The sequence below is a fragment of the Nocardia sichangensis genome (assembly GCF_047200615.1).
Taxonomy (GTDB): Bacteria; Actinomycetota; Actinomycetes; order Mycobacteriales; family Mycobacteriaceae; genus Nocardia; species Nocardia sichangensis.
The window spans coordinates 1-56,889 of record NZ_JBJZOK010000036.1; the positions used below are offsets into that span (position 1 = coordinate 1).

General features: G+C 66.5%; 53 protein-coding genes and 4 pseudogenes (1 of these 57 only partly in view). 24 read left to right on the forward strand and 33 right to left on the reverse strand.

All coding sequences use genetic code 11. From position 1 onward, the window contains the following. Window positions 1-350: 350 nt before the first annotated feature. The 3 genes from ACL03I_RS33970 to ACL03I_RS33980 form a co-directional block, all read right to left on the reverse strand. Window positions 351-1,211, reverse strand: coding sequence for a fumarylacetoacetate hydrolase family protein (locus ACL03I_RS33970; protein ID WP_412807997.1), 861 nt, complete (start codon window positions 1,209-1,211; stop codon window positions 351-353). A gap of 85 nt (window positions 1,212-1,296) precedes the next feature. Further along, window positions 1,297-1,983, reverse strand: coding sequence for a VOC family protein (locus tag ACL03I_RS33975; protein WP_412807998.1), 687 nt, complete (start codon window positions 1,981-1,983; stop codon window positions 1,297-1,299). A gap of 5 nt (window positions 1,984-1,988) precedes the next feature. Beyond that, window positions 1,989-2,831: an alpha/beta hydrolase gene (locus ACL03I_RS33980; protein ID WP_412807999.1), complete on the reverse strand. Its 843-nt coding sequence runs from the start codon at window positions 2,829-2,831 to the stop codon at window positions 1,989-1,991. A 95-nt stretch (window positions 2,832-2,926) separates the two neighbouring features. Between ACL03I_RS33980 and ACL03I_RS33985 the strand changes: the two genes are divergently transcribed. The 3 genes from ACL03I_RS33985 (at window position 2,927) to ACL03I_RS33995 (ending at window position 4,512) form a co-directional block, all read left to right on the forward strand. After that, a complete protein-coding gene (locus ACL03I_RS33985; RefSeq protein ID WP_412808000.1) occupies window positions 2,927-3,574 on the forward strand; it encodes a TetR/AcrR family transcriptional regulator in 648 nt (215 codons plus the stop codon). Between the two features lie 24 nt (window positions 3,575-3,598). After that, a complete protein-coding gene (locus ACL03I_RS33990) occupies window positions 3,599-3,727 on the forward strand; it encodes a hypothetical protein (protein WP_412808001.1) in 129 nt (42 codons plus the stop codon). A 431-nt stretch (window positions 3,728-4,158) separates the two neighbouring features. After that, window positions 4,159-4,512, forward strand: coding sequence for a DoxX family protein (locus ACL03I_RS33995; RefSeq protein ID WP_355079559.1), 354 nt, complete (start codon window positions 4,159-4,161; stop codon window positions 4,510-4,512). Window positions 4,513-5,418: 906 nt separating this feature from the next. On the opposite strand, the gene ACL03I_RS34000 is transcribed toward ACL03I_RS33995, so the two are convergent. Then, window positions 5,419-6,516 (reverse strand): hypothetical protein, encoded by a 1,098-nt coding sequence (locus ACL03I_RS34000; RefSeq protein ID WP_412808002.1) that lies wholly within the window; start codon window positions 6,514-6,516, stop codon window positions 5,419-5,421. A 166-nt stretch (window positions 6,517-6,682) separates the two neighbouring features. Between ACL03I_RS34000 and ACL03I_RS34005 the strand changes: the two genes are divergently transcribed. After that, window positions 6,683-7,462, forward strand: coding sequence for a TSUP family transporter (locus ACL03I_RS34005; protein WP_412808003.1), 780 nt, complete (start codon window positions 6,683-6,685; stop codon window positions 7,460-7,462). A 208-nt stretch (window positions 7,463-7,670) separates the two neighbouring features. Here ACL03I_RS34005 and ACL03I_RS34010 read toward each other — a convergent pair whose 3' ends face one another. Continuing rightward, a complete protein-coding gene (locus ACL03I_RS34010; protein ID WP_412808004.1) occupies window positions 7,671-7,817 on the reverse strand; it encodes a hypothetical protein in 147 nt (48 codons plus the stop codon). Between the two features lie 39 nt (window positions 7,818-7,856). Here ACL03I_RS34010 and ACL03I_RS34015 point away from each other — a divergent pair, with 39 nt between their 5' ends. The 3 genes from ACL03I_RS34015 (at window position 7,857) to ACL03I_RS34025 (ending at window position 11,109) form a co-directional block, all read left to right on the forward strand. Then, window positions 7,857-8,021, forward strand: a complete 165-nt coding sequence (locus ACL03I_RS34015; protein ID WP_355079565.1) for a hypothetical protein — start codon at window positions 7,857-7,859, stop codon at window positions 8,019-8,021. A 74-nt stretch (window positions 8,022-8,095) separates the two neighbouring features. Continuing rightward, entirely contained in the window at window positions 8,096-8,836 is a 741-nt protein-coding gene (locus ACL03I_RS34020; RefSeq protein ID WP_412808005.1) for a zf-HC2 domain-containing protein, read from the forward strand. Window positions 8,837-8,850: 14 nt separating this feature from the next. Further along, window positions 8,851-11,109, forward strand: a complete 2,259-nt coding sequence (locus ACL03I_RS34025; RefSeq protein WP_412808006.1) for a heavy metal translocating P-type ATPase — start codon at window positions 8,851-8,853, stop codon at window positions 11,107-11,109. 39 nt (window positions 11,110-11,148) lie between these two features. Here ACL03I_RS34025 and ACL03I_RS34030 read toward each other — a convergent pair whose 3' ends face one another. Beyond that, window positions 11,149-13,059 carry a cytochrome c oxidase assembly protein gene (locus ACL03I_RS34030; RefSeq protein WP_412808007.1) on the reverse strand — a complete coding sequence of 637 codons (1,911 nt, stop codon included), beginning with the start codon at window positions 13,057-13,059 and terminating at the stop codon, window positions 11,149-11,151. Between the two features lie 331 nt (window positions 13,060-13,390). Here ACL03I_RS34030 and ACL03I_RS34035 point away from each other — a divergent pair, with 331 nt between their 5' ends. Then, window positions 13,391-14,584 (forward strand): MFS transporter, encoded by a 1,194-nt coding sequence (locus ACL03I_RS34035; RefSeq protein WP_355079571.1) that lies wholly within the window; start codon window positions 13,391-13,393, stop codon window positions 14,582-14,584. A gap of 151 nt (window positions 14,585-14,735) precedes the next feature. Next, window positions 14,736-15,752, forward strand: coding sequence for a hypothetical protein (locus ACL03I_RS34040; protein ID WP_412808008.1), 1,017 nt, complete (start codon window positions 14,736-14,738; stop codon window positions 15,750-15,752). Between the two features lie 7 nt (window positions 15,753-15,759). Here ACL03I_RS34040 and ACL03I_RS34045 read toward each other — a convergent pair whose 3' ends face one another. Then, the gene (locus ACL03I_RS34045) at window positions 15,760-16,935 is read right to left on the reverse strand and encodes an acyl-CoA dehydrogenase family protein (protein ID WP_412808009.1); all 1,176 of its coding nucleotides are present in this window, start codon (window positions 16,933-16,935) and stop codon (window positions 15,760-15,762) included. Between the two features lie 123 nt (window positions 16,936-17,058). Between ACL03I_RS34045 and ACL03I_RS34050 the strand changes: the two genes are divergently transcribed. Together ACL03I_RS34050 and ACL03I_RS34055 are read left to right on the forward strand one after the other, a co-directional pair. Next, entirely contained in the window at window positions 17,059-18,858 is a 1,800-nt protein-coding gene (locus ACL03I_RS34050) for a CoA transferase (RefSeq protein ID WP_412808010.1), read from the forward strand. Then, window positions 18,855-20,507: a class I adenylate-forming enzyme family protein gene (locus ACL03I_RS34055; RefSeq protein ID WP_355081550.1), complete on the forward strand. Its 1,653-nt coding sequence runs from the start codon at window positions 18,855-18,857 to the stop codon at window positions 20,505-20,507. The genes ACL03I_RS34050 and ACL03I_RS34055 overlap by 4 nt, the downstream gene beginning before the upstream one ends. A 55-nt stretch (window positions 20,508-20,562) precedes the next feature. Here the strand turns inward: ACL03I_RS34055 and ACL03I_RS34060 are convergent, their stop codons facing one another. From ACL03I_RS34060 to ACL03I_RS34145, 18 genes and pseudogenes are all read right to left on the reverse strand, one after another. Further along, the gene (locus ACL03I_RS34060; RefSeq protein WP_355078061.1) at window positions 20,563-21,333 is read right to left on the reverse strand and encodes a metal ABC transporter solute-binding protein, Zn/Mn family; all 771 of its coding nucleotides are present in this window, start codon (window positions 21,331-21,333) and stop codon (window positions 20,563-20,565) included. Window positions 21,334-21,341: 8 nt separating this feature from the next. Then, complete coding sequence (locus ACL03I_RS34065) at window positions 21,342-22,184, reverse strand: metal ABC transporter permease (RefSeq protein WP_412808011.1); 843 nt, start codon at window positions 22,182-22,184, stop codon at window positions 21,342-21,344. Continuing rightward, a complete protein-coding gene (locus ACL03I_RS34070) occupies window positions 22,181-22,819 on the reverse strand; it encodes an ABC transporter ATP-binding protein (RefSeq protein ID WP_355078063.1) in 639 nt (212 codons plus the stop codon). The genes ACL03I_RS34065 and ACL03I_RS34070 overlap by 4 nt, the downstream gene beginning before the upstream one ends. Window positions 22,820-22,944: 125 nt before the next feature. Beyond that, a pseudogene (sigC, locus tag ACL03I_RS34075) lies at window positions 22,945-23,478 on the reverse strand (RNA polymerase sigma factor SigC); the annotation flags it as partial. A gap of 391 nt (window positions 23,479-23,869) precedes the next feature. Beyond that, window positions 23,870-24,367: a hypothetical protein gene (locus tag ACL03I_RS34080; protein WP_397278249.1), complete on the reverse strand. Its 498-nt coding sequence runs from the start codon at window positions 24,365-24,367 to the stop codon at window positions 23,870-23,872. Between the two features lie 183 nt (window positions 24,368-24,550). Further along, window positions 24,551-25,213, reverse strand: coding sequence for a YcnI family copper-binding membrane protein (locus ACL03I_RS34085; protein ID WP_355078065.1), 663 nt, complete (start codon window positions 25,211-25,213; stop codon window positions 24,551-24,553). Between the two features lie 183 nt (window positions 25,214-25,396). Next, window positions 25,397-26,032: a hypothetical protein gene (locus ACL03I_RS34090; protein ID WP_355078066.1), complete on the reverse strand. Its 636-nt coding sequence runs from the start codon at window positions 26,030-26,032 to the stop codon at window positions 25,397-25,399. Between the two features lie 594 nt (window positions 26,033-26,626). Then, window positions 26,627-27,067, reverse strand: a complete 441-nt coding sequence (locus ACL03I_RS34095) for a DUF1931 family protein (protein ID WP_355078196.1) — start codon at window positions 27,065-27,067, stop codon at window positions 26,627-26,629. Window positions 27,068-27,080: 13 nt separating this feature from the next. Further along, window positions 27,081-28,805, reverse strand: a complete 1,725-nt coding sequence (locus ACL03I_RS34100; protein ID WP_355078067.1) for an FAD-dependent oxidoreductase — start codon at window positions 28,803-28,805, stop codon at window positions 27,081-27,083. Continuing rightward, window positions 28,783-29,049 carry a UBP-type zinc finger domain-containing protein gene (locus ACL03I_RS34105; protein WP_355078068.1) on the reverse strand — a complete coding sequence of 89 codons (267 nt, stop codon included), beginning with the start codon at window positions 29,047-29,049 and terminating at the stop codon, window positions 28,783-28,785. Before ACL03I_RS34105 ends, ACL03I_RS34100 begins: the two co-directional genes overlap by 23 nt. After that, on the reverse strand, window positions 29,046-29,498 hold the full coding sequence (trxA, locus tag ACL03I_RS34110; RefSeq protein ID WP_412808012.1) for a thioredoxin: 453 nt from the start codon (window positions 29,496-29,498) through the stop codon (window positions 29,046-29,048). Before trxA ends, ACL03I_RS34105 begins: the two co-directional genes overlap by 4 nt. A gap of 14 nt (window positions 29,499-29,512) precedes the next feature. Further along, window positions 29,513-32,146 carry an ATP-dependent chaperone ClpB gene (clpB, locus tag ACL03I_RS34115; protein ID WP_412808013.1) on the reverse strand — a complete coding sequence of 878 codons (2,634 nt, stop codon included), beginning with the start codon at window positions 32,144-32,146 and terminating at the stop codon, window positions 29,513-29,515. Then, window positions 32,128-32,456 (reverse strand): annotated as a pseudogene (locus ACL03I_RS34120) (chaperone modulator CbpM). Before ACL03I_RS34120 ends, clpB begins: the two are co-directional and overlap by 19 nt. After that, window positions 32,453-33,358, reverse strand: a complete 906-nt coding sequence (locus ACL03I_RS34125) for a DnaJ C-terminal domain-containing protein (protein ID WP_412808014.1) — start codon at window positions 33,356-33,358, stop codon at window positions 32,453-32,455. Before ACL03I_RS34125 ends, ACL03I_RS34120 begins: the two are co-directional and overlap by 4 nt. A gap of 6 nt (window positions 33,359-33,364) precedes the next feature. Further along, window positions 33,365-33,904, reverse strand: coding sequence for a nucleotide exchange factor GrpE (locus ACL03I_RS34130; protein ID WP_412808015.1), 540 nt, complete (start codon window positions 33,902-33,904; stop codon window positions 33,365-33,367). An 8-nt stretch (window positions 33,905-33,912) separates the two neighbouring features. Then, the gene (gene dnaK / locus ACL03I_RS34135) at window positions 33,913-35,796 is read right to left on the reverse strand and encodes a molecular chaperone DnaK (protein WP_355078073.1); all 1,884 of its coding nucleotides are present in this window, start codon (window positions 35,794-35,796) and stop codon (window positions 33,913-33,915) included. A gap of 3 nt (window positions 35,797-35,799) precedes the next feature. Next, window positions 35,800-36,302: pseudogene (locus ACL03I_RS34140) on the reverse strand (general stress protein). A 567-nt stretch (window positions 36,303-36,869) separates the two neighbouring features. Then, a complete protein-coding gene (locus ACL03I_RS34145) occupies window positions 36,870-37,166 on the reverse strand; it encodes a putative quinol monooxygenase (protein ID WP_355078074.1) in 297 nt (98 codons plus the stop codon). A 348-nt stretch (window positions 37,167-37,514) separates the two neighbouring features. On the opposite strand from ACL03I_RS34145, the gene ACL03I_RS34150 reads away from it, so the two are divergent. The 4 genes from ACL03I_RS34150 (at window position 37,515) to ACL03I_RS34165 (ending at window position 41,354) form a co-directional block, all read left to right on the forward strand. Continuing rightward, a complete protein-coding gene (locus ACL03I_RS34150; RefSeq protein ID WP_412808016.1) occupies window positions 37,515-38,654 on the forward strand; it encodes a glutathione-independent formaldehyde dehydrogenase in 1,140 nt (379 codons plus the stop codon). An 82-nt stretch (window positions 38,655-38,736) separates the two neighbouring features. Then, window positions 38,737-39,150 (forward strand): GlcG/HbpS family heme-binding protein, encoded by a 414-nt coding sequence (locus tag ACL03I_RS34155; RefSeq protein ID WP_355078076.1) that lies wholly within the window; start codon window positions 38,737-38,739, stop codon window positions 39,148-39,150. 111 nt (window positions 39,151-39,261) lie between these two features. Then, window positions 39,262-40,557, forward strand: a complete 1,296-nt coding sequence (locus ACL03I_RS34160) for a DUF2254 domain-containing protein (protein WP_355078077.1) — start codon at window positions 39,262-39,264, stop codon at window positions 40,555-40,557. Between the two features lie 422 nt (window positions 40,558-40,979). Continuing rightward, on the forward strand, window positions 40,980-41,354 hold the full coding sequence (locus ACL03I_RS34165) for a MerR family transcriptional regulator (protein WP_355078078.1): 375 nt from the start codon (window positions 40,980-40,982) through the stop codon (window positions 41,352-41,354). Between the two features lie 7 nt (window positions 41,355-41,361). Here ACL03I_RS34165 and ACL03I_RS34170 read toward each other — a convergent pair whose 3' ends face one another. Continuing rightward, window positions 41,362-41,769: an ATP-binding protein gene (locus tag ACL03I_RS34170; protein ID WP_355078079.1), complete on the reverse strand. Its 408-nt coding sequence runs from the start codon at window positions 41,767-41,769 to the stop codon at window positions 41,362-41,364. 490 nt (window positions 41,770-42,259) lie between these two features. On the opposite strand from ACL03I_RS34170, the gene ACL03I_RS34175 reads away from it, so the two are divergent. Beyond that, entirely contained in the window at window positions 42,260-42,463 is a 204-nt protein-coding gene (locus ACL03I_RS34175) for a cold-shock protein (protein ID WP_067806012.1), read from the forward strand. Window positions 42,464-42,591: 128 nt separating this feature from the next. Here the strand turns inward: ACL03I_RS34175 and ACL03I_RS34180 are convergent, their stop codons facing one another. Continuing rightward, on the reverse strand, window positions 42,592-42,885 hold the full coding sequence (locus ACL03I_RS34180) for a DUF1330 domain-containing protein (protein WP_412808017.1): 294 nt from the start codon (window positions 42,883-42,885) through the stop codon (window positions 42,592-42,594). Window positions 42,886-43,073: 188 nt separating this feature from the next. Between ACL03I_RS34180 and ACL03I_RS34185 the strand changes: the two genes are divergently transcribed. Continuing rightward, window positions 43,074-43,976, forward strand: coding sequence for a LysR family transcriptional regulator (locus ACL03I_RS34185; RefSeq protein WP_355078081.1), 903 nt, complete (start codon window positions 43,074-43,076; stop codon window positions 43,974-43,976). 35 nt (window positions 43,977-44,011) lie between these two features. Here the strand turns inward: ACL03I_RS34185 and ACL03I_RS34190 are convergent, their stop codons facing one another. Further along, window positions 44,012-44,209: a WXG100 family type VII secretion target gene (locus ACL03I_RS34190; RefSeq protein ID WP_412808018.1), complete on the reverse strand. Its 198-nt coding sequence runs from the start codon at window positions 44,207-44,209 to the stop codon at window positions 44,012-44,014. Between the two features lie 400 nt (window positions 44,210-44,609). Further along, window positions 44,610-45,839, reverse strand: a complete 1,230-nt coding sequence (locus tag ACL03I_RS34195; protein ID WP_412808019.1) for an alpha/beta fold hydrolase — start codon at window positions 45,837-45,839, stop codon at window positions 44,610-44,612. A gap of 181 nt (window positions 45,840-46,020) precedes the next feature. On the opposite strand from ACL03I_RS34195, the gene ACL03I_RS34200 reads away from it, so the two are divergent. From ACL03I_RS34200 to ACL03I_RS34210, 3 genes are all read left to right on the forward strand, one after another. Further along, window positions 46,021-46,581, forward strand: coding sequence for a TetR family transcriptional regulator (locus ACL03I_RS34200; protein WP_355078083.1), 561 nt, complete (start codon window positions 46,021-46,023; stop codon window positions 46,579-46,581). Window positions 46,582-47,392: 811 nt separating this feature from the next. Then, a complete protein-coding gene (locus ACL03I_RS34205) occupies window positions 47,393-48,772 on the forward strand; it encodes a DEAD/DEAH box helicase (RefSeq protein WP_412808020.1) in 1,380 nt (459 codons plus the stop codon). Between the two features lie 464 nt (window positions 48,773-49,236). Beyond that, window positions 49,237-49,380, forward strand: coding sequence for an excalibur calcium-binding domain-containing protein (locus ACL03I_RS34210; RefSeq protein WP_412808029.1), 144 nt, complete (start codon window positions 49,237-49,239; stop codon window positions 49,378-49,380). 328 nt (window positions 49,381-49,708) lie between these two features. On the opposite strand, the gene ACL03I_RS34215 is transcribed toward ACL03I_RS34210, so the two are convergent. Next, a complete protein-coding gene (locus ACL03I_RS34215) occupies window positions 49,709-51,115 on the reverse strand; it encodes a selenium-binding protein SBP56-related protein (RefSeq protein ID WP_412808021.1) in 1,407 nt (468 codons plus the stop codon). 277 nt (window positions 51,116-51,392) lie between these two features. After that, window positions 51,393-51,935 (reverse strand): FAD-dependent oxidoreductase, encoded by a 543-nt coding sequence (locus tag ACL03I_RS34220; RefSeq protein WP_412808022.1) that lies wholly within the window; start codon window positions 51,933-51,935, stop codon window positions 51,393-51,395. Window positions 51,936-51,986: 51 nt separating this feature from the next. Here ACL03I_RS34220 and ACL03I_RS34225 point away from each other — a divergent pair. Together ACL03I_RS34225 and ACL03I_RS34230 are read left to right on the forward strand one after the other, a co-directional pair. Then, window positions 51,987-52,424, forward strand: a pseudogene (locus tag ACL03I_RS34225) (TetR/AcrR family transcriptional regulator C-terminal domain-containing protein); the annotation flags it as partial. 632 nt (window positions 52,425-53,056) lie between these two features. Next, a complete protein-coding gene (locus tag ACL03I_RS34230; protein WP_412808023.1) occupies window positions 53,057-53,263 on the forward strand; it encodes a hypothetical protein in 207 nt (68 codons plus the stop codon). 516 nt (window positions 53,264-53,779) lie between these two features. On the opposite strand, the gene ACL03I_RS34235 is transcribed toward ACL03I_RS34230, so the two are convergent. Together ACL03I_RS34235 and ACL03I_RS34240 are read right to left on the reverse strand one after the other, a co-directional pair. Beyond that, window positions 53,780-54,235 (reverse strand): DUF6802 family protein, encoded by a 456-nt coding sequence (locus tag ACL03I_RS34235; protein WP_355078090.1) that lies wholly within the window; start codon window positions 54,233-54,235, stop codon window positions 53,780-53,782. Window positions 54,236-54,596: 361 nt separating this feature from the next. Beyond that, complete coding sequence (locus ACL03I_RS34240; protein WP_412808024.1) at window positions 54,597-55,238, reverse strand: maleylpyruvate isomerase family mycothiol-dependent enzyme; 642 nt, start codon at window positions 55,236-55,238, stop codon at window positions 54,597-54,599. A 70-nt stretch (window positions 55,239-55,308) separates the two neighbouring features. On the opposite strand from ACL03I_RS34240, the gene ACL03I_RS34245 reads away from it, so the two are divergent. Together ACL03I_RS34245 and ACL03I_RS34250 are read left to right on the forward strand one after the other, a co-directional pair. Further along, entirely contained in the window at window positions 55,309-56,235 is a 927-nt protein-coding gene (locus ACL03I_RS34245) for a MerR family transcriptional regulator (RefSeq protein WP_412808025.1), read from the forward strand. Between the two features lie 538 nt (window positions 56,236-56,773). Then, window positions 56,774-56,889: the start of an HD domain-containing phosphohydrolase gene (locus tag ACL03I_RS34250; protein WP_355078093.1), read on the forward strand. It continues 1,477 nt past the right edge of the window; only the first 116 of its 1,593 coding nucleotides appear in the window; it begins with the start codon at window positions 56,774-56,776; the stop codon falls past the right edge of the window.

A 56,889-nucleotide genomic window follows, 5' to 3' on the forward strand; every position in this document is an offset into this window, starting at 1 on the left:
TCCACCGCGGACTAACACAGCAGATGCTCGGCATGGGGATGGTCCATACTCGGAAATCGTCAGTGGACTGGTTCGCTGCGCACCGGAATCTCGATCCGAAAGGGCGGTTGTCGTCGGTGACGCTGCTGCGCCGCCTCGGCAACCAGTCCCGGGAAACCGTCTCTGCACGGCGTCCGGGAACTGGGCCGAGTTGTCGGGACACTCACGTTGCCGCGGTTCCGGTCCGCATCGACGTTGCGAGAGCAGACCATGACGGTCACCAACCGGGTGAAGGCGCTCCACAGGGTCGCCGCGCGAGTTGACACCGCATTTGCGTCCCGTGTTGGCGGTCTGTCGAGGTCTTCGCGTCGCTATGCGACTGTGCAGGGGTTGCGCAGCTCGCCGAGGCCCTCGATCGTCGAGCGCAGCATGTTGCCCGGGGCGAGGTACCGTGCCGGGGTGCGGGAATAGCCGACGCCGGCCGGGGTGCCGGTGAAGATCAGATCGCCGGGGAACAACTCGCAGATGCCTGACAGGTGGGAGACCAGCGCGGCGACGTCGAAAATCATCTGCTTGGTGCGGCCCGATTGCACGGTCTCGCCGTCGAGGATGGCTTCGATGGCCAGATCGTCGGGGTCGTCGAGTTCGTCGAGAGTGGTCAGCCACGGGCCGATCGGCGCGAACCGCTCGTAACTTTTGGCGAGGCTGAATTGCGGTGGGGTGCCGGCCATTTGTGATCGACGCTCGGAGATGTCTTGACCGATGCAGAATCCGGCGACGTGGTCGAGGGCCTGTTCGGTAGCGATGCGACGTCCGCCGACACCGATCGCGGCGACGAGTTCCACCTCCCAGTCGCAGGTGCCGGTGGGCAACGGGATCACGTCACCGGGGCCGGTGATCGCCGAGGCGAATTTGGTGAACACCAGTGGGCTTTCGGGCAGGGCGAGCCCGGTTTCGTCACTGTGGTCGGCGTAGTTCAGCCCGACGGCGAAGATTTGGCGCGGCGCACGCACCGGGGGACCGAGCCGCGTCAGATCGGCGAGCAACTGTGCGCCCGTCACACGGGCATCGACCCGGGGCCGATTGCCGCTGAACCAAGCGCGGATCTGCCGTATGTGCGCGACGGCCTGATCGGGATCGCTGGGCAGGACGCCGTCGGAGGCGTTGGCGAGGTCGATGATGCCGGTATCGGTGACGAGCGTGGCACGGCCGTCGAGATTGGCGAGCTTCATGAGAGGGGCGGATGTCCTTTTCGGTCGGGTGGGCCGTGCACCGCGGGGACGGTGCGGTGCACGGTCGGCCATGGGGTCGCTGCGATCAGTCGAGGCGGACCGGCGGATCGGTCTGGCTGGCCATCTGCCACACCAGCTCGTCAGGCATGGCGATGATCTGCCGGTAGACCTCGTCGGGATAGGCCATATGGGGTTTGGTCTCGTCGTAGGCCGGTTGGGCCACCGGCTCAGCCGGTCGGGCGAATGGTGCGGGGTGCTTGTAGGGTTCGAGTTCCTCGGCGCTGATGCCATTGATCTCGACCACTTCCGGGTCGATCCAGGCGCGGTCGTCGATGGCGTCGCCGGTGGTGAGTTCGACAAGCAGACCCTCCGGGCCCGCGAGGTAGAGCGACCGGCAGAACCCGTGGTCGATCGGGCCGAGCACGACGATCCCTCGACTGCGGATGCGGTCGCGCAAACTCAGCAGTTCGTCGAGATCGCGTACATGCAGTGCGACATGCTGCATGGCACCAGGCGCGACCGGTCCGGTCGGTTCGGCGGCGTGGGTGACCCCGAGCTCGCGAGTGTCGGGGTTGTCGGGGTGGTACACGAACGCGATGTAGGACGTGGGGTTGAGTTCGACGAACCCGTGCCAGGCGCCTTCGGCTCCGTGCATGCGGTACAGCGCCTTGAGCGGCAGGCCGATAACATCGGTGAAGAACGCGATCTGAGATTTGATGTCGCGGGTGGCGATCGCCAGGTGGTTTACACCGATGGGTTGGGTGGCGGTCATGATGGTCAGTCCTTTTCGGGGGCGGAGTCGAGCAGCTGCTTGTGGCACCAGGTCCGCACGACATCGGCGTAGTCGGCGGTGTGGAACAACATCAGCTGGTGCACCCCTTCGGGGTGAATGTGCAGTTCGACGGGGCCGGTGGTGGCGTCGACGACGGCCCGGGCCGTGGCGGGAGTAAAGATCGGATCTTTCTCCCCGACGGCGAACAGGATCGGTTTGGTGTTGGCAGACAACGGCACGGCCGGGTCGTAGCGCAGGATCGACGCCCACGAGGCCAGGTCGTAGGTCCAGGTGTTGAGCGGATCCCCATGCTTCTGCTTGCCCGCGCCGCGGAACCCGTAGTCGGTGTCGAAATCGATGTACTGGTCGATATCGAAACGCAGCGCCGGACCGAACAGGGCGACCATCTGATCGAACGCCTGTGTGCGGAAGGCGTTTTCGGTCGGGATCAGCGGTGAGGACGGGATGGCGAATCCCATCAGAATCGCGCCCGCGAAATCCTGCGACGCGGCGTAGGCGCCATAGGCGGCGGACGCGCCGAGCGAGGATCCCTTGATGAACACCGGTAGCCCGGTGGCGGCACGAATGTGATCGGTCAGCCGCAGTGCCGCTTCGATCCACTCCTCGATGGTGAACTGGCCAGCGCGCCGGTCCACGCACGAGCGGCCGTGGCCGGGAGCATCCATGCACCAGACCTCGGCGCCCAACCGGGCATAGTGTGCGGCGAAATTGTCGTAGATGCCGCCGTGACCGCCGATTCCGTGCTGAACCAGCAGCACGTGGTCCGCGGCCGGATCAGCGAATCGATAGGCGAATGTGTTGCCGACTATCTGTTCTTCTCTGCGCATCGGCCACCTCCATGTGTCCCGCGTCATAAAAATTGATGGCAATCAATAAACCATACAAGTTGATGGTCGTCAACATGTTGTCCTAAACTGAGCGGATGGCGACGCAGACACGAAAAGGGCGACCACCGGCCGAGCTGTCACCAGCCTCGTTGACCGATATCCTGGCCGCGGCGTTGAGAGTGTTCGCCGAATGCGGATTCGACGGCACCTCGGTGGCGGCGCTCAATCGCGAGCTCGGAGTGAGCCACAACCTCGTCCATCAGCGGTTCGGCTCCAAGGAGAGGCTGTGGTACGCCACGGTCGACTGGGCGTTCGGCGAGATCGCCGACCACACAAGCGTGGATGCGGAGTTGGCCGAGCGCGACCTGCTCGAAGCGGTACGCGTGACGATCGTGCAATTCCTTCAACTGCACGCCACCCACCCACAGATCCTGCGGCTGGTCACGGTCGAAGGCGCCACCGAGGGGCCTCGGCTGACGTATCTGTTCGACGCGCACGTCGGACCGTTGTATCACCGGATCACCGCGCCGCTGAAGGTGCTCGTCGACCGCGGCGTGCTGGCCGAGGAAGACATCCGCACCGTCCATTTCCTGGTTGCGCACGGCGCTACCGCGCCGTTCAGTCTGGTCCCGCTGGCGGCGAGGCTGAACCCACTCGATCCGCTCGACCCCGCGGCGGTTCGCAGGCACGCCGAATTCGTCGCAGGCATGGTCGTGGCCGGGCTCCGAGCCCGCGGCGCCTGACCAGCGAGGGCAACTGCGACGAAGGTGACGCTCAGTTTCCTGCCCCGTTTTCTGCAACGGCTCGATGCCCTCGATGTCGAGATCGTCCAGGAATTCCCCGAATCCTGCGTCCTATCCGGCGCGGCCGCCTGCAGTGCTCGCTCGATCACCTGATCACAGCGCCCGACAACTGAGCATCTGGACAGGATTCACGGCCGATCAACCTGGGCCGGCGCACTCATCGATGACTTCGTCCACCCGACTCGGCGTGGTCGCGCACTGCTCGCTCACGCTGCCGTGCCCCGCGATGGGCACCTGATGCGTAGCCCCCCATCACCAAATGTGGACGGTAATCAATAAAGCGCATTATATTGATGGACGTCAACATTTGAAGCTGGTGTTGGGGCACGTCAACGAGGACCCGTCGACGATCGTGCGGAAAGCGTCGATTGCCGACCGCGCTGCGGCGGTGCCGAGACCCACGCGGCGGGAGTGGACCGATCCATTCCTGGTGCTGAGCGAGGACTGGTTCTCCTCGCCCGGATTCGAGTGGCACGCCTACCGCGCGCTGGAGACCAACACGTCTGAGAGAAAAGGAGCGATCGATGACGATCGCATCAATTGTCCTAGCCGCCTTGCTGGCGCTCGAGATGATCGCCGTGGGAGCACCGAAGGTGCTCGCCGTCCAGGCCATGCGTGAACGCGCAGCCCACGCCGGGATCCGCGTGTCCGGCTTCCGAGTCATCGGGGCCCTGGAAATCGTCGGTGCAGCAGGGCTTTTGATCGGTATCGGCTGGCATCCGATCGGCCGGCTCGCTGGGGTCGCGATCGTGCTGCTGATGGTCGGGGCGCTCATCACCCACGTCCGGACCAAGGACAAGCTCGCCGACATGATCCCGGCCATCGTCACCGCCCTGTTGGCGGTGACCTACCTCGTCGTCGCATCGCTCGCCCGCTGAGCGCCGGTCACCGAAGGCGCTCGGGCGTCCTCGCCGACGTCTGAGATGCCACACCAAATGCGCCTTCGCGAGCTGACCTGCCACGGTTTTTTTTCTGGCCGCCGGGTAGCGGGCCGGATCCATGCTCGCTGCCGCCAGCGGGTCGGTGGCCCACGTAGGTGCCTCGGGGACGATGAGACCCACGTCCGAGGCCGCGTCGTGGCGTACGACGCGACGTCCGGCCCAGGTATTCCGCCCGGGTAGTGCGTGCCGGTCATCGGCGACATCACAATGCGGTTCGCCAAGGTCAGGCCGTGGATGGTGAAGGGAAGCGCGAGGATCTCCGCCGCGTGGGTGCCGGCCGGGCTGCATCCGAACCCCTAGGGTTATCGGGCAATGGCCGACGGCATCGACCTCGATGTGCTGTTGAAAGGCAGCTGACTTCCGCTAATGCTCAGCACAGCAGCCGTTCTCGCTGCCACCATGACCCGTGTGGCCGTCGGCGAGCATGTGCAGGGTGTCGCGGAATTCGCCCGGGTCGTAACCGAAGGCGAAGCGGAGTTCGACCTCCTTCTTGATGGCAGTGGGATCGTGTCGGGTTGGATGCAGACACCGGCATCGAACACGATCCCTATGACAACTACGAGATTTACGGGTCAGAGCCCACCGAACCGGAACAACCCGACCGCAGGCCACACGAGAGCAGGAGCGGTGGAGACAACCCCGCATCTAAGCTCCAGGACCCAGCCGTGAACCACGGCTACCGGCGGGTGACCGGAACCGAGGGGGCGGTGATGGCCGTGTGATCGGTTCAGCGGGCGCAGGTTTCGCAGACTATCCGCGACAGGTTCTTCTCGCGGATGTCGATGTCACGGCGGGCGATGTGTCAGTGGCCTTCGGGCTGACTGGTCGGCCATTGGTACGGGCCTACTGCATCAGTTGGATGTGGGGGTGATCAGGTGAGATTGGGCAGACGCGAAGGATCATGTTGTAACCGCGAGCAATTGTGACGTCGGGACCTGTGGTTGTGCTGTAATCCCCTGCGAGGGCCTGATCTTCGTAGGGTATCCAGCTGTGGGTTCCGGCGTCCCATTCGGACGAGGCGATGGTGAGCAGCGGTTCGGTCTCGGTACCGCAGGTGGGGCATGGCTGTGGAAAGGGGTCCGTGGTGCCCCACCGGATATGGCCGCCGACCTTCCACCCGGGTGCAACGCATATGTTATCGATGAACCAGCTCTTGATGTCATCCGGATCGATCCCGGTGTGCTGCCGACTGGCCCACTGTCGCATTTGCTCCAGCGGCTCGCTGCCGAGTTCTTCGAAATCGCTCGGGTATTCGATGATGCGTTCCGGCTCCACCGTGCATGGCAAGGGTATGTAGTCGTAGCCGTATTCCACCGCTGCCGGTATCGGTGGGGTATTCAGGAAGTCGGTGACGTCGGCGGCGGTGCGCCACACCAGCGCGGTCTCGGGCATGGCATCGGCGTTGTCCAACGGGCACCAGAGTACCTGCAGCAGATCCTTGCCCGGCGGCGGACGTAACCCCGGGACGTCACGCGTATAAAGTTGCGCCACCGGCAACATGGCATTCGGGGCATGGGCCGTCGGCTTCCACCGACCCGCCAACGGCTGAGACGGGGGGAGGTTGAGGTTGTCGAGATCCCACCCGCTGGCTTCGAATTCCCAGATGTCACGCGGCGCTGCCGACAACATGGCACTCGGGACATCGGCCACCGACGGCCACGGTTCGGGATCGTGTCGCGTCAGCTTCGCATCCACCAGCGACTGTAACGGGTTGAGCTCGTGGGGATTCCACGCGTTGGTCAAGAAGTCCCAGTTGTGAGGCCCGTGACAGTGCGGCCACGGTTCGTTGGTCGGCCACAGCAAAGGACCGCCGATCGAACTGTCGTATACCGTCGGTGTGCCGCTGCGCGGGTGGAGCCGGGTCGCGGGACGAGCCAGCGGCGCCAGTGCGGGACACGCGGCTGCGACATCCACGGCTCGGGGTGGCGTGGTGCGGGTCATCGACAAACCTCTTCGGATTCGGGGCGTTCGAACTGTAGTTCGGAGTACGTCGAATCACACGGTTGGGAATATCTGGCCGGACGTGAATTCCCGAGTCGGCGCAGGTCCGGAGGCCTCACCGCGTTCCGGGCGGGCGAGCCGAGCGGTCGGCTGCGATAGTCCGAGTGTGGATTTGGGATCGGTGCTGTCGGGGTTCGTGGCGGGGTTGCTGGTGTCGGTGGTGACCACGCCTGTCGGGGTGTCGGGGGCGGTGTTTCTGCTGCCGATCCAGCTCAGCGTTCTCGGAGTGCCCAGCCCTGCCGTGACACCGACGAACCTGCTGTTCAACGTGGTGTCCATCCCCGGCGCGCTGCTGCGCTACGGCCGCCGCAGCTCCCTGCGCAGCCCGTTGACCCGGATCCTGCTGATCGGCACCCTGCCCGGCGTCGTCACCGGCGCGCTCATCCGCGTGTTCGCCCTGCCCACCGCGGCCACGTTCAAGCTCATCGCGGCAGCGCTGCTGCTGGCGCTGGGGACGTGGCTGTGCCTGCGCACCGCCAATGGTCCCCGCACCGAGAAGCCGCGCCCGTCGGACCGGTCCATCACCACTCTCGCGCTGGTGGTCGGCGTCGTCGGCGGAATCTACGGCATCGGCGGCGGATCGCTGCTGAGCCCGATCCTGGCCGGACGCGGCGTCCCCTTGGCCGAACTCGCACCGGCGGCGCTGACCTCCACACTGATCACCTCGATCGCGGGCGCGGCCACCTACGCCGGCATCGCCGTCGCCACCGGCGGCACCGACATCGCCCCGGACTGGATCATCGGCCTTGGCTGCGGCATCGGCGGGCTGGCCGGCGGATACCTCGGCGCACACCTGCAACCCCGGCTACCGGAAACCGCACTGCGCTTCACCCTCGGCGGCGTGGCCATCGCGACCGCCGCCCTCTACACGACCCAAGCACTCTGACCCATCACTCGGGGACAAATGCTCAGCCACCGGGCTCGCTGTTGGTGCTATCCCCTATTTGACCTGCTCGTATGCCCCTGGAAGGGGTTCCGGACTCACCGAGAATCCAACGAAGTTCGGGATGTGCCCTGGTAGAGGGTGATTCACGGACCGGCACCCGACGCTCGCCGGCCCAGCCATTGACAGTTGTGAAGAGGTCGCAGCGGCTTCATACGACTCCGCCCACAGGCGGCGGCCCGATCACCGAGCCGAGCCGGTCCAGCATTTCCTCGATGTTCACGTCCACTCCCATCAGCCGTCCGTTCTCGATGGAGGCTATCCACCTCCAGAGTTGGAAGCACGGGGTCGGCGTCACCCGGCCCACCATCTACCGCCACGTGAACAAGAAGGGTTCGTGTTCCGGCTCTTCAGGCGGGTCGGTCAGCACGATTACACCGCATCCGACGACGCGCCAGGGCATGAGACCGGCTTCATGCGCTACCGCCTCACCGACGAAACGATCTACCAACTCTTGCCCTGGATCGGCGCCACACACGCCTCCGAGCCGAGTCCACTCTGAGGTTGCGGTTTCCCGCGGGACGGTAATCGCGGCCTTCGGGGAACTCGAGTGTCGGAGTGGACGACAATCTGCACGTGGAGTGCGAAGTTTGCCGGACAGCACTGTCGGCTCGGATCGACGGTGAGCCCGAAGCCGTCCCCTCGACGCGGGTGGATGAGCACCTGGAGCAGTGCCGAGAGTGCTGTTCCTGGTACCTCACGGCCGTGGAGGTTTCGAAGCTCGTGCGCGGGAGCCGGTCGCGCGCACCCGACCTCACCGACGTGATCTATGCCGCAGCCGAACTGCAACGGCCGAGGCGATCGGTCTCCTCGACATTGCGCGCAATCGTGCCGAGTTCGCGGGTCGAGCTGACGAGACTGCTGCTCGGCGCGCTCGGTGTCGTGCAGGTCGCCCTCGCACTGGCCCAAATCGCAGGCCTCGACTTCGGAATGAGCCACCACGGTGCCGAAATGACTCGCCACCTGCTCAACGAGAGCACCGCGTGGAACCTGGCCATCGGGGTCGGACTGCTCGCCTGTGCGATACGTCCATCGGCGGCCGCGGGAATACTGCCCGTGCTCGCCGCAGTCGTCGCCGTACTCAGCGCCTTCGTTGTCGCCGACCTGCATTCCGGCGTGGTGCCACTGCCGCGCGTCGCGTCGCACGGCGTACTGGTCGTCGCGCTCGCACTGGTCACCATCGTCCACCGCACGCGACGACCTGACACCTCTCCTCCGGTCGGCGACCGCGCACCCACTGAATTCGTCCTGCCCACAGGCGCCCGATTGGGCAGACGCGCAGATCATCTCCGCTCGACCCAAGATCCCGCCGCATAATAAGAGGGACTCACATGACCATCGAGCTCGACTCGACAACCCACGCGCCCAACCGGATCTCTCTCGCCGTCACCGGAATGAGCTGCGCCGCATGCGCGAACAGAGTCGAACGCAGGCTGAACAAAGTCGACGGCGTCATCGCATCGGTGAACTACGCGACCGGAGTCGCCACGATCGATGCCGCCGACCATGTCACCGCCGAAGACCTTTGCGCAGAAGTCGACGCCGCGGGATACGGCGCGTCACCCATCATCGACCACACCGAGGCGATCAGCGCCACCCCCGAGGACGCCGAGGTCAAGGACCTCCTGCGCCGCCTCGTGGTCGCCCTGATGGCGTTCTTCCCTCTGGCCGACCTGTCGGTGATGTTCGCGACTCTGCCGTCCACCAGAATTCCCGGCTGGCAGTTCATCCTCACCGCGCTGGCCCTGCCCGTCGTGCTATGGTCGGCGGCGCCGTTCCACCGGCGCGCGTTCACGGGCGCGAAAGTCGGCGCCGCGAGCATGGACACCCTGGTCTCGGTCGGCGTAGTCACCGCCACCCTGTGGTCGCTGGACACGATGTATCTGCACCCATCCCGGACCGGAACCGCGCCGGACGGAGTGTGGGCTGCGATCTGGGCCAGCGACGCCATCTATCTCGAAGTCGCCGCGGGCGTCACCGCGTTCGTTCTCGCGGGGCGACACTTCGAGGCGAAGGCGAAGCGCTCGGCGGGCAGCGCCTTGCGGGCACTGGCCGCACTCGGCGCCCGCGAGGTCACTGTGCTGACCCGCGACGAGCGCGAGATGCGCATTCCGATAAGCGAACTCGTGGAGGGTCAGCGATTCGTGGTACGGCCAGGTGAGACGATCGCCACTGATGGACTGGTCGTGTCGGGCGAATCCAGCATCGACGCCTCCGCCATGACCGGCGAATCCCTTCCGGTCGACATCACGCCGGGTATGGCGGTGATCGGCGGCACCACCGCGCTGACCGGGCGGCTGATCGTCGAGGCCGCCGCGGTCGGTGCCGACACCAAACTCTCGGGCATGATCCGGCTCGTCGAGCAGGCTCAGACCGGTAAGGCGCGCATGCAGCGCGTGGCCGACCGTGTGTCATCGGTCTTCGTGCCATGCGTATTCCTGCTCGCAGGCGTGACCTTCGGCGTGTGGTGGATGACCGGGAGCGGAGGTGAGCGTGCGGCCGCGGCAGCGCTGGCGGTGTTGGTCGTCGCCTGTCCGTGCGCGCTGGGCCTGGCCATACCCACCGCGCTGCTGGTGGCATCCGGCCGTGGTGCGCAGCTGGGCATCTTCATCAAGGGTCATCCAGCGCTGGAAGCGACTCGCGACGTCGACACCGTGGTGCTCGATAAAACCGGCACCCTCACCCACGGGGTGATGAGCGTCGTCGCCGTAACCGTCGAGGGCACGCGCACCGACGGCGAGGTGCTGCGTTTGGCCGGGGCCGTGGAATCGGCCTCCGAACATGCGGTCGCGGCCGCGATCACCCGGCATGCACGACAAATCCACGACACCCTGCCTACGATCGAATCCTTCGAGGCACTACCGGGACTGGGTGCACGCGGCATCGTCGAAGGTGCGCAAGTGCATGTGGGAAGGCTCCGTCTCTTTCACCAACAGCGCATCGACGTGCCCCGGGCCTTACTGCGGGAGCTCCGCCGTCAGGAACGAGTCGGCCGCACCGTTGTGCTGGTCGGGGTGGACCGGGTCGCCGTCGCGCTCGTCGCGGTGGCCGACACCGTGAAAGACAGCGCGGCTCCTGCTGTCGCCCGACTGCATCGACTCGGTCTGCGCGTGTTCATGTTCACCGGCGACAACGCGTATGCCGCGCAGTCCGTCGCCGACGAGATCGGCATCGACGAGGTGGTGGCCGAGCTACTGCCCGAAGGCAAGGTCGAGCTGATCGCACAGATGCAGGAGCGCGGACATCGAGTCGCCATGATCGGCGACGGCATCAATGACGGCGCGGCGCTGGCCACCGCGGACCTCGGCATGGCGATCGGCGCGGGCACCGATGTCGCGATCGCCGCCGCCGATGTCATCCTGGTGCGCGAAGACCTCGCCGCGGCCACCGACGCGATCGAGCTGGCGCACGCGACTTTGCGCACCATCAAAGGGAACTTGGTGTGGGCCTTCGGCTACAACATCGTCGCCATCCCGGTGGCCGCGCTGGGTTTGCTGAACCCTCTGATCGCGGGCGCGGCGATGGCTTTTTCGTCGTTCTTCGTCGTCTCCAACAGCCTGCGCCTGCGCCGAGCGCGGCTGGGCGGGTGATCGGGTACCGGGCATCTTGGTCAAACGGCTCGGGCAAGATCACCTACGGCTGCGTGCCAGCTGCTCCAGCATCGCGTTGTAAGCGGCGAGGTCGGAATCGCCGTACTCGTCGTCCTTGCGGTCGGTGCGCACCGCGGTGCGCCGATCCTGGGCCGCCCACTGCGTCAGCAACGCGCCCACCACCAGCAGAATCGGGACCTCACCGGACACCCAGGCAATGCCGCCCCCGGCGTGCTGATCCGCCAGCAGATCGATCGCCCACGGCAACTGGAGATTGCCGTAGAACCGCTGGCCCACAACGGAATTCATCGACATGATCGCGATGCCGAAGAACGCGTGGAACGGCATCACCGCGAACAGCATCCCCAGCCGCCCCAGATGAGGCAGTCTGCGCGGACCCGGATCGATGCCGATGATGCCCCAGTAGAACAGGTACCCGACGATCAGAAAGTGGACGTTCATCAGGACGTGGCCCCAGTGGTAGCGGGTCAGGTTCTCGAACAGCGTCGTGAAATACAGCCCGTACAAGGAGACCACGAACAGCGCGATCGCTGTGCCGGGGTAAGCCAGGACAGCGGTCGGCTTGGCATGCAACAGCGCCAGCACCCACTCGCGCGGCCCGTGCACCGCGCCCCGCGCCGCCGACGGAAGAGCTCGCAGCAACAGCGTCACCGGCGCGCCGAGCACAAGAAGCACCGGGACGAACATGTTCAAAGCCATATGCGTGATCATGTGCATGCTGAACATCGCGAGACCGTAGGTGCCGATGCCCGAGGACGTGGCGATCAGTAGCGCTAGACAACCACCCATCCATGACAGAGTGCGCCATCGCGACCAGCGGTCCCCACGACGACGCAGACGCCACACGCCGAGGACATACGCCACAACCGCGACCGACGCCGCCGTCCCGAGCACGAAATCGAAACGCCACGACGCCAGCAGCCGCCACAAGGCGGGCCGATCCGTCAGTTCGAAACCGAGGAACACCTCCTGCGCGGTGAACGACCGGTCGGCGAACGCGGGCGCCGGTTGCACCGCCATCGCCACCAGTACACTCAGCACCACTGCGGAAAGCGCTGCGCTACAGGCGTATACGAATACATTCCCATCATCCGGCACCCGGGTGCGGTAAGAGCGCCACAGCGTCCACCCCGCCGCGACGAGCCCCAATCCCGCGAACAGTGCCAACCGTCCGTATCCGGTCGTGAGCACACACGACCACGGTAACAGCACGAGTACGAGCACCAGCCCGCCGGCCGCCGCGGTCACCGTGCACAGCATCCCGATGACCACGGCGCGCCGAACTGCGACCGCCGTGTCCGAACCACCGCGCCGCAGCTGCTCGGCCACACACCAGAACAACCCCGGCCCCACCGACACCGCGACCTGGAAGAGGATCATCGCGCCCGTGCCGTAATCGTGGTTCGGCCCTTCACCCGCGTTGCCGACCAACGCGGGCGGCAGCACGCCCACAGCCGCCACCAACGTCAGAAAGACGACCCCGCTCCAGGACAACGTCAGCCGTGCACCGAGACTCACCACAGCGGCCAGCGCGGCGACGACAACCCATGCCTTGGGTTTCTCGCTCGCATCGATTAACGCTCCGAGCGCGCCCGCGCGCACCAGGCCCGACAGGCTCAACCCACCGACATCCGCTGCTGTGACCGGTATCAATACCAGCGCCGAGACGAACCAGACCAGGCCGGCACGCTCGGCCAGCCGCAAGCCCGCATAGCCGTCGACCAGGATCCGCCCCTGTGCGGAGACCCGCGTACAGCACACCGCGTAGACCAGAGAACCGAGCGCCACCGCGCCCGCGAGCGCGGCCACCGTCCGCAACAGCGCGTAGCCCAACGCGGACGCAAGCCCGGGATACGTCGTGCCGGCCGCGCGGTAAGGAACCTCACCCATCGCCAGCACGGCGCCGGTGACGAGCGTCAGCGACACCACCACCGCGACGATCCCAATGCAACGGACATCTCCGCGATTCACGTCCACCGTTGGATCCACCCGACCTCCGACCAGAAAGTACTGCCCTCCAGAGGAAACAGCTCGCGCATAGTGGTCGGATCGCACCGACGGAAAGTTCCCGACATCGGTGGACCGAACGCCACCGCGTCGCCGACGCTTCCGATCGGTAGGGCCGGGCTCCGCTACTCGCCTGCTGGCGGAACCGAACCCGCACGCCGCGCGACTATCTGACCTCAGGGCCGCTGATGGGCGGCGTGGCATGGCTGGGAGGACGGCAGTGCAGACACACCCCGCGGTTGGACGGGACCGGATGACGACAGCCTCGGTGACCGGCGTACTGACAGCAGCCATGGCCTTCTCCATGCTGCAATTGTTCGTCCTCGGCGCGCTGGGCCCGCGCCTCGTTCCGGATCTCGGGATGTCCACCACCGCATTGGGATTGACGACGACCATGGGCTTCGGAACAGCCGCGCTGCTGTCGCCGCTGGCCGGTAGCGCGGTGGATCTGCTCGGTCCACGACGATGCCTGATCGCGCTGCTGCTGACCGTCAGTGCGGCCCTCGGCGCCATCGCCGCCGCACCGGCCTACGGCGTCCTCCTCGCCGCGGTGGCCCTGGGCGGCGTGCCGCAGGCACTGGCCAACCCCGCAACGAACAAAGCGATCCTGGCTGCAATCCCGCCGACCTATCGCGCAGGGGTGACCGGCGCCAAACAATCCGGTGTCCAACTCGGCGCCATCGCCGCTGGATTGCCGCTCACCGCGCTGGCCGCTTCGGCGGGCTGGCGTACTGCGGTGTGGACGGCGGCGGGTATCGCGCTGCTAGTAGCGCTGTGGGTGTGGCGTACCCTGCCCGCCGACCCGTCGCGACAGCATCACGGCACGTCCAGCTCGGGCATCGGTGACAAGCCGCAACCACGCGGGAACGACGGCATCGTGTACTGGCTGGCCGTGTACTCCCTGTTTCTGGGGGCCGCCATGGCATCGATCAACACTTACTTGGCGCTGTTCGGCGAACGACGGCTCGGCCTCGGCGCTGCGGCAGCGGGGACCCTGGTGGCCGTGCTCGGCGTAGCGGGCATCGCAGGTCGCATCGGCTGGGCACGTGTGGCGGGGAACCCGCGCGCGGCAATCGTCCTGCCCGCCGGATTGGCGTTCGGATCCGGCATCGCGGCGCTGCTGCTGGCCGCCTCCGCCCTGATGACCGGGGTGGTGTGGATCGCGGTGATTGCCGTCGGCTTCTTCGGCATGGCGGGCAACGCGGTGTCCATGGTGTTGGTGATCCAGCGCTCGGCCCCTGGACGAGCCGGACGCAACTCGGCATTGGTGTCGGCGGGGTTCTTCGCCGGATTCGCGATAGGCCCGCCGTTTTTCGGCACCGTGGTGCCCTCGATCGGATACAGCAACAGCTGGCTGATGGTCGCGGTGGAATTCGCTGTCGCGGCGGCAGTCGCGGCGTTGTGGGCAGTGCGCGATCGTGAGGCCCGCGTCGAGGAGCGGGCGTGAGGAATATGCATGACAAGCGCCGCTGTGAATGCACGAAACGTGCGCCGCGACAGCAGTTTTCATCACGTACAGCTCAACAGCTGCATACGACGGAATGGTGCGGGGGCGCAACATGGTGACGGATTGGGCGTGCGAGGCATTCGATGCCCTCATGAACCGCGTATCGAGCACACAAGCCGCTGTGGGCACCCGGTTTCCGCTCTACGCCGACAGCATTTCCGGCGAATGGACAACCACCTCCCGCGGATCCTGGACCGGCGGCTTCTGGGCAGGTCTGCTGTGGCTGCGTGCATCAGCTAGCGGTCGGCACGAGCATCGCAACGCCGCCGCAGAGACGACACAACGCCTGGCCGACTGGGTGACATCGGACACTTCCACCCGCGGGTTGATTCTCTGGTACGGAACAGCCCTGGCAACCAGGCGCGGGGAAGACTCCCGCGCCTCAGCGCTCCGCGAGAGTGCCGCACGCCAGTGCCGTTCGGACTTCGATCACAATCTCCGTGTACTGCCATGGGGTTCAGCGTTCGGTGGCCCACGCCTCCTCGCTCGCGTGGACGGAATTCCCGGCCTAGTACCACTTCTGGCCACAGACAAAGACCCCTGCGGCCCGGATATCGCCCGCGAACATCTCTCAACACACCTGCACCTCTGGCGGACAACACCGATCGGCACCCCGGCATGGGCCTGGTCGGATGGCACATGGCTTCCCTCGCCGCAACCGCAGCGAGGATGGAGCCGAGGCAGGGCCTGGCTCCTGCTCGCACTGGCCGACGCATGCCGGTACCTGTCCCCGGAATTCCTCTTCGATGCCTGTGCACTCCTCGACGCCGATCAACTCCTGGTACCAACCGCCGAAAACCATCCTGACGCGCCACCAGACACCTCGGCCGCCGCGATCGAGGCGGTAGCGCTGCTGAAACTTGCTGCAGCACAAACGCGTACAGCACGGTCCGCAGCGATGCGGCTGCGAGCCACCGAGATCACGCGACGGCTTGCCACGGACTTCATGAGCGGTCCCGGCGCGCCGCAACCCGGGGGCAGGCTGGGTGGCGGATGCTACGACTTCGGCCGCGGGCTTGCCACCAACCACGAGCTGATCTGGGGCAATTTCTTCTTCGCCGCGGCTCTGGCCATACAGATCGGGTTGATCGCTCCTTTCGACACCTGACGCGGCCTCAGCGCAACACCGACCTGGCCACGGAGGTGATATGCAGTTCGTCCGGACCATCCAGCAAGCGCGCCATCCGCCCCATTCGCAGCAGTCCCGGCAGCGCGGTATCCGGTCCCAGCCCGGCAGCCCCGTACACCTGGATCGCGGAATCAGCCACTTGTTGCAGCGTCCGCGCCGCGGCCACCTTCGCCAAACCGGATTCCACGCGAGCGTCATGACCTGCGTCGAGGAGCGCGGCGGCCTTGTGCACGAGCGGCCGGGTGCTCCGGATGGCCAACAGCGACTCGAAAACATGCTGCTGCACCAGCTGGCGTTCGGCCAGCGTTCCCGATGACTGACCGCGCGTGCGAGCTCGCTCGCACATCAGGTCATAGGCCCGCTGCGCCTGGCCGAGCCAGCGCAGGCAGCGCAACGTCCGGCCGAGCTGCAACCGCTGCCGCGCGATCGGCAACGCACGTCCCCGCTCGCCGATTAGATGGTCTTTCGGCAGCCGCACCTCGTCCAGGGCGATCTCCCACTGCCCACCAACGCCGAGGACCGGCAGCTCACGCACGAGCCGGAAGCCCGGAGCGTCCGTCGGCACCAGCAGCAACGACAGCCCATCCCGGTCCGACGCCCGCCCGTCGGTGCGAGCCAGCACCGTGATCACATCGGCGTCCTGGGCGCCGCTGACGAACCATTTGCGACCGGACAGCACCCACGAACCGTCCGGAGCCTCCGTCGCTCGGGTGGCCGTCAACGTCGGATCGGTGCCTGGTGTGTCGGGTTCGGTCATCGCGTACGCCGTATGCAGCTCTCCGGAAACCAGTCGCTTCAGGTAGGTCTCCCGAACGCGGTCACCGGCATGGCGCTGCAACATCCGCACATCCAACAGCGAGGCCGAGCCGAGCACCGCAGGGCCGTGGTCACTGGCGCCTTCGGCCTCGGCCAAGCACACGTACTCGGCGAACGAAAGTCCCCGACCACCAAATTCCCTCGGCAGCGGCAACGCCCACAGCCCTTCCGCCCGCGCGGCGTCGGCCAACTGCGAACGGGCTGCCGCAGCAGCCGGGCCGCCTGCGTCCAGCAGGATCTCTTGTGGCATCACTCGTTCTGCCACAAAGGCTTCCACACGCTCACGCAGCGACGTGCCGTCGACCGCGGCGGCGGACATACGGGTGTCGGATGCATACGGGTCCATGGCTTCTCCTCGTCTGCCGGGAACTCGACGTCCCCGCGCTGCGACTGCTGTTGTCCGCGGGAGTGGTCGGCGGCGATCGCCACCGAGTTCCCGCGGCGGTCACTCTGTTCGAGAAGGAGAGCCATGACACTCGGCGCTACGCGGACCTCCGACAACCAACTGACGGCGAAACCATTGGAGGGGGTGCAGCTCGAGACCGGTGGACCGCCGGGTCCGGTCTCGATCGCGGTGCAGCACCTGCGGTTGCTGGGCGCCGAACCTTCCACGGCCGACCATGATGCGCTGACTCTCACCGACCTCGACGGCGCGAGAGTCGAAACCCGCCTGTCCTGGGGCAGGCCGGACAGCGAGGTATGCGATGAGGCGACCGCGCAGGCCGCCGCAGGACTGATGCTCGTGCACGGACGTCGCGACGGCTCACCCCGCGGACTGGCCGTGGACTACGTCTCGACCGCTTCCGGTGTGCTCGCCGTCCAAGGCCTGTTGGCCGCGCTCATCGGCCGCGCGAGGGGCACCTTGGTCACCTCGGCGGATGTCTCGCTCGATCGCGTGGCGCTGCTGACCGTCTCGCAGTACCTCGCCGCAGCGTGCGCCGAGGACGATGAAGCCAGCCCACTGGCGCCTGGTGGGCCACCGTTCACCACTGCCGACGGCGTTCGATTCGAACTCGAAGCACTGGACGTCGCGGTGTGGGCCGAATTCTGGCAGGCCATGCGAGCACCGATGCAAGCCGCACGAAAAGGCTGGCGACCCTTCCAGTTCCGCTATGCCACCGCCTGCGCTCCGATCCCCGACGAGCTGCATCACGCCACGCTGGCCAGCACGTGGGCACAGGTACAGGCAGCCGCGGCCGAATCCGGCGCCGACGTCTGCCGATTACACACCCTCGCCGAACGCTCGGCAGAACTGCACGGCGGCGGAGAATCGACGCTGCCCTGGGAACTGGCCGCCTACCCGGGGATCCCCGCGGCGATACCGGCACGCGGCCGATGTAGCGACGAGCGCCCTCTGGCGGGGTTCACCGTGCTCGAGGCAGGGCGTCGAGTCCAGGCCCCACTCGCCGCGCACCTGCTGGGGCTGCTCGGCGCGACCGTCGTGCGAATCGAACCGCCAGGCGGTGACCCGCTGCGTGGCATGCCACCCACCTGCTCGGACATCTCCGCACGCTGGCTGGCCCTCAACCGGGGCAAGGACGCGATCGAAATCGACATCAAGTCCCCCTCCGACCGACAGCGGTTGCTCGAACTGGCAGCCGACGCCGACGTCTTCCTACACAACTGGGCGCCCGGCAAAGCCGAGCAACTCGGGCTCGCCGCCGACACGCTGTCGGCCGCCAACCCGAGCCTGATCTACGCCTACACCAGCGGCTGGGCAGGACGGCTCCCCGACGCCCCCATGGGCACCGACTTCATGGTGCAAGCCCGCACCGCCGTCGGAGAGGCGGCCCGCCCAGCCGACGAACCACCGACACCGTCACTGATGACCCTGCTGGACGTGCTCGGCGGCATGCTGGGCGCCGAAGCGATTCTGGCCGGATTGCTGACCCGCGAACGCACCGGCCGCGGCGTGCGCGTGGAATCCTCCCTGTTGGCCGCCGCGCAACTACTGACCGCGCCGGCTCTGCGCCGGGCGCATGACGGTCTTCCCCTCCGTCACCCCGCCGGATTCCGTCGCCCGTTGCCGACCGCTGACGGGCTCATCGCACCCGCTGACGAGCACGCCGTCGCGGCAGCCGACACCGCGGCACAGGTGCGTGCGCTGTCCACCGACGACGCCTGCGCGATGCTTCGCGGCCGAGGCATCATCACCACCCCGGTGACCACCGATCTCACAACCCTGCCCACCGATTCTCGCTTCGCAGGCGCCATGGCACGCGACGAACACGGCGCCGTCGCCGTGTCGTCGCCTTGGAGGTTCCGATGAGCGTCGCACTGCACGATCTGGTCCCCCGCAAGCTACGCAGAACCTGGGCGGCCGACGGCAGCTACCCCGACCTCGACCTGTATTCGCTGTTCCGGGCACGCCGCTGCCAGCACCCGCACCGAACCGCACTGGTCGACAACGAAGGCGAGGTCAGCTACGCGGAATTGGACGCCCTGGCGCGGCAACTGGCCGCCGGTCTGGCCGCCCGAGGCGTACAAGCCGGCGATGTCGTCGGCATCCAGCTGCCGAATTGCCGCGCCGCTGTCATCGCAGACCTCGCTTTGGCCGCACTGGGCGCGGTAGCCCTGCCGTTCCCCGCCGGCCGCGGCATGCGCGAGGCCGAGTCGCTGCTGCGGAGATCGGAAGCCGTCGGTGTCCTGGCCGCCGCCCAGTTCCGTGGACACCACCACGCAACAGATCTCGCGCAGTTGCTCGGCCAATTGCCGACATTGCGTTTCGTAGTCTCCGTCGGTATCGACTTCGCGCCGAAAAGCTGTGTGCCTTTCGCCGAGCTGTTCCCTGGCGACTATGACGATTTCGTCCCGGATCGCCCCGATCCGGACGCGGCCGCTCGCATCCTGGTGTCCTCCGGGTCGGAGTCGGAACCGAAGATGGTCGCCTACTCTCACAACGCGCTGGCAGGCGGCCGCGGCAACTTCATGGCATCGCTGTTGACCGACGACCGACCGCCCCGCAGCCTGTTTCTCGTACCGCTCGCCACGGCGTTCGGCAGCAACGGCACGGCTGTGACGCTGGCCCGCCACGGCGGCGCGCTGATTCTGCTGGATCATTTCTCGCCAAGGGAAGCGTTGGCGTCGATCCAACGGCATCGTCCCACGCACGTGCTCGGCGTCCCCACCATGATCCGGATGATGCTCGAAAACGGCGCAGCCGAGACCGACACCTCCGCACTGACGGCACTGGTGCTCGGTGGTTCCCAACTCGACGCCACCACCGCCCGGGAGGCACAACAAGCATTCGGATGCACGGTGGTGAACCTCTACGGGTCGGCCGACGGCGTCAACTGTCACACGGACATCGACGAAATCGATTCCGGCGAAATCAATTCCGACGACGGGACTTCGGGAGTGCTGGTCGGGCGACCCGACCCGCGGGTGGCGCAGATCCGCATCGACCGGGTCGACACCGGCCGGACCGCGGCGCCGGGTGAAACCGGAGAAATAGTCGCCCGGGGCCCGATGACGCCGCTGTGCTACGTCGGGGACCCGCAATTGGACTCGCGTTATCGCACGAGCGACGGCTGGGTACGCACCGGTGACCTCGGCGTCCTCGACCCCGCAGGCCGACTGCACGTGGTCGGGCGGCTCAAGGAGATCGTCATTCGCGGTGGCGCGAACATCAGCCCCGCCGAGGTCGAACGCATGCTGGCCACGCATCCCGATGTCCGCGACGTGGCGTGCATCGGCGTCCCCCACGACGTGCTCGGTGAGCGACTCGCGGCCTGCGTCGTGCCACGGCCGGGCAGCGTGCTCGACTTGGAAGGGCTGTGTGCTCATCTGGCCGCAAACGGCATGGAGCGCGGCAAACATCCCGAATCGCTCCTGCTGCTCGATGCCCTGCCGTTGACCCCTGCGGGCAAACCCGACCGCGCGGCTCTGCAAACACGGTTCACCACCGTCCAGCACTGAAAAACGGCGGGGCAGCCGTGGAAACGGCTGCCCCGCCTCACGATCCGCCGCCTGGTCAGGACCCGGAGAGCGCCTTCTTCAACGCGGTTGCCGCACCCCGATAGACGGACAGAAGATCCTGGCCCTGCTCGGGATAGTTCACGATCGATACCTGTTCGACGCCCGAGTCCGGCAGCACGGCGCCGGTGGACATGTGCGCGTTGTCGAGCACGAACTGCGGCTTCTTCGCACTCAACTCCGCCAACTGACCGGGCGTCACGGGTTCAGGACCATAGGTGCCCACAATCTGCGCACCTGCCAGCTCGGCCGCCCACGTCGAGAACACCTGGGCGATGACCGTCGGCTGCCTTCCACCCGGCCAAGCCGAGCGGACGTCTCCGCCGAGCTTGTCGTACTCGGTGCTGAACGTCGCGGTCCACGCCTGCGCCGCCGCGGTGGTGCCGAAGCGCTCGCCCAGCGCCTGCACTTGGGCTTTCACCTTGGCCGCGGAGTTGTCCAGATCGACTTCGATCAATTCGGCCTTCGATCCCGCGGCTTCCTTGATCTTGGCCGCGAACGGCTCGAACGGCGCGTAGAGCACGAAATCCGCTTCCGCCACCGCGGTCAGATCCGACGGTTTGGGATCGTAGTCCGGAGCATGGTGAACCGACGGCGGAACAATGACTTTCACGTCCGCCGCGCCTGCGGCTTCGGCGAACGCAGCCTCCCAGGTGGTGGTCGCCACGACGACCGGGTGGGTGTGTCCATGGTGGTCGTGCTGTTCGCTTTCGGAGCTGGAACACCCGCTCAGCAGCACGGTTGCCGCGACCACAGTCGTCAGGCTCATACCGGCGGTCAATGGTCGAAAGCGTGCCATGAGAATGTTCTCCGTTCAGGAATCAGATGGGCCGCGAAGGCGACTGCCCCCGCGGTGAGGACCAGCACCGGCCCAGGAGGAAGATCGAAGGCCAGCGCCAGCACGAATCCCACGGAATTCACCGCAACGCCGATACCGACAGCCCAGACGATGATCGAAATCAGCGAGCGGCCCAACCGCCGCGCGGCCAAAGCCGGCAGCAAGGTGAGCGCATCCACGAGCAGCGCACCGGTCAGCCGGATCGCTCCGGCCACCGCAACCGCGATCAGCACCAGCAGAATCAGCGTGAGCCGCCCCGCCGCCACACCGGAAACCAACGCCAGCTCGCGATCGTGCAACAGCAGCGCCAAATCACGTCTTCGCCACCAGAACAGCGCAGGCACCACTACCGCGAGCACCGCCAACACGACGACGTCCTGGACCCGGACCGCGAGAATCGAACCCCACAGCAGCGAAAACGCCGCCGAAGCGTTCACTCCGGCCACCGCAAGCACCAGCAGCGCTGCCGCGACGGCCGAACTCATCAGCAAACCCATTGCGCCGGAGAGCGTTTCCGGCGTGCGCGCCAGCGGAGTGATCCCCGCCCCGGCCACCGCACACGCGAGCAGACCACACAACGCCGGATCCCATCCGGTCAGCATGCCGACCGCGGCGCCCAGCAGCGCGACGTGCATCATCGCGAACCGGACCGGGATGATATCCAGCCCCACGATGGCCACACCGACCACCGGCAGCCCGATCGAGCCCACCAATAGCGCCACCCCGGCGCGCTGCACCGACCCCATTCCGAGCAGATCGAACAGCTGCGCAGGCCCGTTCACGACAACTCCCGCAGTCGGCCTGCGGCCATCTCCAGCACTCGGTCGCAACGCCGCGCCATGGCGCGGTCATGGGTGACCACGACGAGGGTGACAGGCAGCTCCGTCAGTACGTCGGCGGCCTCCTCCTGACCAGCGAAATCCAACGCGGCCGTGGGTTCGTCGGCCAGAACGACGCTCGCACCAGCTGCCACGCACCCCGCCGCGCGGGCCAGGTGCATACGCTGCAGTTGCCCACCCGAGAGCGTGTCGAGTGGTCGGCCGAGCAGCTCGCCCACACCCAGCCGTGTCGCCATCGCCTGCGCCTGACGGACGTCTCCGCTGCTGGCCAAGAGCTCACCGGCCAGCAGCGGAAATCGGCCCGCCGCGGGCCGCTGGGGAATCCACCCGCACACCCGCCGCCGCCACGCATAGTCCGCCGATGTGCGGCCACCACGGCCTCCCACGGAGATCTCGCCCCGCACAGCCGCGTGCAGGCCGATCACCGCGCGCAGCAGTGTCGTCTTGCCCGAGCCATTGGTACCGGTCAATGCGACCCGTTGACCGGCAGAAATGTCGAGGTCGACATCACTGACCACGTCGACACGTCCGTGCCGGCACGACACCCCCCGCAAGCGAAGGTTCAGCCCCGCCATCATCCCACCTCCTTACCGGCCGTCCCCCGCACGCCGACCGGTGTGCCCGGAAGTAGTCGCACCACCACGCCTATCGGTTCCGCGACATGATCACCGTCGGCGGCGGACCCGTCGATCCCCCGCACCACCGAGACGAGGGTTTCGCGGGCACGGGCCACCCGAGAACGAATCGTGCCGACCGGACAACCCACCGTCTGCGCCGCCTCGGCATAGGACATACCCAAGACCTGGGTCAACACGAACGCCTCGCGCCGCTCTTGCGGCAGACTGCACAGCAGGTCGTTCAACGCCACCTCCTCGGCGAAATCCGGCGTACGCCGATCAGGCCGCTGCTCGAGAATCTGCGACCATTCCGGCACCTGAGTCGTCTTCGGACGAGCGGCGACACTGCGGAACCGGTCCACCACCACGCGGCGAGCGATCGACAGCAGCCAGGTTCGTGCGGTCGAATTCCCGGCGAACCGCGGCAGACTGCCCATGGCCCGCAAGAACGTCTCCTGTGTCAGGTCGTCAGCGGATTGGACATCGGTCAGGTGCGCGACGAAACGCCACACATCGCGCTGCGTCGATTGGATGAACTGCTCCAACGCCTTTCGATTGCCGGCACCGGCCGACAACGCCAGCGCGGTCAGGAGTTCGTCGGACATCCGCGGCCTCCACATCGACGCATCCGGCACACGAGAAAGCGCCCAGCGCTTAGAGCCGATCGAGGAGAAGGACCGTCGCCGCGGCAGGCAGCCGACAGCGGAGAAGGAGAAAACATTCGCACAATTTCTGTTCGCGACACCACCATTCGGCGGTGCGGAGAGACCGGCAGCCGGACTCGCACAGTGCGCACACCGGCGTAGAGGACCGACTGCCGCTGGACGGGGGTCGGGTGTGCGCACCGGCGTCGCGGCAGACCCTGACGGCTTGCTCACGCGCATCGATGACACGAGCGGCTACGTTCGCCCCCGGAATACCGGCAGCGCCGAATCGCGCCGATCGACGATCGGCCGGGCAGCACTGCCTCCACCGGCAGCACAAGGCGTGACTGCCTCCGATGGCGAACTCTCAGAACCGAACCGCGCCCACCGGAGGCCCACGCCGCGCCATCACATGACGCAGCACGCCCGCGCGCAGCGTCTCGATGCGATGGTCGGCTTCCACCACGGTTCGGGGCTCGCTGTCGACCGACGGATGCACCAGAACCAGAAGCAGAGGCGCCAGAATCCGTGTATACAGCGTCGCCAGTAGCGCGAAGAAGGCGAGTTCCCCGCGCCACAGCCACACCGCGCACACCAGCGCGGCCGCCGCGTGCGCAGCGAACATGCCCGCATCACTGTGCGGATCAATGGTTTGGGAAGCGGCGTGAGCGGCCGACATCGATGACATGCCGAACCACACGTGCAAGACCGCCTGCATCACCGCAAGCCCACCGCCGATGGCGAAGAAGCCACGCTGACGATCGGCCAGCGCCCACGCCATCGAACCCGTCGCGGCAAACGCCACGATGAAAGCCGACACCGACACGCTGTGCCCCGCCGAGGCCCCATGCCCCAGCGCCGACAACAACACCGCGATTCCCGCGAACACGATGGCACGTGCCGCCCGCGCGTTTCGGGGCGCGGGCACAGTGTTCATAACGCCGTCCATCATGACACTCATATGCCGGCACTGTCCCGCGGGGTTTCGATCACGGCCTCGCCGCAGGCTGCGAAACCGACGAGCTGATCATCAAGCGGCCGAGCATGATCAGGACCTGCGACGAGCCACTCCCATACCGAGTGCCACAAGCAGGCCCAGGGCGCCCAGCACAATGCCGATCCCGCCGAGCCAGCGCGCGGTCGTATCGCTCGACGAACCAGAACTGGAGGACGCCGACTGGATGTCACCATGGTTGTCGGCGCCACCGGAATGCTTGGCGGCCAACGTCAGCGAAGGAGCTGGACGCTCCGGCTCGGACCCATCACCGTCCGCCTTCTGGTCCCAGCGCACGACTTGACCATCCGCGTAGGTCTGCACCGCGGGGATCGTCACCGTCTCGGTGTCCGGCAACCCGTTCGCCAGCACGGAGAACTGCCCGAACTGACTCGGCCCGATGCCACCCCCGGCATCAGCCGTCCAGGTGATGTCGGTGACGTTCCGCGCAGAGTCTTTCCGCACTACCGCTTTCCATCCCGGAGCGGCTTCGGTATCCGCCGCCGTCACCCCCGGAAGCTGCACCGCGACTTCGACCGTGGGGCTACCAGTGCCCGATTCATTCGGCACCCGGAAAACCAGGACCCCCGACCCGCCGCGAGACGCGTCAGGCCCAGAGACAGTGATGTGCGCAAGCGCGGGGGCGGCCCCCACAGTCGTCACGAAGGCCGCGGCAGCGCCTGCCGACGCCGCACGCACCAACCAAGAACTGTTCATCGTCGAGACCTCTCCTCACGGTGAGAAAACGAACGCAACAGATGCTCGCCGACGACGATATGCCACAACTGCGGCAGAACCGCGCATCTGCCGTGAGCGCCGTCGTGGCGAAGACGGCGCACCGCGAGCTCGGCGTCGTGGAGGGTCCGGCACCCGACCACGACTTCCGGACCTACCGACTGCTCAGTGGGTGTCGTTCCAGAACTGGATACCGGCTGCGATCAACGCCGGGACGCCGACGATTACGGTGCCCGCGACCGCGCCCATGCCTGCCAGTGCGGCGCCGGTGATGAGGCAACCGCCGATCGCCGCCGGAACCGCGAGCAGACCGATCGACACCACACCCCCGGTCGCTCCACCGACGATGCCGCCGGCGACGCAGCCGATGCCGCCGCCGATCGCACTACCCAGCAGGCTCCCGACAGTCGCCGCAGCCATCATCGACATGCTGAAGTTGCCGAGGGCCGCGTTGTAATTCGGATGAGACAGTGCATCGATCTCCTGAGCTGTCGCCGCGCTGATCGGGCGCGCGTCGGCGGGGTCGGCGCTCGGGGTCAGCGTGACCGTATCGCCGTCCAGCTGCGCGGCGATCGGCATCGCGCTGCCACCGTGGACGTAGGTCAGCGGAAGAGTCGCGACGGACGTTCCGCTCCGATCGATGAACTGCAGATGGTCATCGCTGACGGTGAGCGCCCCGGCATCCACGGTGAGCACAACCGAGCGGTCGACCACGTTGGCCTGGAAATGGACATCCGGAGTCTCCTGCGTGGGATCCGCCGTCGCGGTTCCCGCCGAGATACACAAAGCCGAGATAGCCATGGCGGCCACCGCAGCGCCCTTACGAAACATCACTGTCGTCTCAACTCTCGATTTCCTTGTGGCAGCGTGGGTTCGCAGCCGACAAAAGGTCGGAGAAGTTGTCGAACCAGTTCCTGATATGACGCACAACACATACCGGCAGGAGGAACGCGATCGCCGAGACCCGCTGTCACCCGTGCCGACGGTCACGGCCCCAGCTTCTGGGTCAGCTCCGCTCACGCTGTGACTTCGCAGTGAACCACGCCGACCGTAGCGGGCCAACGCGCCGGGGACGGACACCACGTTGAACAGCAGATTGCCCATACTCACCCTGAGAGCTACCACAGCCGCCCGCGTCGCGTTCCCGGGGCAGATCCAGTAGCAGCATGCGGGATTGCCAGTCGCCGATGGGGCGGGTCACTTACAACTCTATGTGGCGGTTAGGTGCCCGTCGCTGACCGCTCGTCTCGGGTTGACATACCCGGAACTCAATCTGCGCGAGTTTGTTTGCTCTACCAACGCACGCTCGAGGGATACATTGCCGTGCAGACTATTTCGCAGTAAGAGCCGTCGCGGCCAGCGGCGGTCTACTGGTTCGCCGGGCACGGGCGGTGGTCAGAGCAGGAGATGGAAGATGTCGAAGGCGATGTTCCATTCGGCGGTCCCGGGGTTCTTACGGTCCGGTTCGATCGTGACGAATGTGTGCGCCAGCGCCACGCTCAAGCCTCCGGCAATCAGCGGCAGTCGCTGCTCGGTCGCCTCGGAAAGGGCCATGTCCAACGGCGGCCGGGCCGCCAGTTGATCGAGCACAGACTGTAGTTCGATCTCCTCATCCAGTTTCTCGAACCGGTGGATGCTCTCCTGCAGTCCCTTGGTGATCGGCAGGTCCCACGGTTCGATCACGTCCCTCAGGTTTGCCTTTGCCGAGGCCTTGCCGATGAGGATCAGATCGTAGATCTTGTCGTCGATGAAATCCGTGTAGCGCTTGACGTCGTTCCGGTCGACTTGCAGGCCGGCCGCTGCCCGGAAGAATTGCTGGAATTTCACGGTACCCATCACTGGCATGTCGTCAGCTCCTGTCGAAGTATTCATGGATTTGGCGAACCGCCATCGCTCCCTCACCGACAGCGGAGGCGACACGTTTCACGGAGCCGGTGCGGACGTCACCGGCAGCGAACAGGCCGGGCAGGCTTGTTTCGAGCGTCCTCGACGGCCGGTCGCCAGTCCGCCGGTTGCCGTCCTCACGGGCGTAGACCGCGTCCATGCCCGTGAGGACGAAGCCGTGGTCGTCGAGTGCGATCGCGTCGGCCAGCCACCCGGTGTGCGGCACCGCCCCGATGAAGACGAACAGTGCGTGTACCCGGAGGGTGTCCTGTTCGCCCGTGTGATTGTTCTCGACCACAATCCGGTCGAGGTACTTCTCGCCGTGGACCTCTCGAATCTCGGTATTCCGGTGGACGGTCACGCGTGGATGGCGTTCGATCTGGTCGACGAGGTACCGGGACATGCTCTTTCCGAGGTCACCGCCGCGGATGAGCAGGTGAACCTGGGAGACACGGTCCGCGAGAAAGACGGTGGCCTGTCCGGCGGAGTTTCCGCCGCCGACGATGGCCACCGGGTCGGTGCCGCACATCCGCGCTTCCTGATGGGTTGCGGCGTAGTACACGCTCGTCCCCTCCAGCACCTCGATTCCCGGAACCGCCAACTTGCGATATCGCGCCCCGGTGGCGAGCACGACGGCCCGGCCGCGAACCGTGCCGCCGTCCGCCAGCCGGAGCACGTGGTGGCCGTCCTCGGACCCTAAACCGCTCACCTCCGCCGACACCAGGATTCGGGCGCCGAACTTGCCGGCCTGGATCACGGCTCGCTCCGCCAATTCGGCGCCGGAGATCCCTGCCGGGAAGCCGAGGTAGTTCTCGATCCGGGAGGAGGTACTGGCCTGGCCGCCTGCGGCGAACGACTCCAGTGTCACCGTGTTCAACCCGTCCGAGGCGCCGTACACGGACGCGGCCAGACCGGCCGGTCCCGCACCCACCACGACGAGGTCGAACACGTCCTGGGCCGCGTCGTGGACCGAGTCCGGGACCGGAAGCCCGACGATGCGGGCGAGTTCCGCATTCGTGGGATTGCGCAGCACCTTCTCGCCGTGCCAGATCACGACGGGGGTGTCCTCGGGGGCGACGTCCAGGCTGCGCAGCAGCTGCTCCGCCCGTTCGTCCTGCTCCACATCGATCCACCTGTGGGGCAATCGGTTTCGAATGGCGAACTGCCGAAGCCGCAACGTATCCGGTGAATAGCAGGAGCCGATGATCCGAAATCCCGAACCGAGCCCGATCAGCAGGTGCCGGCGCACCAGGTAGGCGCGCAGGATGAGATCGCTGAGCACGGGATCGTGGGAAACCAGCTCGCGCACCCGGTCGGCCGGGACGACGAGTATCTCGCCGTCCTCGATCGCCTCGGCGGTGAAGAACGCTACCTGGCCTTCCAGCAGTCCTAGCTCGCCCAGGAATCGGCCGGGACCATGCACGCGCAGTAACCGGCGTTCGCCGTCTCCGTCGCCCTCGTCGATGATCGCGACCTTGCCAGAGAGGATGACGAAGAAGTCGTTGCTGGGTTCGCCCTCTCGGATCAGCACCTCGCCGGGGCGAACCGCTCGACGCGTGCCACCGACCTCGAGTGTCGCGACCTGGTCGTCCGTCAGCCGCGGGTATCCTCCGAGCTCATCCGGAGTCTCGTCGAGCGGCGGAATATCGCGGACGGGAGCGGCGCCCTCAGACGAAGTTCTGGTCGACATAACACCAGCGCCAATCTTCACCTGACTCCATCGACTGGACGATCGGATGGCCGATGGCGTGAGCGTGCGCGCTCGCGTGCTTGCCCGGCGAGGAGTCGCAGCAACCGACGTGTCCGCACGTCAGGCACAGCCTCAGATGTACCCACGGGGTGCCGAGGCGAAGACATTCCTCGCAGCCCTGCGGAGTCCGGGGTGCGACGGGCCGGATCGCGGTCACGTGTGGGTCGACATGGACAGAAGTCATGGCTTCGTCTCCTTGCCTGCTTTTTCCGAGAGCGCCTGGTCGAGCCATGTGCGCAGTTGTGGTACCGGAGCGGCGCCCGCCTGACGAGCCAGGATCTCGCCTCGGTCCATCACCAGCAGAGTCGGTACGGCGCGGACAATGAATCGTTCGGCCGTCCTGGGCGCAGCGTCCACGTCGATTTTCACCAGCTTGATTCGACCCGCGCGTTCCCTGGCGAGCTGCTCGAGCGCCGGACTGACCATGCGGCACGGGCCGCACCACGTCGCCCAGAGGTCGACGAGCACAGGCACCGAGGATTTCTCGGCGACCTCCGCGAAGTCGTCGTCCCCTGCCGAGGCGATCCAGGGCAGCGGCTCGTGGCAGTTCCCGCAGCGCGGTTTTCCTTCCCCGGCCGCCGCCACCCTGTTGAGCTTGCCGCAGTTCGGGCACTTCACCATTTCGGATCCCACGACGGCACCTCTTCTCAGGCCGCCGCGACGGCGGGTTCCGCATACGCGACAGCGAGCTCGTCGCCGGCCACCGTGACACGGATGGCGCCACCCGGTTCGATCTCGCCGCGCAACAGCGCACGACCTATCCTCGTCTCCACCTCGTGGGCGATGTACCGCCGCAGCGGCCGCGCGCCGTAGACCGGGTCGAAACCGTGTTCGGCGATGAGCCGGCGCGCTTCCGGCGTGATATCCAGATGTATTTGCCGCTGCGACAATCTGTTGCGAAGATCGGTGAGTTGTAGCTCGACGATGTGCTCGATCTGGGGCAGCGTGAGCGGGGTGAACAACACGATGTCGTCGACCCGGTTGAGGAATTCGGGACGGAAGTGCCCGCGCAGCTCGGCCAGCACGCGCTCCCGGGCATCCGGTTTGATCTCGCCGTCGGCTGTGACTCCCTCGAGGAGATACAGGGATCCGATGTTGGAGGTCATGATGATCACCGTGTTCCGGAAATCGACCTGCCTGCCCTGAGAATCGGTGATCCGGCCGTCGTCGAGCACCTGCAGCAGGGTATTGAAGACGTCGGCGTGGGCCTTCTCGATCTCGTCGAAGAGCACCACGGAGTACGGCTTGCGGCGTACCGCCTCGGTGAGCTGGCCGCCCTCGTCGTAGCCGACGTACCCGGGGGGCGCACCGATGAGCCTGCTCACCGTGTGCCGCTCTTGGTACTCGCTCATGTCCAGGCGCACCATGTTGTCTTCGCTGTCGAAGAGGGCACTGGCCAGCGTCTTTGCGAGCTCGGTCTTTCCCACGCCCGTCGGGCCCAGGAAGATGAACGAACCGATCGGCCGGCGTGGGTCACGGATACCCGACCTCGCCCGGATCACCGCGTCTGCGACCAGTTGCACCGCCTCGTCCTGACCGACGACCCTCTCGTGCAAAATCTCGTCGAGCTTCAACAGCTTCTCCCGCTCGCCTTCCTGCAGCCGGGCGACCGGGATACCCGTCCATGCGGCCACGATCTCTGCGATCTCGTCTTCGGTGACCACCTCACGCAGCAACGGATTCCGGCCCTGCCTGGTGGCCAGTTGCTCCTCCGCCGCCCTCAGTCTGCGTTCCAGCTCGGTGATCTCGCCGTATCGCAACTCGGCGGCCCGGTTGAGGTCGTAGTTGCGCTCGGCCTCCTCGGCCTCGTGGCGCAACCGTTCCAGCTCTCCCCGCAGCTCCTGCACCCGCCGGATCGCCTGCCGCTCGGCCTCCCACTGAGCGTGCCTGGCGTCGGCCTCGGCCCGTAGGTCGGCCAGCTCCTTGCGCAGCTCTTCGAGGCGCGCCTTGCTGGCCGCGTCCGTTTCCTTGGACAGCGCGGCCTCTTCGATCTCCAGCCGGGTCACTTTCCGGGTGAGCTCGTCGAGTTCGGCGGGCATGGAGTCGATTTCGGTGCGCTGCCGAGCGCATGCCTCATCGACCAGGTCGATCGCCTTGTCCGGAAGGAAGCGGTCGGTGATGTACCGGTGCGAGAGGGTCACGGCGGCGACCAGGGCGCCGTCCTTGATCTTCACGCCGTGAAACACCTCGAGGCGTTCCCGAAGTCCGCGCAGAATCGAGATCGCATCCTCGACACTGGGCTCGTCGACGAGAACGGTCTGGAAGCGACGCTCCAGTGCAGCATCGGATTCGATGTGTTTGCGATATTCGTCGAGAGTGGTGGCGCCGATCATGTGTAGTTCGCCGCGGGCGAGCATCGGCTTGAGCATGTTGCCTGCGTCGAGAGACCCGTCGCCGCCGACTGATCCCGCGCCCACAACGGTATGTAGCTCGTCGACGAACAACAGGATGCGCCCCTCTGCCGCCTTCACCTCCGACAGCACCGCCTGCAGTCGCTCCTCGAACTCGCCGCGATACTTCGCGCCGGCCACCAGGGAACCCATGTCGAGCGAGAAGATCGTCTTGTCGCGCAGGCCCTCGGGCACGTCGCCGCGGACTATCCGCTGGGCGAGGCCCTCGACGATCGCGGTCTTACCGACGCCGGGGTCGCCGATCAGCACCGGATTGTTCTTCGTCTTCCGGCTCAGGATCTGCGTTACCCTGCGGATCTCGGCATCTCGGCCGATGACCGGATCGAGATTGCCGACCCGGGCCTCGGAGACGAGATCGCGTCCGTACTTCTCCAGCGCCTCGTACGCCCCTTCCGGGGTCGCCGATGTGACGCGCTGATGGCCGCGCACTTTGGTCAATACGGCGAGGAAGGACTCTCGCGTGACCCCATGACTGGCGAGGACCCTGCCTGCCGCAGTGGCCGACCCCTCCTCGGAGAGGGTCATCACGAGATGCTCCACCGACACGTAGGAATCCTTGAGTCGCTTCGCCTCCCGTTCCGCGGCGTCGAGCAGCCTGGCCAGGCGCTGGGTGATCATCACCTGTCCGGGCGTCGCGCCGGGGCCGCTGACCTTCGGCCTATGCGACAGTTCACGTTCCAGATCGGATCGCAGGGCATCGACGTTGGCGCCGGCCTGCTCGAGCAGTCGAGGTACCAGCCCTTCCCGCTGATCGACCAACGCGAGCAGCAGGTGCTCTCCGTCGACCTCGGTGTGACCCATTCTGGTCGCTACATTCTGGGCTTCCTGCAGGGCTTCTCGTGACTTTTCAGTCAGGCTGCCGGTGTCCATGGGGTGCCCTCCTTCCGCGGGAAGCTGCTTCGAGTTTCTCGATTCGATCCAGCAGATCGAGTACGAGCCCGATGGCCGAGTAGTTCAGGCCCAGACCGGTCCGCAGCCGTTGGATGCGGGCGGCGTGGGCCACTTCGGATGGTTGGAACGACATCTCGCCGCCGGCGTCTCGGTGGGCGTCGAGCAGGCCGAGCGCCACAAGCCTTCGTGCCAGGTCTGGGTGCAACCCGGTACGTTCGGCGAAGGCATCTGGCGACAATCCGGGACGGCGAACCAATACGTACCGGGTGACCGGGGTCGGGGTGCTCATGTCTCTTTCCTCGGATCGAAGTTCGATTCGGTGGCCAACTGCTCGAACAGCTCACGTTCGCGTGCTGTCGGTTTCGACGGCACCATCACCTTGATCTCGGCGTAGAGGTTGCCGTTGGGGCCACGCGGATTGGGCATCCCTTCTCCGCGCAGCCGCAGCTTCCTTCCCGTCGACGAGCCCGGTACCACTTTGACTTTCGCCTCGCCACCCGGGGTGGGAACGACGACGGTCGACCCGAGCACCGCCTCCCATGGCGATACGGGCAGGTCCACATAGATGTCCCGGCCCTGTATCCGGAAGCGGGGATGCGGCTTGATCCGCACCACGAGGTACAGATCCCCAGGCGGCGCGTCACCGTTGCTCCGCCCGCCTTGCCCGGCCAGCCGGATTCTCTGACCGTCCAGGACACCGGCGGGAATGTCGACGTCGTACTGGCGTCCGTCCAGTCTGAGCGTACGTTTGCCGCCCCGATACGCCTGTTCCAGAGTCAGTTCCAGTTCCGCTTCCTGGTCGGCCCCGGGAATCGGCCCGTACCCGCCGGCGCCGCCGAACATCTGCCCGAAGAGGTCCTCGAAGTCGACGGCGCCCTCGCCACCGAAACCTCGACCGAAGTGCACCCTTCTGCCCCCGCCGCCGTACCCACCGGCGCCGGCCCGGACCCGTTCGTCGTAGTCCTCGGGCACACGCCGGAAGTCCTCACCGAATCGGTCGTAACGTTTCCGGGTGTCCGGGTCGGACAACACCTGGTAGGCCTCGTTGGCCTCCTTGAACTTGTCCTCCGCAGTGGGGTCCTTGTTCACGTCGGGGTGATACTTGCGCGCCAGCTTGCGGTACGCCTGCTGGATTTCGTCGGTGCCTGCGCCGCGCGGGACACCGAGGACGTCGTAGTAGTCACGCGCCATCGGTGCTCACCCCTCGGGTCGGCTGACGACCACCGAGGCGGGACGCAACTGCCGACCGTCCTCTCCATAGCCCGGGCGCAAGACCTCGATCACGGTCCCGGAGGGAACGTCCGGTTGGGCCACCACGCTGACCACTTCGTGTAGCTCCGGGGAGAACGGCACACCGACCTCGTCGTGGCGCTCGAAGCCGAACTGCGCCAGCACCTGCACCGCTTGGTCTCGGATCGCCTTCACGCCCTCGACGACGGCCTGGGGATCGCTGCCCGCATGGGCCAGCGCGAGCTCCAAATTGTCCAGCACCGGGAGCCACGCAGCGGATACCTTCGCCACCTCCGCGGCGCGGGCACGGTCCAGATCCTTGGCAAACCGCTTGCGCAGGTTGTCCAGATCTGCAAGGGCCCTGCGCCAGCGGTCCTCGAGTTGAGCCAGCTCGGCCCCCGTGTCGGTGCGATCCGGCGCCGTCTCGGTCTGATCCCCGTCGGTAGCCGACTCGGTAGCCGACTCGGTAGCCGACTCGGTCGTCGAATGATCTGCGGACCTTTCCATCGTGTGCCTCAGCTTCGATCGAATTCGGCGTCGATCACGTCGTCGTCATCCGACGACGCCGCTTCTCCGCCGCCTGCCCGGTGTCCGTCTCCGCCGCCGGACTGGACCGGTGCGAGCCCGTAGAGCAGCTGCTGCAACTCGGAGGTGAGTGGCTCTACCTCGGCGGGGGGAGCATTGTCTTCCACGGCTTTCCTGGCGTCGGCGATCAGCATCTCGGCGCGTGCCTTGTCGTGCGGTGGAGCACTGTCACCGAGTTCGGCGAGTCGCCGTTCCACTTGATAGGCAACCGAATCCAGCGCGTTGCGCGCGTCGACCGCCTTTCGCAGCGCCTCGTCCTCGGCCCGGTTCCGTTCGGCCTCCGCGAGCATGCGCTCTACCTCACTCTGGTCGAGGTTGCTCTGCTCACTGATCGTGATGCTCTGCTCCTTACCGGTGTCCTTGTCGCGGGCGGTGACGTGGAGGATGCCGTTGGCGTCGATGTCGAACGTGACTTCGACTTGGGCCTCGCCACGGGGTGCGGGGCGGATGCCTTCCAGCCGGAAGCGACCGAGCACCCGGTTGTCGGCGGCGCGTTCGCGTTCGCCCTGCAGGACCACGACATCCACTGCGGGCTGATTGTCTTCCGCGGTGGCGAACACTTCACTGCGCCGGACCGGGATCGTCGTGTTGCGCTCGATGATCTTGGTCATCACCCCGCCCTGGGTCTCGACGCCGAGGGACAGCGGGGTGACATCGAGCAACAGCACATCGGAGACCTCGCCCTTGAGCACGCCCGCCTGGACTGCGGCACCGAGCGCCACGACCTCGTCCGGGTTGACGCTCATGTTGGGGTCCTTGCCGCCGGTGAGCCGGCGAACCAGCGCCTGCACCGCCGGAATACGTGTCGAACCACCGACCAGAATCACCTCGTCGATGTCGTTGGCGGTGACCTTGGCGTCACTCATCGCCTGCTTCACCGGGCCGAGGCAGCGTTCCACCAGATCCGCCGTCAGATCCTCGAACTTCGATCGCATGATCGTGGTGGTGAGGTGCTTGGGACCGTTCGCGTCAGCGGTGACGAAGGGCAGGTTGACCTGGGCCTGTGTCACCGAGGACAGCTCGACCTTGGCTTTCTCTGCTGCCTCGAAGAGTCGCTGCAACGCCTGGGCGTCCTTGCGCAGATCGATGTTCTCCGCCCGTTGGAACTCGTCGGCAAGGTAGTCCACCAGACGTCGGTCGAAGTCGTCGCCGCCGAGATGGGAGTCGCCGGCCGTGGCACGAACCTCGACCACTCCCTCGCCGACGTCGAGCAGGCTCACATCGAAGGTGCCGCCGCCGAGGTCGAAGACCAGTACGGTCTCGTGGGTCTGCTTGTCCATGCCGTATGCCAGTGCCGCGGCGGTCGGCTCGTTGATGATTCGCAAAACCTCGAGGCCCGCGATCCGGCCGGCGTCCTTGGTGGCGTTGCGCTGTGCGTCGTTGAAGTACGCGGGAACGGTGATGACCGCTTCTTTGACCTTCTCACCGAGGAACTTGCTCGCGTCGTCGACGAGCTTGCGCAGCACGAGGGCACTGATCTCCTCCGGCGCGTACTTCTTGCCCCGCACGTCGAAGCGAGCCTCACCGTTGTCGCCCGGCACGACGTCGAAACTGACCGCTTTGGCCTCCTCGGAGACCTCGTCGTAGTGACGTCCGATGAAGCGTTTCGCGGAGTATATTGTGCCCTTCGGATTCAAGATCGCCTGCCGTCGGGCGAGCTGACCCACCAGCCGCTCCCCGCTCTCGGTGAAGGCCACCACCGACGGCGTCGTCCGCGCTCCCTCGGCATTGGAGATCACCCCCGGCTCGCCGCCTTGCCAGCTTGCGATGACCGAGTTCGTGGTGCCCAGGTCGATACCTACAGCGGTCGCCATGACTCATTCCTTTCGATCGGTCCGGCCGGTGAGCAGGCGAACGGCTTCGTCCGTGACCTCGACGTCGGCAAGGACTTCGTAGTGACGTGGTTGTAATGACTGGATTGAGGTGAAGTCGCGCCGACCGCCCCGCAGCGCGTGCATGAATAGGCCGAGCAGGACGCCGACAACAGCGCCGAACACCAGGCCGTAGCAGGCGAGCACGAGGCCGGTGAGCAACGGCTGGACCCAGTCGAGTAATCCGAAGATCCAGCCGAACAGTGCGCCGTCAGCGCACCCGCGGCGGCGCCTCGCAGAGCGGCCCGGCCGTAGTTCAATCGGCCGACGACCTGCTCGACCAGCTCGATGTCGCGTCCGACGACGGCCAGTTCGTCGACTGTTGAATGCTGGTCGGAGAGGTAGTCGACGGCGCTTTCAGCGTCGGCGTAGTCGTCGAATGTTGCCATTACCTGGCGGGCAGGTTGGTTCAGACGTATCGGCGAGGTTCCGCGATCGGACTCTGACATCACGCCCCCTGGGCGTCGATGATTCGGTGTTCGCCGAGCCTGCGTGAACCAGTTCGGCGTCTGGCCGGTCGGTCAACCGCTTGAACTCACGGACGGCTCAACCGCTGAAAGTTCTTCATCCGCCTGTAGGCGTCGACAGAACGGGAGGCGGTCGCGTCCACACCCCGGCTGGGGCATAGGAGTGCCGGAACCCGCTCGAGGCGGCCGGTGCGCGCACTCCGGGCATCAGCCACTACTTCAGTGCTTCCACGAGTAGAACTCCGATACGAAAGATCGGGACTGCTGAGCGGTGTGACAAGGTCCCAGCAGGTCGAAAGTAGGAAGCCAACTACGCCACACAGTGTAGCCACGGGAGCACCGGGAGTCACGGCTCCGTGCCCGCTCGCGCCAGGAACAGCGGTCACCTGCGCGAGGACTTCACCGACGAGGCATCGTCATCTGTTGCGCTCACCTCGTCGTTGCGCACCGAGAATCCGACAGGTTCGGCGGACTCGCGTACCAAAGTTCGCGGTCAGGTGGGTGACGCGGTTCTGTCGAGCTTGCGGGGGGCTGTTTCCAGTCGGTGGTTCAGAGCTTGTTGGCGAGCACGTCGAGGTTGCTGATTTCGGGCGGCGCGGCGAAGAGTTCGTCGGCGCGTTCGCCGAGGGCCTTGCCGACCGGCCCATTGAGATGTGTTTCGCGGGCGGCCTGGTCTGGGAATGCGTCGATGATGCCGAACGTCGAAGGGCCGAACCGTACCGCGAGCCAGGGCTTCGTGCCGGGCTCCTGCTCGACGAGTGGCAGCGCCGATCGGAGGAATTCCACGACCGCGTTTTCCTTGCCGGGTTTGGCTTCGAGTCGGACCAGCAGCGCCTTGGTGGCCATGGCGGGTCTCCTGTTCGAGGTGGTGGACATGATCCAGCATCACATCATCGACCGGTGAAGAGAAGGAGCCGAGCCCACAAATCAATGAGACCGATCTCGACCCCCCTAGCGATCGCGGAGCCGAAAGAGGAGACTCCAGGGTGGAGAACGCGACGCCTGGAATGCACCCACTGCTTGTTGTTCATGACGCGAAACATGGTGGTGTGCCTTAGTTTTGGTGTGTTCTTCCGTTGCGTGCGCTGTCGCCTCGGCTGCTCTAGCAGAACGGTTCGTTCGTCTGTCGCGCACACGTAACCGCCTGTGGCCGCCGGGCGTCGACCGGAAACGCCGCATGTCAGGAGTATCGAGATGAAAGCGCTTGTGTACGACGGACCCCGTGAGGTTCATGTGAAGGATGTGCCCGATGCGAGGATCGAGCAGCCAACCGATGTGCTGGTAAAGATCACCAGCACCAACATTTGCGGGTCGGATCTACACATGTATGAGGGCCGCACCGATCTGGAGCCCGGGATGGTCCTCGGTCACGAGAACCTGGGGATCGTCGCCGAGGTGGGCAATGCGGTGGTAAAGGTCACCTCCGGGGACCGGGTGTGCCTGCCGTTCAACATTGGTTGCGGTTTCTGCCGAAACTGCGAGGAAGGGTTGACCGCGTTCTGCCTGACGGTGCATCCGGATCCGAAGATGGCGGGCGCCGCGTATGGTTTCGCCGGGATGGGACCGTTCTGGGGCGGACAGGCCGAGTATTTGCGGGTGCCGTTCGGCGACTTCAACTGTCTGCGGCTGCCTGAGGATGCTCAGGACAAAGAAAACGACTATGTGATGCTGGCGGACATTTTCCCGACCGGTTGGCACTGCACCCGTCTGGCCGATATGCAGCCCGGCGATTCGATGGTGGTCTACGGGGCCGGCCCTGTGGGCTTGATGGCGGCATATTCGGCGAGGATCCAGGGCGCGAGCAAGGTGATGATAGTGGACCGGCATCCAGACCGGTTGCGCCTGGCCGAGCAGATCGGCGTCATACCGATCGACGACTCGAAGGGCGACCCGGTCGAGCAGGTGCTGGAGCAGACCAACGGGCACGGCGCCGACAAGGGTTGTGAGTGCGTCGGCTATCAGGCCCATGACCCGCAGGGAAATGAGGATTCGGCGATGACCATGAACCGGCTGGTCGATTCGGTGCGGTTCACCGGGCACATCGGCGTGGTGGGCATCTTCTTGCCACAAGACCCCGACGCGCCCGACAAGCTGGAGAAGAAGGGCAAGATCGCCTTCGACATGGGCAAGTTCTGGTTCAAGGGTCAAAAGGCCGGAACCGGACAGGCCAACGTCAAGCACTACAACCGCCAGCTTCGTGACCTGATCCATGAAGGCCGGGCCAAACCGTCGTGGATCGTCTCTCACGAGCTCCCGCTGGCTGAGGCCGAGTCCGGCTACCAGCATTTCGATGCCCGCGACGACGGATGGACCAAAGTCGTAATGCATCCGTGAGGCGGCCCCGGACCGAGAGGAGCGCAACGATGGCAAATGCACTGCAGCGCAAGCAGATCGCGAAGACCGGGACAGGTGCGTCATGACAATGAACCAGACCTCGGTATCCCTCGACGATGCACAGCGGGTGATTGCCGCCGGGCAGGCCAAAGCCGCCGAGATCGAGTCGCCGTCGAATATTGCGGTGGTCGATGCCGGAGGCAACCTCGTAGCCCATGTGCGGATGGACGGCGCATGGATCGCCAGCATCGACATCTCGATCAACAAGGCATTCACCGCCCGAGCGCTGGACATCTCGACCGAGGACCTCGCGGCCGACGCGGGTCCGGGCAAGCAGTTCTACGGGATACATACCTCCAACGGTGGGCGCATCATGATCTTCGCCGGCGGTGTGCCGCTGCGGCGCAACGGCCAAGTCGTCGGGGCGGTCGGCGTCAGCGGCGGCACCGGAGAGCAGGACAAGGCTGTCTCCGAGGCAGCCGCAACGGCGATGTGAGCAAGGGAACTACGTCGACACGGCGCCGTCGCGGACAGCCTGACAAAGCGGCCCCGCTGCCCGCCGGCCGCACCGCGATTTTCGGCCACGGCCGGAAGAGAAAGGCGTTTGATGGTGTGCCTGCGGTTCCGTCATCGGCTGCGGTCCAGCCTGTGGATCACGCCGTTGCTATGCGTGCTGGCCTCGATCGGGCTCTCGTTCGTGACCGTGGCGATCGATCGGCAGTTCGGCGATCGGCTGATCCCGGTGACGATCACGGGCTCGGCGGACGCGGTGTCCAACATCCTCAGCACCATCGCCGCCGCGATGGTCACCCTGACCACGCTCGTACTCACGGTGACGACGGTGGCCGTCCAGCTCGCGATGGGCCAGTTCTCGCCGCGCATCGTGCGGGCGTTGCTCCAGGACCGCAGCAGCCAGCTGGCCTACGGGCTGTTCGCCTCGACGTTCATCTTCGCGATCCTCGCGATCCGCGAGGTCAACGCCGTGGGCGAGGGTACGGTGCCAGGCCTGACCGTGTCGGTGGCCTACCTGCTGATGCTGGCCAGCATCGCCACGTTGTTCCTCTACATCCACCATTCGGGAAACGCGCTGCGCGCCTCTGGCCTGATCGACCTGGTCGGCGATCATCTGCACGAGCAGCTGAACCGCAAGTACCCAGCGAAGGGGCCGCCGCCCGCCCAGCCTGATGTCGTGGTCTCGCCCGAACCGGGGCTCGTTATCGACCTGGATCGTCCCGCGCTGGTCGCAGCAGCGTCCGAGGCCGGCTGCGTGGTGGAGATGGTCCCCCTCATGGGCGACTTCGTACCAGCAGGCGCGCCGCTGTTCCGCGTGCACGGCGACCCCGTCCGTCTCGACCACGCCCGTGTCGCAGGCCTCGTCGTCCTCGCCGCGGAGCGGACCCACGGCGATGACCCGGCGTACGGCTTCCGCAAGCTGGTCGACATTGCCGAGCGTGGTCTGGCCCAACCGTTCACCGACCCGACCACCGCCGTGATGGTGATCGACCGCCTGCACGACTGCCTGCGGCAGCTCGCCAACCGCGACTTCCCCTCCGGTCGGCACCACGACGCCGGCGGCGAGGTTCGGCTCATCGAGCGAACGCTCAGCTGGGCGGGCTACGTCCGGCTCGCGTTCGACGAGCTCTGCCTCGCCGGAGCCGCCTCCCCCCAGGCATCGCGCCGGTTACGCGCCGCACTGGAAGACCTCCTGACGGTCGCACCACCCGAGCGGCACCCACCGCTCGAGCGACAACTGGACGTGCTCGTCGCCGCCGTACACCGCAGTTACGACGACCAGCGCGACCGCCGTGCGGCGCTGGTCGCCGATCAGCAGGGCATCGGTTCGGGCGCCGACCTCGCAGCGGAGTCCGAGGCGGCGACCAAGCGCGCCGGCGCGGGAACATGATCGACAGGATGTACGGCGTGCAGAAAACCCCTACCCGTGACGCAGAAAAATCTGTATCGCAGGGTGTAGACATTCGGGAGGGCGGGGTGTACCTTATCTTTCGTTGGAGATGAGATGTCTGGTTGGCCGGGCAGGTGAACTGCACCGGAAGCAAGATCCACATCCCCTCCGGCGGAGAAGAGAATCCGGTGCAGTCGGCCGGACCGCCGGAGGGGATGACGAACTTTCGCAGACAGGTCCGGCAACTCAGGAGGTGGTGACTGAACAGCTCTTCCCAGATTCCGCGTCCCGGGCTGTTGCCGGGCGTGGTTCCCGCGGTCGGCTCTACCGCCCGACCGGCGGGATCGACGTGAAAACCCCCTCGATCCCAGGCCCCGGCGCACCACGCGCCGGGGCCTGACGACGTTGACCCCAGAGGTGTTGTGCAGCAATCGAACGACCCCACCGACCCGACCGACCCGACCGACGCTTCCAGTGCCGCCGACCGGCTGGATGACGAGGACTACCCCGCCTACAGCATGGGTAGGGCCGCGGAAGTCCTCGGCGTCACCCCCGCCTTCCTGCGCGGCCTGGACGCCGCCGACCTGCTGACACCGCAGCGTTCACCGGGCGGGCACCGCCGCTACTCCCGCTCCCAGTTGCGGATCGCCGCGCGGGTCCGCGCGCTGGTCGATGCGGGCACACCGCTAGAGGCAGCGTGTCGCATCACCGTCCTCGAAGACCAACTCGCCCAAGCCCACGAGCTCAACGCCGAACTCACCCGGCAAAAACCGCCCGCGCCGGACCACGGCAGCTGAGCTCCGATCAGCCGGGGCCGCGGGTGCCGAGTTCGGCCCACACCGTCTTGCCGCCGCCGTGGTAGTCCACACCCCAGCAGGTGGCCAGCTGATCGACCAGGATCAACCCGCGCCCACCCGTGTGATCCGGTCGGCGGATCCGCGCAGGCACGGGCGAAGCATCGTCGACCTCCACACGCAACCAGCCGCCGTGGTCGGCCACCATCAACCGGCAACCACGCGGGGCGCGGGCATGCACGACAGCGTTGCCGGCCAACTCGTCACACACCTGCACCGCGTCCTCGACCCCGATACCGGCGAGCGGGGCGAGCAGGCGCCGCACCGCAGCCCGCAGCTGCCCCAACGACACAACCTCGAGATCCCACTCGACAACAGCGCCTTTGGCGCGCGCCTGATCCAGTGTCGAAATTCCCACCCTGCACCCCTCCTTCCGCTCGCTCAGTACCGGCCTCTACGCGGACAGCATTACATCGGCGACATACCCTCACCACACCCCGGCGAAAACACCGCATCCACGCTCACTGCGGACCGCGTGAGGTGTTGAGAATCGTTCGGTTCTCCGGTACCCCGCATCGATCGGGAGTGCAGAGCACGGCCTGGTCCCGCCAGCCCGCCGCACACCCGGCGTGACCGGCTGCGGTCCCGCGGTCCACATCCGAGGACAAGTCCCGCTTCGCGGGGTTGCCGAGCGGGGCGAATACCCGCACGGGTCGGCGCCGGGACGGGAATCGTCTGCGGCGGTCGGTCTCGGCGTGACGTTCAGCCGTCCGCAGCCCGTAGGCCCGGCCCTGCGATCACTGCGTGAGGCGAGCGAGCGGCGACGGTTGTGGCATAGTGAGAGGTTGAGTACGGGCTTTTCACCAAGAATTTGCTCGGCTCACTACAGAAAAGAAGTTGTTTACAGCATGGCTCAAGGCAGTGTGAAGTGGTTCAACGGTGAAAAAGGCTTCGGCTTCATCGCTCAGGACGGAGGCGGCCCGGACGTCTTCGTGCATTACTCGGCCGTGAGCGGCTCGGGTTACAAATCCCTCGACGAGGGTCAGCGTGTCGAGTTCTCGGTGGAACAGGGCCAGAAGGGTCCTCAAGCCCAGGACGTCCGCGCCATCTGATTCCGCGCGCTCGCGTTTGTTTGTGAAGAGCTTCGCACCGAGGTCGGTGCGAAGCTCTTTTCGTTGAACCTCGTTCAGCACCGTGTTTGTACAGGTGACGGATGCTCAGCGATGGCTGGGCCCGCCGGTCAGTCGATGCCTTCGATGATGCGGAAGTCGCGCTCGACGCCGTCGGGTAGGGCCACCAGCGCCTTCTGGTATGCCTCGCTCTCGTATGCCGCGACGGCCTGTTCAAAGCTGTCGAACTCGATCAGAACTACGCGTTGCGTGATTCCGGCCTCGTGGGCGACGACTCGACCGCTACGGGACAGGACGCGCCCGCCCCCAGCCTGGACAGCCGGACGGGCCAGCTTGTTGTATGCAGTCAGCCTCTCAGGGTCGGAAATGGCGGGGTAGACGCTGACCCAGTAGCCCTTAGCCATGGAAACCTCCTGTGTTCGGCCGGACACGTCCGACTTCGAATCGATATTCAGATCGATCGATCCCGGCGACGGGTACTGCGGTCAGCCGAATCGTCATATGCGCAGGTTAGGGCTTGATGCGCCGTCGAGGGAAAGACCGGTACGCGATAGACTCAGAACGGATCGTTATCAATCGGCAGGGAGGGCATGTGGCGCCGGATACGGTGAGCCTGCGGTACTTTCTGGTGCTGGCGCAGGAGTTGAACTTCACCCGCGCGGCCACACGGATCGGGATCGCACAGCCCGCACTCAGCGCCCGGATGCGCCGATTGGAGGCGGAACTCGGTACTGCCCTGCTGGTTCGCAACACGCGTAGCGTCGTATTGACCACGGCCGGTGCGGCTTTGGCGGAGTCCGCGCCGCCCGCGCTGGCGGCACTGGACCGGGCATGGGACATCGCCCGGAATGCGGGGGCCGGTGAACTGGGCACGCTCCGCATCGGATACAGCCTCAGCGCGGGAGCCGAGACGGCACCGGCCCTGGTGGACAGGCTCATTCGCAGCAGCCCGGGACTCGAGGTCGGCGCGGTCCCGATGGCGACACCGGAGATCTCTCCCGCGGTCGCCGACGGCCGCATCGATGCGGGGATCACCCGCGGTGAACAGCCGGGTCGTGGCGTGCGCCGGTTCCTGCTGCGGCGTGTGCGCGTCGGGGTCCAATTGGCACAGCATCATCCGCTGGCCGAACATCCGGAGATCGAGATCGCCGATGCGGCCGTGTATCCGCTGCGACTCCCCGACCGTGCGGCCAATCCCGTGATCCACGATCAGCTGTCCGCACTTTTCCGCGAGATCCGGCCGACCACCCGATTCCACACGCTCGCAGTCTCTTTCGACATGTCTCAGCGCGACCTACGCGACGGGCTCACCCTCGCCCCGGCCGGAGAAACCGCGGTCACGGCACAACCAGCCGGTCTCACCTGGCGACCGCTGCGGGGCGCGCCCAGCCTGACGCTCCACCTGGTCCTCCCACGCGAGCAGTCGCCGCTACACCGCCGCATCCGTGCCGTCGCCAAAACCCTGGCGCACGAGCTGAACTGGCTGCCGAACTGACGCGCACCAGGTCACGCAGAGCGCGTCCCATGCCTTCACCGCGCCGTCCTGTCATCCCACCCCTCGCGATAAGCATCGGCGGCACTCCCCTTCCAGGTATCGAACAACGCCTGAACCTCACGATCCAATGCCACCGATCCCGATCTCAGCTGCTGCGCCATGTCAAGGGCATGCCTGCCGACCGCCGTCACCGCGTCAGGAACGACATTCAGCGGTTGATTGTCTGTCGCCATGCTCTCTCGTCCCCGGCCCCAGACCATCGCCCTGACCCCACCCGCCCTTCCCGGCGCTCACCAGGTCTGGGCCTGATCGAACTGGCGCCATCGACGCGGCACCAAGCTCGTCTATCGCACTACCGGCGGCAAACCGGCTCGCAGAAAGCTGCCTCGGAGCTGCCGACGGCACGGGAACGGAATGACACTGCAGTCACGCCGCGCGCTGATCCGAGCCGAAGAGGTCGGCCATATGCTCGAGGCGCGATTTCAGCTGGAGGAGAGCCGGTTTCGGCGAACAGTCGGCGAGGCACCAGCGTGCGCCTCTCAGCAGGGTTGCCGGCGCCGCCCGGCGCGCCGCGGCGCCGTCGAGGACGGAATCTCGCCGAGTACCCAGACGGCTTCGAGCGGCCGGTTGGGCTCACTCGACGCTCGCTCGAGCGAGCGCTTCATCGGCAAGCGCTACCGCCGCCTCGACCGGCGCGTACACGGCCAGCGCGGCGACGAGGTCACGGATACCGCTGCGAATGGACGATGCCAGCCGGGCGTGACGGGCGACGTCGAGCTCGTTTGCGATGGTCAGGACGGCGAAATCACGGAGTTCCGTTCCTCCGATCGTCTTCGAGCCGCCGCTGAATCTGTCGGTCACGGGCAAGGGCCGTCGGCCGAGCTCGCGGTAGGTGCGCGAGCGATCGCATGCGCCGTAGAGGTATACCAGCGCCGCCGCGTCGGGGCCGATGACGTGCTCCAGCCGCTGGCGATCCGTGATCGGCAGCAGGGCATGCGGCAACCCATCGGTGCCGTATGACGCGTGGCAGATCGACGCCAGCCGGGTTCGTGGCGCTGAGTTCCATTCGACCGTGAGGGCGTGCACCCGGCGAAGGTGCTCGAACAGGGTCCCGCCTGGGTGATCGATCTGCTCGGCGCCGAGCGTGCGCTGTAGCTCGAACGCGCGGCGGACGACGTCGTCGGTCCCGAGCCACTTGGTGGCGTGCGCCGAAACGATGCGCGCGAGTTCCGCAGGGGCGTCGCGAGCGACGAGGTGCCCGGCGTCCGGTACGCGGGTAACGGTGACACGCCGGTTGATCATGCGGAGCCGGTCCACGTCGGCGTCGCCGAGCGGAGACCGTGGTCCTCCCCGCACGAGCAGGATGGGCAGGTCCGATGCCGCGATGATCGCGTGGAGTTCGGAGCGGGACGCGAGAATGTCGTCGACGAGCTCGGTATCGCGGGCGAGGAGTCCGTGGTCGTCGAGCCAGCGCCGGGCGCGATCCGCATCGATATCGGGGACGACGTCCACGAGCACGAGGCCGGCGACACGCTGCGCGACGGACGACTCCGCGAGGGCGGCGACGGCGGCCAACCCTCCGAGGGAGGCGCCCACCACGACGATCGGCGCCGGTTCGCGAACCACCATCTCGATCACGTCGTCGGCGATCACCCGCAATGCGGTCGCCCGCCCGGAGCTCTCGCCGTGCCCGCGCAGATCGAAGGCCACCGTCCGCAGTCCGCACTCGGTCATCCCCTCCGTGACCGGCGCCCAGACGTCGCGACGCTCTCGGCCCGCGTGAAGCAGCAGGACCGTGGGGCCCGCGCCGGTCACCGTGGCTCGAAGTGTGACGTCGGGCAGCGTGAGGGTCATGTCTGTCATCGCCGATTCACCTCCGTGCCGAATCTCCTTCTCAACACCATGATTTCGACCATCGACATACCTTCTCCGATTTACCTTGAGCAGTCGAGGTAACGATACGCAGTGAAACCTTGGCTAGTCAAGGTACGATTCCGGGGTGAGCAATTCGAGAACGCGCAGACCACCGGACGAAGCCCGTCGGTTGATCCTCGATGCCGCGGCTTCGCTCCTGGCCGAGGGAGGCGTCGCCGCCGTACAGGTGCGCGCAGTGGCAGCGCGGGTCGGCATGACCGACGCCGGCGTCTCCCACCACTTCGGCAATCGCGACAAGCTGCTCGCCGAACTCCTTCGCCATGGTGGACGTCGGCTTCGAGCCGCGCTCCATGACGTCATCGCCGCATGGCTGGAGCATGGCACCGATGTCCTCGAGCTCGTCGAGTCGCTCGAGTCCGTGTATCGGGGCGGCTACGGCGAACTCGCGGTGGCGCTGCACGCGGCGGGTTGGCGCGACCGCGGTGGCGGCATGCTCGACCCGGTCGTCGACGCCCTGCATCGGAGTCGGCCTCCCGGAAGTTCCCTCGACGAGACACGGCTCGCGGTCGCCGCCCTCCACCAGGCGATGGCAACCGAGCCCCTCTACGGGGTCGATTTCCGTCGGAGCGCCGGCCTCACCGGCGCGGCAGCGCAAGACTCGACCGCTCACCTGCGCTGGTGGGCTAGCCAGCTTCAACGCGCGCTCGACATCGAACCAGCGCGCCATTGACCCGAGCGGCGGTCAACACCCTCGGCATCAGCAGTGCACTCCGATTCCGGTGTTCTCGCGTGATGACCAGCGGCGAAAAGCCATTCGCGACGAACACACACCGCACGCGGGCGCGATAAGCGGATCAGCGCCGTGCCCGATGCGGTAAAGATCGAACCCTCAGTGTGTGGCACAGATAGTCATGCGCCGGACATCCAGTCGAGGATCGCCCGCACGGCCGCACGAGCAGCGGCCGGGTCGGAGGCCGCCAGCGCCACGGCCCCCTCTTCCGGAGTTCGGCGCATTCGGACGTGAGTGTCGACTGTTTGGCCCGGCGGTCAGTGGGGTGGGTTTGCCGCTCGATCAGTCGCAGGGCTTCGAGTTTGTCGATGATGACGGTGGCGTTGGACGGTCCGCGAAGTGGCCACCACCTTGTCCGGTTCCGGAGGAGACGCAAGCTTGCCGGAAGCCTTGTCGAGGAAGATCTGCTCGCACCTGGCGACGGTAAGCGCGTCATGCGGGCCTCGGGAGCTGATCGCGGGTGGAGATTTCGAACACGAGCCTGGCGACCCAGCCCTGGCCAGAAGCGAGAAACCTCACCCGATGAGTACGAACCGCCCATCACAGGCTATTGTTGATCAAGTGCGTGACATGTCACGCCAAGCGTCGTAGATCGCATTCGCTTCGCAACCAGCGCTTGCCGCATCCGCTCTTCTTACGGCGATCGATTTTGCCCATCGGCAATCTCGCCACTTCGTGCCCCCGGCGCGGACCCCGAAGGTCCACAGACGGCTCGGGCACCACCTGATGTCCGAAAGGCACCGCAACATCTATGAGTTCTGCTGACATCTCTTTCGCCGCGCTCGGTGTGAGCGCACCGCTGGTGAAGGCGTTGACTCGCGCCGGGATCACCGAACCTTTTCCGATCCAGACCGACACCCTGCCCGATTCGCTGGCCGGACGCGATGTGCTGGGCCGTGGCCGGACCGGCAGCGGCAAGACGCTCGCCTTCGCCATCCCGATGGTCGACCGTCTCGGCCGCGGTCTCGCCGGTAGGCGCGCACCGAGCCGCCCGACCGGCCTGGTGCTGGCGCCGACTCGGGAATTGGCCACCCAGATCACGGCCGCGCTGGAACCCCTCGCCGCGGCCTATCGCATGACAGTCACCACGATTTTCGGTGGGGTCCCGCAGAACCGGCAGGTCCGGGCGCTGCGCGCCGGTGTCGACATCGTCGTCGCCTGCCCCGGCCGGCTCGAGGATCTGATGAACCAACGTCTGATCTCCCTGGACGCCGTCGAGGTCACCGTGATCGACGAGGCCGACCACATGGCCGACCTCGGGTTCCTGCCAGGCGTGACCCGCATTCTCGCGGCCACCCCGAACGACGGTCAGCGCCTGCTGTTCTCGGCCACCCTGGATAACGGCGTCAACAAGCTGGTCAGCCGCTTCCTGCCGGATGCCGAGCTGCATTCCGTCGATGAGGCGAACTCCCCGGTAGCCGCCATGACCCATCACGTTTTCGAAACCGCGAGCGTCGAAGCCAAGCGTGAGGTCGTACACCGGCTCGCCTCGGGCTCGGGTCGGCGAATCCTGTTCATGCGCACCAAGCATCAGGCTCGCAAGCTGGCCAAGCAGCTGACCCTCGCCGGAATCCCGGCCGTCGATCTGCACGGCAATCTCTCGCAGGGCGCCCGCGACCGCAACCTCGCGGTCTTCGCCGCCGGTGATGCCCTGGTGCTGGTGGCGACCGATGTGGCCGCGCGCGGCGTGCACGTCGACGGTGTGGAACTTGTCGTGCACGTTGATCCGCCCGCCGAACACAAGGCGTACCTGCACCGTTCGGGCCGTACCGCGCGGGCAGGCAACTCCGGTGAAGTGATCACCCTGGTGCTGCCCGGCGAACGACGCGACCTGGCCGACCTCATGCGCAAGGCCAAGATCACTGTGACCCCGCAACGAGTCACCGCCGATTCGCCCGTGGTGGCCGAGCTCGTCGGCACGGTCGCCCCATTCGTCGCGCCCTCCTACAGCGACCGGGCGGCACGGGAAGACGACCGCCGCAGCGGCAGCGGAGCGCACCGTAGCGGTGGCGGTCCGCGCAGGGGCAGCGGCGGACCGCGCCAAGGCCGCGGCCGTCGCAACGGCAGTGCGGCGCAAGGTCAGTCGCGCGCCAAGCCGCGCGCTCATTCCGCGCGCGGAACGGTCGCATAGGGCCCATTTTGGTCGCTCCCCCAGGCAAGCCCCTGCCGAGATCGCCGCGTCGCTGAGCATCGCCAGCGGATTGCCGGGCATCGAATGCTGGTGTACATGGCTGATGACGCCGGTACTGGCGGGCAACCCATCGAGCGCGAGGCAGTCGCGCCTGATGGGTTGCCGTGCGATTGCGCGGCCGCGGAATCTGCAGGCGTGGCCAAGAGGGTTGGGACACGAGACCGATCCAACCCTCCCCTCCGATTCCACGCGAAGCTGGATTGGCCGGACATCACCGACAGAGACGGACACTGACCGTCCGCGCCCAGCTCCGCGCGAAGTGAGGACCAACCCGTCTCCAGCACAGCGACTTCCGAGGTGCCAGACGTGCGGTCTCATCGTCGGGACTGGTAGATGGCTCAGAGGCAACCGCGCCTGCCCCGCCCGCGGCAGTGGTACCGACACCTCCGGCGCCGGCCGTGCCGGTGCCACCGCGACCGGCAGCTCCCAGCGTCTACTACTCCAACTGCGCCGCCGCCAAGGCCGCGGGCGCCGCGCCGCTACGGCGGGGAGAACCCGGCTACAGATCAGAGCTGGACCGCGATAAGGACGGCATCGCCTGCGAATAGGACAAACCGACGCTGTTCGTGCCGGCGCGGCAGAGGATGGCTCTTGATAATCCGGCTCGAGACCACAGGCGGCAGAACAGAACAACCACGTCGACTTCGCGTTGCTGACCACCCAGAAGCAGCCCGGCCGAGCATGCCAACCGACACGACGATCCTCCCGCTACACCGACGAGGCTGCTGAGTTCAAACCCCAAGGCGCCTGGGGCTTTCGGCGAGCACCTCTGGGGACGATCTCCTAGCGCCAACAGCGTGTCCGAGGTTGAACGTGTGGGACACTTCGCCGACCGGGCATACGCGGTGGAGATCCAGGGGTCCCCGCTCGACCCGACTACTGGTAGCAGTAGGAGTCGGAGGAGGCGTCGCCGCCCTGGAGGCGCACCTGGTGCACCCGCAGACCTCGAAAGTCCTCGTCGTGCGGGAAGAACGACTCGTCGATGGTCATTCCGCCGTCGGGACCGATGCGCATCACGGCCATCCAGGCGCCAACCCCATCCGGGTAGAACTGGTCGTCCCATGCGCCATAGAGCGAGTTGGTGAGGTAGACCCGCTGACCGTTACGGCTGATCTCGACCATCTGGGGGCCGCCGGCAAGCGGCTGGTTCGGCGCGGCCGGGTGGGCGGTGCGGCCCACGATCCCGCCGAGCCGGACCGACCCGGTCTCTTTCGGGTCAGCCGGATCGCGCACGTCGAACTGTTTCAGCTCCCCGGTACCCCAGCACGAGACGTAGAGGTATGCGTCGTCGACCGACAGGTCGATGTCGGTGACCAGCGGCGGCACCGCGCCGAAGGGTTTCAGTGCCGGCGGCAGCAGGTCGGGATCGGCCGGCTCGGCCGGGATGGTGATCACCTTGTCGACCGCCCACACGCCGCTATCGCGGTGCCAACGCCACACGGAGGCCGACAGATCCTCGGTCGAGATCACCACGCCGACGAACCCCCAAGCGGCGTCCGGATCGTGCGACGGGCGCAGCTCGAGTGCCATCTGGTATCGCTCGCCGAGATCGATCCGCTGCTGGTGCCGACCGGCGCTGAGGTCCCAGAAGTGGATCGCGTGGCCGTACTTGTTGGCCAGCAGCAGCTCCGGGTTCAGCCCGTCCTCGATCATGGCCGGGGTGCCCCACTCGCTGCTGATCAGCGTGTTCTGGTTGAGATGCCACCAGGCGTCGTACGCCAGGTATTGCGGCCCACGGTCGGTCTCCCATTGCCGCAGCACATCGAACGTGCCGTGATCGAGCAGCGCGATCCCGCCCGGCCCGTCCGATCCGTCCGCCCCGCCGAGGCAGGTCATGAACACACCGTCCGGCCCGCAGTGCAGCGTGTGTGGACGGGAGTAGCCGGCCTTGGCCGCGAGCTCGGAGCTGTCCACGATCTTGGACAGGGTGGGCTGGCGTGGGTCGGGCTGGGTGTCGAACACGTACAGGCGCGACGAGCGCAGACCCGGCACGATCAGGTAGCGCCGCGCCAGTCCCTCAATCTGGTGGCCCTCGTGCTTCAGCGCGCTGCTGCAGGCGTTCCAACCGAAATGGTGCAGCTCGTTGCCCAGGTGGGGTACCTCGGTCCAGCCCACCACCCGGCCGTAGGTAGCCGAGCCCGGATCCACATCGATTACTGACAGCGCATCTGGTTTCTGTGCCGCGCGGTCGAACGCAACAACGTATGCGAGCCGCTCCGGTGGCGCGGCCGCCGCCTCCGCTGCGCTCCGATAGAAGGTCGGGTCCAATTCTGAGTGATTCATTTCCAGCCTCCTTTATGTCGATAGGCGGAGACCCACGCACCTCGCCCGATCTGGCGGTTCCGAGGCGAGCGCGACCCGTGTGGTCGCGTGCCGTATGGCGCGGGCAGGCAATAACAGTCTCGGCCTATCGACGCAGATCCACCAGCTACCGCCGGCGCGGCGGCAGAGTGCGCGGTAGGGCGCAGTTCCGTCGAAGAGCGTCAGCCGGAGAATCTGGATGCATCGTCACCGTGCCGCCCACGGATTGCCTTACCCATGTCCGGATGGGGCTTCGAGGTCAGCCAGAGTCAGCACCTTCGGTTTGTGTCAGGCCGGTTCTGTCTGCGGGGCGATGGCGGGCAGCGCCTGAGGTTGAAGCGGACGGCCTCGGCGCCGTATTCGAGCATCTGGCGCTCGTAGTCGCCGATCGCGCCGAGGAGATCGCGGCCGCCGGTGCGGCAGCGGCGGAGCAGGTCGGCGTCGCGCAGGCGGTGTTGGCGCCGTTGCCTCCGGTCGGTGAGGTGGCGTGGATGGCATCGCCGAGCAGCGTGACCGGACAGGGCGACCAGCGTTCGCCGGGCTCGACCACTCGGATGGAGAGCAGGGTGCTGTTGTCCGGATCGGCCTGTTCGATCAGCGCCCGCAGGTCGGGGTGCCGGCCCGGCATCCTGGACAGCACGGCCTCCTGTGGGGTCGCGGCGCCGAGTGAGCCGTTCGGCGGCACGATCGTGGCCCAGCGCACGTAGTCGCGCATATCGGGCAGGGTCACCTCGGGTGCCAGCGCCTCGGCCGCCTCCTTCGGCGGGGTACGGAAGCGCATCGCGCCGAGCAGCAGGCTCACCCGTCCCCGTCAGCAGGCTCAGCGCAGCGATCGTAATTCCCGAACCGGACCCGGCCCACGTGGCGCAGTCAGCTGCTCGACGTGTTCACCGAGATCCGCGACCAGTACCTGGAATACCCCGGCGTCTCGCGCGGGGCACTGGCCATGGTTCCCACCAACCTCGAGGCGTTGCGGGGCCGGGAGGGGATGTTCGCGAGCCTGCTCGCGGGCGGGATCGAACCCCGGATTGCCGCCTGGACGCTGGACGCACTGTCCCTGTACGTCAGCGCCTACGCCCTGGAACAGTCACTGGTCCAGCACCGCCGGAAATACCCGGATCAGGAGTACGTAGTCAGCCGCGCGGAGCTGGTGCGCCGGTTCACCGCGCTGCCCGCCGACACGTTTCCGCAGACCCGGCGCTATGCCGCCGAGCTGATCTCCGGCACCGAGCCCGACCGCTTCGCGTTCACTCTCTGCCTGATCATGAACAACCTCAGCCCGTCAGCCTGACAAGTTCTCCAGCCGGGCCAGGATGCGACGGAGGACACACTTCTACCAGTGCTTCCGTCCTTCTCGACGGTCGACCGCGCCGTGGGCGATCAATCGGTTGCGGGTGCACCTGGTCCGCCTCTGGGCGTTGTCGAGAAACACCCGCCGAGCACCGCGGTGCACAGCATCCGCCCGGTCGATGCCAACGGCCGCGTGATCGACAAAGCCGTGTTGACGGCGCTGGACTGGCGGCCCGGGATCTGCTGTCGTGGCGGATCGCCGGCGGGTTGATCGTGATCACCCGCCCTGGTTACGGCCGCCGCGGTGTCAGCAAGTAGGGGCACCTGTCGCTGCAGGCGCCGGTCCGTCGCGGCGCGGGCATCCGCATCCACGATCGGGTCCTGCTGGCCGCCGACCCCCACCAGGCGCCGTTCGGCCGCGCTGAGCCGACCCGTGATCACTCCGTGGAGTACCTGTCGCGGCAGGCACTCCACGCCAGCCCTGCAATCAATGCCACAACTCCGAAAACAACCGTGCTGTCACGGTCAACACAGTCCTTCTTCGGCCGCCTTGTCCTCGACACCGACGGAACCTGCACCTGGCCAACGTATTTCAGGCGCGGCGCAGTAGTGTCACGCTATAAACTCCCCGTCATGGTGAAGTATCTGATCAGTGGGGCGATGATCGCGGCCTTCTCCTTCGGCGCGGCTGGTTCGGCGGCGGCCGATGAAACCGTTGACTACTACCCCACTCACGGAGCCTGTGTCGCGAATGGGGTGGCTAAATTCGGTCAAGAAGAGCTGGGTAAGACCTGGTTCTGCCGTCAAACCGGCGGCCAGTTCGAACTGTTTCGCCGCTGAGGGGGATACGGTATCGGGGTGGTTCCGCGCCCGCGACGAGATCGATTCCGCCGCACCCGCCCGGAGGCCGATGGATCTCTCGGTGACCGACTACCAGCTGGTAGCTGTTTCAGACGCTGCAAAGTGCTGACGGGAGTGGCTATCCCGCCGAATCGACAACCATCCGCGTGGTGTCGTGCAACGAGTGTCGGCGCAGTTCCGACATAGCCCGACCCGCGCTGCCGCACCCTCCCTCAACGGGATGGCTTGCCAACCGATCTCAAAAACTCCTCGTCCGCGAACCCCCGCGTCGCCACGAAACCCGAACTCCAGCACACCGACCGATCTCATCGGCAGACCCGCCGAGCGCCGACCAAGCCCATCCGCAGCCCGAGCCGCTGCAAGATGTCTTCGTGGTCAAGCCATCGTCGTTCTTTCAGTCACAGCTTTCGCATCCAACCACTGCAGCTGTGCTGACTCATGAGGTTGGTTCCGCGATGGCGATCTCGAACGTCAACTGTCCGAAGGCGGCACCGCTCACATGCCCAGCCGCCCCTGATCCGTCCGAATCCACTCCGAGGTTCCGTCCGGGTGTCGATGGAACTCCCAGGCGGTATAGTCGCCGTCCTTCTCCACCACCTTGACGTGATCGGCGAAGCCGTCGTGATCGACGTCGGTCCACACCTGCATGGCATCGTCGCCGGTGATGGTCACGCTGTCGAGCAGACCGTCTTGGTCGATGTCCTGGGTGGGATGGTGCAGCTCGACGGCGCCGAGGCCGCCTAATTCGGAGTGCGCGTCGATATGCGGTAGATCCAGTCCCGGCAAATCACCCGACGTGACCATGGCCCCTGCTTTCTGGCGCCATGCCTTCGAAGAACTCGGCCAGCATCGGCCCAGAGTATCGAGGTCTTGCTCGCCATTCAACACCTGGTATGACTGATCGCCGAATTCCAAGCCAGCCCAGTTGCTGGCCGCGCTGTCGACCCACAACGGACTCCACACACCCACCGCCGATACCACCGAGCGGCGAGGCCCTCGACCGCGAACTGCTCTACCCGCCAGCGGTATTCGACACCTTCGGCCAATTGTTCGGACGGCTGCACGACGGCAGCGCCGAAGAGGAACGGACCAAAGACCCTGTACTCCCGGCCCCTGATCACCAGCCGGTGCTCGCGTCCTTCTGGACTGGTTCCCACCACTCGGCGAGGGCACGCGCCAGCCATTCACTGGCTGCGGTGCCCTCCCCGATGTCATGGTGCACAGCGTAAGTGCCATGCAGACGCGTTCGTATATTCCGACACTCTGCCCATGCGACGGGCGCGGAAAGACACGAGCTCCGAATTGTCGCCGGCTACCGAAGGTTCAGTCGCGGGACGCCCTCGCCCGTGAGGTGCTCCCGACCGGCGCGGCGACCGGTGATCAGTAGGAGCAGGGAAGCGGCCGGGCCTTCGACGAGGGGGCCGGTGCCGACGGTCCAGCCGGTGTCGGTGTCGATGAGGCGATACCGGGACAGCTCACGGGCTCGGAACCCATTCGTTTCCCAGATTCTTTCGAGAGCCGATCGCGCGGCATCGACGGGCATCGGCCGATTGATGCCGAGGGGCACCGCGATGTCCTGGCCGTGGACCAGCAGGTCCATCAGTCGGTCAGCGGCGGTGGTGCCGATCGGCGTCGCACGCAGCGTCATCCCGTCGCGCAGCGCGGCGAGCAACTGGGTGGACGTGGCGCGGTCGGCGAGACGGATGGCGGTCTCCCGGATGGCGCGGTCGAAGTTTCCGCGGGCACGGAGCACGTTGACCAGAATCCAGGCGAGGCCAGGGTTCGCGGAGAGCACGAGGTGGGCGACGACATCACGGACCCGCCAGCCCTCGCACAGGGAACTGTGGTTCCAGTCGGACTCCGACAGAGTTTCCAGAAGCTCGACGAGGCTCGCCCGCTCGGCGGCGACCGCTCGCCACATCCGGTCGTTCGTCATCGTTGTGCTACCGGTCATCGGCTTGCTCCTTCTCAGCGGGGTGTGCCAGTACGGTAGGAACTCCACCCGGGTGGAGGTTCCAGCAATCGTGACCGACGACACACGACATACCGGCTCGGTGAGCATCGGGGAGTTGTCGCGGCTGACCGGTGTGCCGGTCCGCACCATCCGCTTCTATTGCGATCACGGGATCTTGGATTCGCACCGCACATCCGGCGGACACCGGATCTTCGATTCCGGCACCGCAGTCGATCGGCTGCTGCTGGTGCGCCGGCTCCGTGCGCTCGGGGTGTCCTTGCCCGCGATAGCGGACGTTCTCGCCGGCACCGTCTCCCTTGCCGACGCGGTCGCCGCCGAACGTCGCGCGCTGGACACCGAACTGGCCGCGTTGGCATGGCGGCGTGCGTCGTTGCGGGCCGTCGAAGACGCCACGTCGGCCCAACGGGCCGCTCGCTTGGAAGTGCTGGCCGCAGTCCAGGACCGCCACCGCACACACGACGCGATCGTGGCGTTCTGGCGACGCGTACTCGCACCCATCCCACCGGGGCTGTTCGACGAGTTCATCGCGATGAACGTGCCCGACCTACCGCACGACCCACCTGTCCTCCACATCGCCGCCTACGCCGAACTGGCATCTCTCCTCACCGTTCCCGCGCTCTACACCGAGATCTCACGCCAGTTCTGGCGATCGGACCGGACTACCATCCGCCACCAGCGCGAGCTCCTCACCGGCGTCGCTCAGGCATGCCAGGCCGCAGGCCACCGGCTGCTCACCGGTCAGCCGCCTCGGCCCGGCCCCGAGCTCGACCAGTTCGTCGACGCCCACGCCGCCGCCCGCGGCACCCGCGACACGCCACAGTTCCGCCAGGAACTACTCAGCGGCGCAACCGACGCCGATCACCGCGTCCTCCGCTACTGGCGCCTCACCGACCGGATCACCAACACCCCCACCGTCGGCGCCGCGCACCACTGGCTCTACCTCGCACTCACCCGATCCGTCGACTCACCCAGCTGACGACACGGCGCCCGGAGCGCCTTCCACGTCCGCGCATTGCCTCGACGCAACGCCGCCGTTTTCGCCCCCGTGGAACTCCGGCGACCCGACAGATGAGGGGCGACGCCGAGACGCGCGCGGACGCGGACTATCCCAGGGCGGGATACGGGACTTTCTCGCTAAAAAGTGTTCCGGCGGTTTCCCTGGGAGTGTCTGATCTCCGGTCGATCTGATCTCGGTCTGACTGGCCGAGCCTGAGCGTCACCTGCTCCCCACCGCCCACACCCTCCATCCGACTCCCAAAAGTGGCGGCGGCCGAAATCGTCGAAACGCTGCGCCAGTGGGGCGCCCACTCCCCGACCGTGGACGGGCAGCCGTAGAGGGCCTGGTAGAGGTCTGCTTTGTCGGATCGGGCAGCTGATTCACGACGTCGGCGTGTGTAAGGCACGTCCCTGAATCGGCATCGGATGGCTTGATCTTGCCGTGGGGCCCGCGGGCTGATCAGGCCGGTGTCTCGTCTTCCGCCGAGACGACCGTTGTTCGGGTGGACAATGGGAAGATGCACCCGCACGGGACGCTGCCCGGCTCGCGGAAGGGTCTGAGTAGAGCTGAACTGCTGGCCGCGATATCGCTTGCGATCGACCTCGGTCTGGGTCAGCCGATGGAACACATGCT

What these genes read in the sequence shown, in the direction of transcription:
- ACL03I_RS34035 (WP_355079571.1), top strand. Translation starts at nt 13,391, where the DNA reads ATGACGACAGCCTCGGTGACCGGCGTACTGACAGCAGCCATGGCCTTC.
- ACL03I_RS33975 (WP_412807998.1), bottom strand. Translation starts at nt 1,983, where the DNA reads ATGACCGCCACCCAACCCATCGGTGTAAACCACCTGGCGATCGCCACC.
- ACL03I_RS34215 (WP_412808021.1), bottom strand. Translation starts at nt 51,115, where the DNA reads ATGAATCACTCAGAATTGGACCCGACCTTCTATCGGAGCGCAGCGGAG.
- ACL03I_RS34090 (WP_355078066.1), bottom strand. Translation starts at nt 26,032, where the DNA reads ATGGCTATCTCGGCTTTGTGTATCTCGGCGGGAACCGCGACGGCGGAT.
- ACL03I_RS34150 (WP_412808016.1), top strand. Translation starts at nt 37,515, where the DNA reads ATGAAAGCGCTTGTGTACGACGGACCCCGTGAGGTTCATGTGAAGGAT.
- ACL03I_RS34045 (WP_412808009.1), bottom strand. Translation starts at nt 16,935, where the DNA reads ATGGACCCGTATGCATCCGACACCCGTATGTCCGCCGCCGCGGTCGAC.
- ACL03I_RS34070 (WP_355078063.1), bottom strand. Translation starts at nt 22,819, where the DNA reads ATGATGGCGGGGCTGAACCTTCGCTTGCGGGGGGTGTCGTGCCGGCAC.
- ACL03I_RS33985 (WP_412808000.1), top strand. Translation starts at nt 2,927, where the DNA reads ATGGCGACGCAGACACGAAAAGGGCGACCACCGGCCGAGCTGTCACCA.
- ACL03I_RS34085 (WP_355078065.1), bottom strand. Translation starts at nt 25,213, where the DNA reads ATGAACAGTTCTTGGTTGGTGCGTGCGGCGTCGGCAGGCGCTGCCGCG.
- ACL03I_RS33995 (WP_355079559.1), top strand. Translation starts at nt 4,159, where the DNA reads ATGACGATCGCATCAATTGTCCTAGCCGCCTTGCTGGCGCTCGAGATG.
- ACL03I_RS34105 (WP_355078068.1), bottom strand. Translation starts at nt 29,049, where the DNA reads ATGACTTCTGTCCATGTCGACCCACACGTGACCGCGATCCGGCCCGTC.
- ACL03I_RS34155 (WP_355078076.1), top strand. Translation starts at nt 38,737, where the DNA reads ATGACAATGAACCAGACCTCGGTATCCCTCGACGATGCACAGCGGGTG.
- ACL03I_RS34190 (WP_412808018.1), bottom strand. Translation starts at nt 44,209, where the DNA reads ATGGCGACAGACAATCAACCGCTGAATGTCGTTCCTGACGCGGTGACG.
- clpB (WP_412808013.1), bottom strand. Translation starts at nt 32,146, where the DNA reads ATGGACACCGGCAGCCTGACTGAAAAGTCACGAGAAGCCCTGCAGGAA.
- ACL03I_RS34025 (WP_412808006.1), top strand. Translation starts at nt 8,851, where the DNA reads ATGACCATCGAGCTCGACTCGACAACCCACGCGCCCAACCGGATCTCT.
- ACL03I_RS34060 (WP_355078061.1), bottom strand. Translation starts at nt 21,333, where the DNA reads ATGAGCCTGACGACTGTGGTCGCGGCAACCGTGCTGCTGAGCGGGTGT.
- ACL03I_RS34195 (WP_412808019.1), bottom strand. Translation starts at nt 45,839, where the DNA reads ATGACAGACATGACCCTCACGCTGCCCGACGTCACACTTCGAGCCACG.
- ACL03I_RS34095 (WP_355078196.1), bottom strand. Translation starts at nt 27,067, where the DNA reads ATGGGTACCGTGAAATTCCAGCAATTCTTCCGGGCAGCGGCCGGCCTG.
- ACL03I_RS33980 (WP_412807999.1), bottom strand. Translation starts at nt 2,831, where the DNA reads ATGCGCAGAGAAGAACAGATAGTCGGCAACACATTCGCCTATCGATTC.
- ACL03I_RS34160 (WP_355078077.1), top strand. Translation starts at nt 39,262, where the DNA reads ATGGTGTGCCTGCGGTTCCGTCATCGGCTGCGGTCCAGCCTGTGGATC.
- ACL03I_RS33970 (WP_412807997.1), bottom strand. Translation starts at nt 1,211, where the DNA reads ATGAAGCTCGCCAATCTCGACGGCCGTGCCACGCTCGTCACCGATACC.
- ACL03I_RS34040 (WP_412808008.1), top strand. Translation starts at nt 14,736, where the DNA reads ATGAACCGCGTATCGAGCACACAAGCCGCTGTGGGCACCCGGTTTCCG.
- ACL03I_RS34205 (WP_412808020.1), top strand. Translation starts at nt 47,393, where the DNA reads ATGAGTTCTGCTGACATCTCTTTCGCCGCGCTCGGTGTGAGCGCACCG.
- ACL03I_RS34145 (WP_355078074.1), bottom strand. Translation starts at nt 37,166, where the DNA reads ATGGCCACCAAGGCGCTGCTGGTCCGACTCGAAGCCAAACCCGGCAAG.
- ACL03I_RS34125 (WP_412808014.1), bottom strand. Translation starts at nt 33,358, where the DNA reads ATGGCGCGTGACTACTACGACGTCCTCGGTGTCCCGCGCGGCGCAGGC.
- dnaK (WP_355078073.1), bottom strand. Translation starts at nt 35,796, where the DNA reads ATGGCGACCGCTGTAGGTATCGACCTGGGCACCACGAACTCGGTCATC.
- ACL03I_RS34000 (WP_412808002.1), bottom strand. Translation starts at nt 6,516, where the DNA reads ATGACCCGCACCACGCCACCCCGAGCCGTGGATGTCGCAGCCGCGTGT.
- ACL03I_RS34130 (WP_412808015.1), bottom strand. Translation starts at nt 33,904, where the DNA reads ATGGAAAGGTCCGCAGATCATTCGACGACCGAGTCGGCTACCGAGTCG.
- ACL03I_RS34180 (WP_412808017.1), bottom strand. Translation starts at nt 42,885, where the DNA reads ATGGCTAAGGGCTACTGGGTCAGCGTCTACCCCGCCATTTCCGACCCT.
- ACL03I_RS34230 (WP_412808023.1), top strand. Translation starts at nt 53,057, where the DNA reads ATGGTGAAGTATCTGATCAGTGGGGCGATGATCGCGGCCTTCTCCTTC.
- ACL03I_RS34055 (WP_355081550.1), top strand. Translation starts at nt 18,855, where the DNA reads ATGAGCGTCGCACTGCACGATCTGGTCCCCCGCAAGCTACGCAGAACC.
- ACL03I_RS34100 (WP_355078067.1), bottom strand. Translation starts at nt 28,805, where the DNA reads ATGTCGACCAGAACTTCGTCTGAGGGCGCCGCTCCCGTCCGCGATATT.
- ACL03I_RS34175 (WP_067806012.1), top strand. Translation starts at nt 42,260, where the DNA reads ATGGCTCAAGGCAGTGTGAAGTGGTTCAACGGTGAAAAAGGCTTCGGC.
- ACL03I_RS34050 (WP_412808010.1), top strand. Translation starts at nt 17,059, where the DNA reads ATGACACTCGGCGCTACGCGGACCTCCGACAACCAACTGACGGCGAAA.
- ACL03I_RS34240 (WP_412808024.1), bottom strand. Translation starts at nt 55,238, where the DNA reads ATGACCGGTAGCACAACGATGACGAACGACCGGATGTGGCGAGCGGTC.